The sequence below is a fragment of the Bacillus methanolicus PB1 genome (assembly GCF_000262755.1).
GTDB lineage: Bacteria > Bacillota > Bacilli > Bacillales > Cytobacillaceae > Bacillus_Z > Bacillus_Z methanolicus.
The window spans coordinates 519,043-576,713 of the sequence record NZ_AFEU01000001.1 but is presented as its reverse complement, the minus strand read 5'-3'; the positions used below and the strand labels follow the sequence as shown (position 1 = coordinate 576,713).

The following is a 57,671-nucleotide window of genomic DNA, read 5'->3' as shown; positions in this document are numbered from 1 at the left end:
ATCACCGAAAGAATTGAAAAAATTCAACCGCAAAATGCAAATGATTTTCCAAGATCCGTATGCTTCTTTGAATCCAAGGATGACGGTTGCGGATATCATTGCAGAAGGCATTGATATTCATGGTTTAGCGAAAAACAAACAAGAGCGGATGCAAAGAGTATATGAATTGCTTGAAACCGTTGGATTAAACAAAGAACATGCTAACCGTTACCCGCATGAATTTTCCGGAGGCCAAAGGCAGCGTATTGGAATTGCCCGTGCTCTCGCTGTAGAACCGGAATTTATTATTGCGGACGAGCCTATTTCTGCGCTGGACGTTTCGATTCAGGCACAGGTTGTGAACTTGTTGAAAAAGCTTCAGCGTGAAAAAGGACTAACGTACTTATTTATTGCTCACGACCTGTCCATGGTGAAATATATCAGTGATCGCATCGGTGTTATGTACTTTGGAAAATTGGTGGAACTTGCACCGGCAAATGAACTTTATAAAAATCCGATGCACCCGTACACGAAGTCACTGTTATCTGCGATCCCTCTTCCAGATCCGGAAACCGAAAGGACGCGGAGAAGAATACCATATGATCCTAGAGTTCATAATTATTCAGATGATGAACAACTTAAAATGCGTGAAATAAGTCCGGGCCATTTTGTTTACTGCTCTGAAAAAGAATTTGCGCAATATAAGGCACAGATCAAAAAATAAGTAAGCAGGTATCGAAAAACGATCTCAAGTTTGAGATCGTTTTCTGTTTGCATAAGTTTCTCGGTGGATTTAGCTAAATCCTAATTAATACAGCAGTAAAACCGATCCAAATAGGAAAAATGATGAAAAGAATTGGACTTTCTGTGCAAAGAAATATTTTCTTTTATCCGTTAATGTATTTACGTTTGTATTAATAATACAACAATTTGATAAAAAATACTATTATAAATTTTCAATCTTTTACATGCATTTCGACCGTTTTTTACATATTTACAACTTGATTAGCCGACGGGGCCAAACCCCAAATATTAATAAATCCATTGTATATATTGTCATTGCCGAAGAGTCAGATCCATTTGAGTCAGCCCGTGTATGCGCTTTCTAAGTTGATCATGGATTAATTATCGTTTTTTTCCTCCAATCGATTTCCATCCAGTTTGCATTTTTGCAGATTGATCTGCAAGTTCGGATTTACGATTGCCGCCAAAAAATTTTTTGCCGATTCCATTTGTGAACACACCCATTATTGCCGTTATTCCGATGACAAGTAAAGCTACTAATGTAAAATCAGTCAGGTATTTAACCATGCTCGACCTCCCATTTCATTTTGGCCGTTTAGTCTGTGTTGGATATTAAGAAAAATTCCCATTATTTTTATTTTAAACGATGAACGCTTCCATTAAAAGAGGGGACGCCTCAAATACTTCCAGCAGACATAGTATTGGCAAATTATAACCTTATTTTCATTTTCAAGAACCAATTGAGAAAAAAGTTTAAAAATAATATATTCGGGTATTAAATGATTAAGAAAGGATTAAGCCTGTTTTATTTTAATTGTACAGAAATGTCTTATTATTGGCTGAATATTATTAAAAAGTAAATAAATGCAGCAAAAAATGAAACTTTTTACTTCCTTTTTCGTCTTATTAGTATAGATTACATACAGTGATAAAACACTTATAAGACTTTTGTCATTTTTATAAAAAAAAGATACAAAACGAACAGCCGGTAGTGTATAATAAATGATATAAATTACTTAATTAAAGTAATTTTTATTTTTAATCAGTTTTAATTAACTCACTGTATTTTGCTTTTATCAACATTGGTTAGTAAATATATATCTTTTTTAAAGGGAGTGTGATTTGTTGATGGTCACATTATACACTTCACCAAGTTGTACATCATGCAGAAAAGCCAAACAATGGCTTGAAGAACACGATATACCTTATAGAGAAAGAAATATTTTTGCTGAACCTTTATCAATCGAAGAAATTAAAGAAATCCTTCGAATGACTGAAGATGGTACAGACGAAATAATTTCAACAAGGTCAAAGACGTTCCAAAAACTTGATGTTAATTTGGAAACAATGCCATTACAGGAATTGTTCGTGCTGATAAAGAATAACCCAGGTTTGTTAAGACGTCCGATAATTATGGATGAAAAACGCTTGCAAGTGGGTTATAATGAGGATGAAATCCGCAGATTTTTACCGAGAAAGGTACGCACTTACCAGCTTCGTGAAGCACAGCGCCTTGTAAATTAATTGATAAGAGGCTGACTCATCAGGGTCTGACTCCCTCCGGCAAACACAATATATATGTTGTGGGATGGGACTGACCCTTTGCTTGAGTCAGCCTCTTTTTATTTATACGGATAAGAGCAAATTTTATTGATTACATCATATATTTTTGATAATATACAAAGAATATATTATCAACCTCAATAGGTGAATGATGGATTTTTTTAATACGGCTGCATTTTGTTTCCCTTATGGCACTTTTTATCATAAAATAGGAGTACAAGGTGCAATTTATCTATTGCCTTTTACCTCTAAAGTGATTATCTTTAGGGATATAAAGAAATGAACGATATGTCTGTATGGGGGTATTTAGTCCCTTCAATCTATTTATCGGAAGGGAGAGTTTTCCAATGGAAATTGAACGTATAAATGAGAATACCGTAAAGTTTTATATTTCTTATGTAGATATAGAGGAAAGGGGCTTCGACCGCGAAGAGATTTGGTATAACCGGGAGCGGAGCGAAGAACTTTTTTGGGAAATGATGGATGAAATTCATCAGGAAGAAGATTTTGCAGTGGAAGGTCCGCTTTGGATTCAAGTTCAAGCACTTGAAAAAGGGCTTGAAATTCTTGTCACGAAAGCTCAGCTTTCGAAAGACGGACAAAAATTTGAATTGCCGATTCCGGACGATAAATTTAGAGATCTCCCTGTAGATGAACGGATTGAAGACCTTCTTGACCAGCATTTTCATCCAAAGCTTGAAGAAAGCCACGATGAAATGGACGATGACAATCTTGATTTTTTGCTGGCGTTTGCAGATTTTGAGGACTTAATTTCTCTCTCTCGCAATGCCAAACTTGATTCTTTGGAAACGAAACTGTATTCATTTGAAGGGATATATTACTTATATATTGAATTTCCTGAAGAAGAGTATGAAGAAGATGAGATAGATAATGTTTTAAGTTTTCTTCTGGAATTTGGAACAGAGGCATATACGACTATCCACCGTATTGAAGAGTACGGAAAACAGATTATCGCTCATGATGTATTCCGTACAATCAGACAATATTTTTCTTAAATTTACCGATTTCGGCAATGAAATCGGTATTTTTTCATGAATATTTTGATTTTATTTTGGCTGGAAAAAATGGCGGTGAGTTATGTTGAAAAATACAGTAAGAATCATATTGTATTTCATTATTTTAAGTGGTGTTTACTATTTCTTCCAGGAAAAAATATCAGGCGGGTTATTAGGCTACTTAAGCATATTGATCAGTCTCTCTGTCATTTTTATAGGATTTGTTATTTTCCTGGAAAACCGACATCCAACTCAAACACTTACATGGCTGGTTGTACTTGGCAGTTTTCCTTTAGTCGGATTTATCTTTTATTTACTATTTGGCAGAAACTATCGCAAAGAAAGAATGTTCCGCAAAAAATATTTTCTTGATAAAAAAGCCTTTCTTCTAATTGAAGGGGAAACAGACCCGAAAAGTGAAGAAAAAATTAAACAAATGGGAGCTCACCAAAAGAGACTCTTCCGGTTGGCGCAAAAACTTGGAAACAGTCCAATTTCCTTTGCAACTGCAACAAAAGTTTTAACGAACGGGCATGAAACTTTCGACCATATTCTAAAAGCGCTTGAACAGGCGACACATCATATTCATCTTGAATATTATATTGTCCGTCATGATGACATTGGTCAGAAAATTAAGAATATCCTGATTCGTAAAGCAAAAGAAGGAGTTAAGGTCCGATTTTTATATGATGCTGTAGGGTCATGGAAACTTTCAAAAAAATACATAAAAGAACTACGAAACGACGGTGTTGAAATGGTTGCCTTCGGACCTGTAAAGCTTCCATTCTTAAATAGTAAATTTAATTTCCGAAACCACCGCAAGATCATCGTCATTGACGGAACGATAGGGTTTGTAGGTGGATTGAATATAGGAGATGAGTATTTAGGGCGTGATGAGAATTTTGGATTTTGGCGCGATACACATTTAATGGTCGAGGGGGAAGCGGTCAGGACTTTGCAGCTAATCTTTTTGCAGGATTGGTATTATATGACCAATAAAAGTTTTTTGACTGCTGAATATTTGTCGCCTCAACTCAAGGAAAAAAATCATGGCGGTGTTCAGCTGATTGCCGGAGGACCAGATAATGAATGGAGCGTTTTGAAAAATATCTTCTTTTCGATGATTACATCAGCAAAAGAATCTGTATGGATTGCTTCACCATATTTTATCCCGGACGAAGATATATTCTCCGCTATCAAAATTACGGCATTAAGCGGCCTTGATGTCAGATTGCTTGTTCCGAAAAAACCGGATAAACGAATTGTTTTTCATGCATCCAGATCTTATTTTCCTGAGCTGCTTGAAGCTGGAGTAAAAATTTATCAATATGAAAAGGGATTCATGCACAGCAAAATTATCATTGTTGATCATGAGCTTGCTTCAATTGGAACGTCTAATATGGACATGCGCAGCTTTCATTTGAATTTTGAAGTCAATGCATTTCTGTACAGGACTCGAAGCACTCAAGCACTGGTAAGGGAGTACATGAATGATTTGGAACACTCAACACAGATTGACCCGGAAACATTTAATAAACGCCATATTGGTTATCGCCTTTTAGAATCGACATCAAGGCTCTTGTCGCCGTTGCTTTAAAGAACGGGGTCAGACCCCTCTAAAGGAGGGAGTCAGCCCTTTGTTTTTTAAAGGATTTTTTAAAAAAATAGCGAAATACTTCATTGAAAGGAGGTTTTTTTATTGCTGACAGCCAGGAGAAAAAACGGAGAGTTATTTTCATTGGCAGAATGCACGAACCGAGAATGGATCCGCAAAAATTTTAAAAAGGAAGAGTTTTACTGCCCGGTATGTGAACAAAAAGTAATTTTAAAAATCGGTTCAAAAAAGATCGCCCACTTTGCCCATCAAAAGGACCAGTCTTGCACAAGGGATTATTATGAACGGGAATCAGATTACCATTTAGCAGGCAAGCTGAAGTTATATGATTGGCTAAAAAAGGAAGGGGTAAAACCAAATCTTGAGCCGTATCTTCCGGAAATCAGGCAAAGGCCTGACATCTTATTTATTTATGACAACAAAAAATACATTATTGAATTTCAATGCTCGGCCATACCGGAGGAAATCATGAGAAAAAGAACGGAGAGTTATATTGTTAATGGTTTCATTCCTTTATGGATAGTAGGAGCAAATCAACTAAACCGCAAAGGAAAAAATTCTGCTTCTTTTTCAAGCTTTCAATATCTCTTCTTAAGAAAAATGGACCGAACCATGTTCATTCCGTTTTTTTGTCCCAATACTTGCCAATTCATATTTCTTCACTCAATTGTTCCACTTTCCATACGGAACACGATCGTATCATTGTCTTTAATCCCTCTCACAACAGCCTCTATAAATGAGATTATTTATCCAGTATTGAAAAAAATTTTTTCATGTTCTGATTGGAGAAAAGGAATTGAAAATTTTAAACGGCAGCTTGTCATGGGACCGAAAGCCTTCTCTGATCCGTTTCTAATAGAAATCTACAAGAATTATTTAAACGTCTTACATCTTCCTCCGCATATCGGCCTTCCTGTCTTTCATAGTCCTTATATTGAAACTTCCCCAATTATTTGGCAAGGTTATATTTGGATTGATATTTTAAGCAAATGCCAACCGGGTGATATGATTACCTTTGATCAAGTTTACTCATCTTTTGTCTCAAGGGTAAAAAGAAAGCACGTTAAAGTTCGGGATTTTCCATTAATTGAAAAAGGACATCCTTCTTTTGCGGTTTGGGAATATTTATCTTTGCTTTCATTAACAGGGGCATTAACAAAAGCTGGCCAAAGATCATATCGTGTTTCAACAATCATCATACCGGAAAATTCATTTCAAAAATCAAAGCTCGAAGAAGACTTTTATCAACAATATGGCAAGATCATTGAACGAAACATTTAATTTTTGTATGTTTAGCAACATAGAACATACAATAGGGAGTGAATATTCACACATTTAAGAAGGACTTTTTAAGTGAAGGCCGAATTTATTTCATTATTTGAAATGTTGAATGGAGGATACTTATGTCAAACAATTCAGCAGTAAAAAGATTGCCTGAAAGAAATGAAATCCCAGTTGAATACACATGGAGGCTTGAGGATATATTTGCAACTGATGATGAATGGGAAAAAGAATTTAGAGAGGTTAAGGAGCTAATCCCTGGTATTAACCGCTTTAAAGGGAAGCTTGGCGATAGCGCAGATGAGTTGTACAATGCTCTAACTTTTCAGGATCAATTGTTGGAACGCCTCGGAAAATTGTATACATATGCGCATATGCGTTATGACCAAGATACAACCAATTCTTTTTACCAAGGAATGGATGACAGAATCAAAAACCTTTATTCACAGGCAGCAAGTGCCCTCGCGTTTATTGTCCCTGAAATATTGGCAATTGACGAACAAAAAGTTGCTTCTTTTTTAGAAGACAAGCACGAATTAAAGTTGTATGAACATGCACTAGAAGAAATCAATTTGCAAAGACCGCATGTCTTGTCTGCCGAGCAGGAAGCAATGTTGGCAGAAGCTGCAGAGGTGATGAATGCATCAAGCAATACCTTCGGAATGCTAAACAATGCAGATCTTGAATTTCCGAGCATAAAAGATGAAAACGGGGAAGAAGTAGAAGTCACTCATGGCCGTTATATCCGGTTCCTTGAAAGCAGCGACCGCAGGGTTCGAAAGGATGCATTTATGGCGGTTTACAGCACTTACTGTAAGTATCGGAACACATTTGCAAGCACATTAAGCGGTACGGTGAAAAAAGATAATTTTAACGCTCGAGTTCGCAAATACAACTCAGCCCGTCATGCTGCACTGGCAGCAAATAACATTCCCGAAAGTGTATACGATAATCTTGTTAATACAGTTAATGATAACCTTCATTTATTGCACAGTTATGTCAAGCTTCGCAAGAAAGTCCTTGGTTTAGATAAACTTCATATGTATGATTTATACACTCCGCTAGTTAAAGATGTGAAAATGGAAATTTCTTATGAAGAGGCAAAGGAGATAATTGTAAAGGGCCTGGCCCCGTTAGGAGAAGATTACGTAAATGTGCTGAAAGAAGGCTTTGAAAACCGATGGATTGACGTTCATGAAAATAAAGGCAAGCGAAGCGGAGCATATTCTTCTGGGTCATATGGAACAAATCCATACATTTTAATGAACTGGCAGGACAATATAAATAATTTATTTACTCTTGCCCATGAACTCGGCCACTCGGTCCATAGTTACTATACACGTAAAAACCAGCCATATCCATATGGCAACTATTCAATTTTTGTTGCAGAGGTCGCCTCAACATGCAATGAAGCACTGTTAAATGATTATCTTTTAAAAACAATTGATGATGAGCAAAAATGCATCTACTTGCTGAATCATTATTTGGAAGGTTTCAGAGGAACGGTGTTTCGCCAAACGATGTTCGCAGAATTTGAACATCTTATTCATCAAAAAGCGCAAAATAATGAACCGTTGACAGCCGAAACGTTAACGAAAGATTATTATGAACTGAATAAGAAATATTTTGGTCAGGAAGATATTGAAATTGATGAAGAAATTGGCCTCGAGTGGGCCAGAATTCCTCATTTTTATTACAATTATTATGTGTACCAATATGCAACCGGCTTCAGCGCTGCAACAGCATTAAGCAAACAAATTCTTGAAGATGGGCATCCGGCTGTTAACCGTTACATTGAATTTTTGAAAGCGGGCAGTTCCGATTATCCGATCGAAGTGCTGAAAAAAGCTGGTGTAGATATGACGAGTCCAAAACCGATCGAAGAAGCATGCAAGGTTTTTGAAGAAAAACTAAATGAAATGGAAAGTCTGCTATCATAGTGTTTTGGTTCCTTCTCAATTCCAGTATGAGAAACCAGCCGCAGATCAGTATTTGCGGCCGGTTAATTTTTAAACCCTTTAAACCTATTGCGGTTGTTTAAATAATAGACAAATAAAAATAAGGAGAAAAACAGAATCGGACCTGTAATAAAGACTGAGATCAGCTTCATTAAACCTAATAGATGAAGAATAAAAGAGAAAAGGATAAACAGGATGATTAAAATCAAGTTAAGATTTTGCAATACAGTTTCCCCTCCAATCAATAACAATTTATGCACATGTCCAATGAATCATGCAGTGATTTTGACAATATTGTGAAATAACACACAATCTTATTGTCATGATCTTTTTTTTCATGTTATATTACAGATGTGAAGTTGATCATAAGCAAACAAATACCCCTTTGTTTGACCGTGAAAAATTTCTCCCATCCCCTTTGGTTCGTATTTAATATATGAAAAAGACCATGCAACGAGTTGCTGCATGGTCTTTTTCATTTTACTCTTCTTTGTACCTCCAAAACATACCGTGTTTTGCAGGGATTTGTTCAACTTTTTGCTTTAATAAAAGCTTCTTCATTTCTTTTTCTACTTCATCGGTTGATAAGTTATACACGACTGCCACTTCCTTGGATGCGACAAGCTTAAAATGCTTTAAAAATGCTTCCAAAGAAGGGGGAGCAGCCCGTTCCGGCTTTTCCTGGAGCATTTCTTCGAGAATTTGTACATAAATCTCATAAGGATAACAGCCCGTTATTTTAATTCCCTCGTCTTCGATGCGCTCATTAAAAAATACAAGAGCCGGAATTTCATTAATATCCATTTCTGTTGTGATTTTTAAATCACACTGAAAAGCTTTAGCAGCACTGTTCGAATGAATATCTATTAAAAATTCTTCAACATCAAGACCGACGCTTTTAGCACATTCCTTTAGTACATTAATATCGGAAACATTTTGCTTTTCCAAAAATATAATTTCCTGAATTTTTCGCAAAAAACGGATGCCGGCCCTTCTTCCTTGAAGCTCAGCAGCTTTAATCGCCATAGCTGCAAGATATGGGGATGAAATCGGGTTTTCAAGCCAAAGGCTTCCATCACATGACATTCCAGAGCGACTCGCAGTTTTTTCCCAAAGTTCCGCTACAGATTCGTAATTTTTCTTACTTCCTAAATTCAAGGAAGTTAAACGGACGCTTAAAACATGTTTTATCGAAAAATAGCGGCCATACTCAATTTGAAGCTTTTTTATTACCGGTTCTAGAGCCCAGCATTTCGGACAAAGCGGGTCGACGAACATATAGAGTTCTATCGGCTTATTCTCTATTCCGTGGCAATAATGATGAGAGGAAGCCCGGCTATTGAATGTTTGCTTCTGTTCTCTCACGTGTTTTCACCTTGAACTTCATTCTTGTCAGGTGTGTTAATCATGTGCTGGGCAGTTAATACAAGTCTTGAAAAAAAATCTTTTCTGATTTCCCCCTCCAAACCGACTTCATCCATTGCTTCATTCATACATGCAAGCCATGCTTTTGCACGGGCAGGAGTAATTTCAAATGGCTGATGGCGGGCCCTGAGCATTGGATGTCCATGTTCATTAGTGTATAAAGGAGGTCCGCCTAAGTATTGAGTCAAAAACTGCTCTTGCTTTCTGGCAGTTTCTGTCAAGTCATCTGGAAAAATCGGAGCGAGATCCGGATGCTCTCCAACTCGGCGATAAAACGCAACAACAAGCCTTTGAAGCGTTTCTTTGCCGATGGCATCGAACGGTGTAAGCATTCTCTCGACCATAATAACGACTCCTTTAACTTATGTTTTATTTATCAAGCTTAAATCGCCAGGGCCTCGAATTATAAGATGGCTCCTTGCGGAAATAAGGATATTTTGTTCTCATTATTTTCTTTATTTTATCAGCCGGAAATTCTTATCTCAAACAAATAGCCTTGCACAATAATTATGTCCAATTTTACAACGAATCCCGCTTGTTACGAGTAACAAAGCGGGATTATCAACTTAACACTATTAGGCAAAGAATAAATTGGTAACTTTTTTTACATAATTTTGCGTTTCTTTAAATGGCGGGATTCCTCCATACTTATCAACGTTTCCTGGTCCGGCGTTATAAGCTGCCAATGTAAGCTCAATATTTCCGTTATATTTGTTAAACAGCCGCTTTAAATACTTGCTTCCTGCAAGAATGTTTTCTTCAGGATCAAAAATGTTTTGAACGCCTAATTCCCGAGCCGTTTCAGGCATAAGCTGCATAAGCCCTGAAGCGCCAGCACGGCTGACAGCATTAGGATTAAAATTCGATTCCTGTTTAATAACTGCTTTAATGAGCTTGGCCGGAAGCTCATAGAGTTTCGCTGCCTTTTCAATCAGGCTGTCATAATCGGTGCTGGAGCTTGACAGTTTTGTTAACTTGATTGGCGGCAGCGTTGTACCATTGAATATAGGAAAGGATGAATCTGCTTTTTGTGCCGATGCCGGCAAATCTTTTTGTGAATCTGAAGGTGTTGAAAGTTCTTCTTCCAGCAAATCAGTTAACAGCTCATGAAATAGTGAATTATTTTTCAAGATTTGCGAAGGCTGGCTGAAATTCTGAAGAGCCTGTAATTCAAGCATAACTTTTAACATTTCCGCTTTCATCAATCTATTTCTCCTTACGAAATGATAAGTTGTTTTTTGCTGCAAAAAAACGTTTTATTTTGTTTTCAGTATTTCGTAACGGAATTTTATGTTCGCTGAGCAAATCCAAAAAGATTTTTTGCCCTTCTTCTCTATTGGTTACCTCATATTCTATCTCAAAATCCTCCGTATTTAAATAGTAGCTATGGTCAAAAACAAGCAAACCTCCTTTATATATTTGTTCTGCTCTAAAGGTTGTTAAAGAACCAAGGTATTCCAATTCTAAAATGTTTATATTTAAATCCTGAAATATTGTCTTAATCGTTCCTTCAGGAAATATCAAGTGATGAAGCATTTTTTCTGCCTCAACCGAATTGATTTTCTGATTTGTTTCAAGCAGACCCTCTTTGGCAGGCTGCTTTAATGTCAATTCAAAAAAGCCGTCTTTTTCCCTTATTCGCAAAGCTGAACCAAATTCCTTTAATGAAAATATGCCCGTGTCAAAATAATAATTGATTTGTTTTGAAAAATCATTGCTTTTAATTTGAAATACTTTCTGAATACGATGAAATTCGTCTTTTGTAAGCAGATTCTTAAATTCAATTTCAATTTGTTGTGACAATCCTGTTCTCTCCTCACGATTTCATTCACTATTATAATATCAAAAATGCAGGAAAAAAATTGCTTTAATGTTTCAATTTTGGGAGAAATGAAATCTATGTGATAAAATAGGAGAGAGCATGGAGGCTGATGATATCATGAAACAAAAAATACATATTCAAAGTGCACAAATAAAGGAAAATCAATTACTTCTGCAGGCTGAATTTCCAATTTCTAATTTAAGAGCTGTCGGCCGGATTCTAGTTGATTCTGAGAACTTTTCTTTTATTTATTTAACAGAAAATAAGGATGATTATACATATATTGTGCTTTCTGAACCAATCTGGGACCAATTAAGGGAGGCGCTCCAATCAGAGATTCCTGTCTATTTAGCCAGCCATGGTGAAACACTTGAGTTGATAAATTTTCATAATGAGCTAAAATACTTGATCGAAAACATTAGGGGGAATAGTAACTACGGAGAGGGAATGGTTGAGAAAGTGGAAAACACTTTTAAATCTGTTTGAAAAACATCCGTTCATAATATTTTATTTTTACGATAACCGGATGAGGTGAGTTTATTAGTGAAGCATTGGGATATGTTTTTAGCACCATACAAACAAGCGGTTGAAGAACTTAAGGTAAAACTGAAAGGTATGAGAAGCCAATTTGAACTAAATTCCACCCACTCGCCAATTGAGTTTGTTACGGGAAGAGTGAAACCAATTGCGAGTATTTTAGACAAAGCAAACCAAAAAGGCATCCCGCTTGATAGATTAGATGAGATGCAGGATATCGCCGGCTTGCGAATGATGTGCCAATTTGTCGATGATATAATGCGTGTTGTCGAGCTTTTAAGGAACAGAAACGATTTTGAAATTGTTGAAGAGAAAGATTATATCTCACATAAAAAGGCAAGCGGATACAGATCTTATCACGTCGTGATTCGTTATCCAGTTCAAACAATTGAAGGGGAAAAGAGAATCTTGGCGGAAATTCAGATTCGTACACTTGCCATGAATTTCTGGGCAACCATTGAACATTCTCTGAATTATAAATATAAAGGACAATTTCCTGAAGATATAAGGATTCGATTGCAAAGAGCAGCCGAAGCGGCTTTTCTCCTTGATGAGGAAATGTCGCAAATTAGGGGAGAAATCCAGGAAGCCCAGGCATTTTTTACTCGGAAGAAAGAAATGCAGCAGGATGGAGACATGTAACGGTTTCCGCTTTGATTATTAATAAAAAGAGGAGTTTTTGTTCAATGAAATTTGCGTTTACGACAAAAGGGGATTCAAAATCGAACACTCTCATGTATAAAATGAGAGATCATTTATTGGATCTTGATCTAATTTACGATGAAGATCAGCCGGATATTGTTATTTCTGTTGGAGGTGACGGTACATTATTATATGCTTTTCACCGGTACAGCAGCCGTCTTGACAAAACTGCGTTTGTCGGTGTTCATACGGGGCACCTTGGCTTCTATGCCGACTGGGTGCCTGATGAAATCGAAAAGCTTGTGATTACCATTGCGAAAACTCCTTATCAAGTGATTGAGTATCCTCTATTGGAAGTCATCATACGCTACCGGCACGGTGGAAAAGAAACACGATATTTGGCTTTAAATGAATCAACTGTGAAAGCTGTGGAAGGCACGCTCGTTATGGACGTTGAAATACGCGGCGATCATTTTGAACGGTTTCGCGGTGACGGGCTGTGCATTTCCACGCCTTCTGGAAGTACAGCATATAATAAGGCGCTTGGAGGGGCCATTCTTCATCCTTCTATCTCTGCTATTCAGGTGACGGAAATGGCGTCGATTAACAATCGGATTTTCAGGACAGTCGGTTCTCCTCTCATATTGCCTTCTCACCATACATGTATGCTGAAGCCGGTCAATGAACCGGACTTCCAAATTACTATTGACCATTTGACGCTTCTTCACAAAGATGTCAAATCAATCCAATTCAGAGTGGCAGATGAGAAAATCCGGTTCGCGCGATTCAGACCTTTTCCTTTTTGGAAAAGGGTACGAGATTCATTTATTTCAGAGAAAGACTAATCTCAGAAAACAGGGCTGATTTGTCAACAACCCACCACCTACGCTTGCGTTTAGAGGTGGGGGCTTGTAACTACCCGGAAGTGCAAACGCCGCAATGCTCCTTCCTTAGCGTGGTGTTACTTTAGGCAGGTTGACAGCTACCCAACTGCACAAGTCATGCTTGTGCAATCACTTCAGCGATGTACTCAATTCCTTTTCGCTGAAGATTCATAGCACCTATACGGTCATCATTTGATGTGTATCACACTTTTTACAACAGAATATATGCTTTTTCTTGTTACGGTTCGCCTTCTTGGTATGTCTGCACTTCGGGCATGTCTGAGAGCTGAAGCATGGGTCAACTGCAATTACCTTGGACCCGACGATACAAGCTTTGTACTCTATCATTTGTCTCAGTTGATAGAATGCCCAAGAAACGGTTTCATAGCGGTCTTTGACTCTTACACGTTCGGTTGCATGACGAACACCTGTCAGGTTTTCTACAACAAACAGGGTATTTGCTCCATATCGTTCAACAAGTGCCTTACTAACGGAGTGGTTCACGTCCGTCATCCAACGGTTTTCTTTTTGTCCGATTCGCTTTAATTTTCGGCGAGCGGAAGCCGCACCCAATCGTTGCAATTGCTTGCGCATGTACTTGTACTTGGAACGCTTGTCCTTGATGGATCTTCCGTTGAAGAACAAGGATTTTCCATCAGAGTCATAACTGACCGCGACAAAGTTAATACCCATATCGACGCCAACTACTTGACTGAAAGTATGTTCGGATACTTCTGGAATTTCCTTCGTCATTGGGATATGAAAAAAGAACTTTCCGTACTTGTTGACAAGTTTCGCTGTACCAAAAGACCAAGAACCATCAAAATATTGTTCCATCCCTTTCGCTTCAAATGGCACTTTCACCCTGCCATGAAGCGTGTTGATCGAAAACAGTCCTTTAGTAAGAGAATAGTCGCGATTCCAAACAAGGTCATATTCGGGTTTCTTAAATCGTATTTTTGCCCAATCATGACCATTCGTTTTCGCTGATTTGTAACGAGCGATCACGGTTTTCATTACGGACTGCGCCATTTGAGATCGTAAAGAAAAGTCAGAACGTAACGTTTTATAGGCTATCTTATGTAACTTAGCCTGAACAATCTCTTTTGTTTCAAAAATAATTTGAGATAGGAAATTACAACCGTTACGGTAAGCTTTCAAAGTTTCCTGCAACAAGCCGATTTGCTCAGGAATAGGATTGATCTTAATTTTTGCTGTAATTGTCAATTGCATCATGATCACCTCACTTTCATTAAGATAATCATATCATAGTATCTAATGGATTAAACTAACTTAAAGAAAGAAGGGAAAAGCAGCGAATGTCGGATGCTTGAGGCGGCAGAAACAGCCCCCATCCAAAGCACATTCCTCCCCGCTCTATTGAGGACGGGGTCTCCTGCGCTGATTAGATGAAAACTAATTGTTTTACTCTTACATGGAAAATCGACAGCAATAAAGAAGGTATCTTAGTCAAAGAGTTTTTAAAGGAGCAAAATATTTCGAAAACGGCTTTATCAGATATAAAATTTCATGGTGGAAAAATATTTGTTAATGAAAAAGAAGTTACTGTGCGTTATAAACTTTCCGAAGGAGATGTTTTAAAAGTAATTTTTCCGGAAGAGAAGCCAAGTGAAGGGGTAGCAGGTGAGGAAATTCCTCTAGATATCCTTTACGAAGACGAGTACCTTCTTGTCATCAATAAGCCTTCCGGCATGAACACTATACCTTCACGTGAACACCCTTCAGGGAGCCTTGCTAATGCGCTAGTCGGATACTATAACAAAATAGGTCTTATTTCGACTTCTCATATTGTAACCCGCCTTGACCGGGATACATCGGGGATTGTTTTGGCTGCAAAACACCGCCATGTCCATCACCTGTTAAGCAAACAACAAAGGAGCGGGCTCGTAAAAAGAACTTATGAAGCGTTTGCTGAAGGTTTTTTTAAGCAAGACAAAGGAAAAATTGAAGAACCGATTGCGAGAAAATCAAACAGCATTATTGAAAGGGAAGTCAATCCAAACGGGCAATATGCTTGTACATACTACACAGTGATCAAAAAATATTCATCTTTTTCCCATGTTCAATTGAAGCTGGAAACAGGGCGGACCCACCAAATCCGAGTTCATCTTTCTTATTTGGGGCATCCGCTTCTTGGCGATGATCTATACGGAGGAGACACTTCAAAAATAAAAAGGCAGGCATTGCATTGCAGCCGGCTTGCTTTTTTTCACCCGTTTCAAAAAAAAGGCATGGAATTTCGTTCCGAGCTTCCCGAGGACATGAGAAAATTAATCGTACAAGATTGATAAGAGGCTGACTCATAAGGGTCAGACACCTTACAATATGACTAAAGGGGTCTGACCTCTAATTGAAATTCCTGAACTTTTCCGCTAAATAAGGCATCGATGATGGAACTGACACGATTTCCATCTCCGGATACTTAAGCGCGGTAAGCTTTCCGCCAAACACAGCACCCGTGTCGATATTATACGTATTGTTTATAATCCTTACTTCCTTCACAGGGGTGTGTCCATAGACAATGTACGCATCCCCGTTATACGATTTTGCCCAATCCCTTCGGACGGGTGTACCATCCGGGTTCGTCTGTCCGGTAATATCTCCATATAAAACAAATGTCTTCACCTTTGCATTGTTTTTTCCGATTAAATCCTCCGTGATTCCGGCATGGGCGATCACTAATTTCCCATTATCAAGGTGGTGATAAAGAGGGGCATTTTCATATAAGTCGATAAATTTTTTTCTAATACTTTTTTGTTCATCCTCAGGTAAAGATTTGTACTCTGCAACGGTTGTTTCAAGCCCATGTGTAATCTGCACCTTATTTCCTAAAAAATAGCGGTAAAGTTTATTACAGTGATTTCCAGGAACATAAAAGGACAGTTTTCTTTTTACAGTTAATTTCCATACGGTTTCGATGACTTTTAAACTTTCCGGGCCGCGATCTGTTAAATCCCCTACAAATGCAAGTTTTCTTTCATTTTTATGCAATGGAACCCCTTCAGACCAATCATATCCTAGTTTCTTTGTTAAAAGAAAGAATTCGTTAAAACATCCATGGATGTCACCAATAATATCAAGTTTCATATTCGAGCATCCTTTCTTGCTTGTTCGATTGTTCAAAGGCACTTAATAGTATTTAAACAAATTTTTCTCTTGTGTGAAAAGAATTATTAGAAAAAATTCACGCTTGACAAAGTAGGAAGAATTCTTAAGAAGGCAGAATGAATTCTTTTTATTTTACCAATAATGTATTAAAATTAGTACTAGGTATTAATAACATGTAATAAGTAGGAGGATATATTCAATGACTCTTTCTTTAAACGGAAAAAATATTGTAGTAATGGGAGTAGCAAATAAGCGCAGTATAGCTTGGGGTATTGCTCGTTCACTTCATAATGCCGGGGCCCGCTTGATTTTTACATATGCAGGAGAACGATTAGAAAAAAGTGTCCGCGAACTCGTAGAAACATTGGAAGGTGCTGAGTCACTTGTTTTACCGTGTGATATTACAAGTGATGAAGATGTAGCAAAATGTTTTGCTGAAATCAAAGAAAAAGTGGGAACAATTCATGGCCTTGCACACTGTATAGCTTTTGCGAATAAAGAAGAGCTTCAAGGCGAATATTTGAATACAACAAGAGAAGGTTTCTTGCTTGCTCATAATATCAGCTCTTATTCCTTGACTGCTGTTGCAAAAGAAGCAAGAGGATTAATGACAGATGGAGGAAGCATTGTCACTCTGACCTATTTAGGCGGTGAACGGGTTATTCAAAATTACAATGTAATGGGTGTTGCAAAAGCATCTTTAGATGCAAGCGTTAAATATTTAGCCGCAGACTTAGGTAAAGACGGGATTCGTGTGAACTCAATTTCGGCAGGCCCAATCCGAACTTTGTCTGCAAAAGGAATAAGCGACTTTAATTCTATTTTAAAAGAAATTGAAGAAAAAGCTCCGCTCAGAAGAACAACTACACAGGAAGAAATTGGAGATACTGCCCTCTTCTTATTTAGTGAACTTTCCCGAGGCATTACTGGGGAAAACATTCATGTTGATTCAGGCTACCACATTCTTGGCTAAGATCGAAACGAGGCCCGCTTCAAACCGAAGCGGGCTAATTTTTTTAAGAAAAAATGAGTATCTGTTTTTTAAATTGGCTCATAAAACTTAAAGAGTGGCTTAGTGAAAAGGGGATCATAAAAAAAGGGAACCGAATAAACAACCTCCGCTCATTCATTGCATACATATAATAGAGTATCACCATTTCGTTTAGGCAGGGGGAAATGATGGAGAAAAAAAAGGATTCAAGCAGGCCCTTATTATATTCATTAAAGCTTAATTTTCATATGCAGGAAACATTTCACAAAACATTACGGGACGAAGTAGAATCCGCCGAAGAAAAAAGCGATGAGGATGCCTATATGGCACTGAACGAAGATTTTTTTTCAGCCAACTTTAACGTGGATGAAGTCGTGCAAAAGCTTAGGAAAATGCTTGGAGACAAACTTACCGATGAGGTAGAGAAAGATCTATTGACGTCATGGTTTGAAACAATTGGGACTATGAAGAAATCAAGCAGCTTATCAGAAAATGGAGAAGAATCCCTGTTAGAAGAGCAATCAATGGAGGGGGTGTAAGAGTGAGTTCAGATTTTACTTTTTGGAACGTAATTTTGATGGGTTTAGCTTCTTTTCGTCTTACAAGACTGATTGTTTTCGATCAAATCACTTATATTTTCAGAAAGCCTTTCTTTGATGAGATTACCGAAGTCAACAAAAATGGAGAGAATGAAGTTTATTTAGCTCCAAAACAGCATGGCTTTAAAAAGTGGATGGGTGAATTATTAAGCTGCTATTGGTGTACTGGGATCTGGGCAAGCATATTCGTTATTTATCTTTATTTTTTTGCATCTTTTACCGGAAAAGTAATCATTTTAATTTTGGCTGTTGCAGCGATTGGGTCAATTATTGAAGTCATCATAAGCAAAATTTTAGGCAATTGAAATAATATCATATATTAAATCATGAAAAAAATCTGCAGGAAAAACCCCGTTTTTTAAAATACATTCTAAAATTGCTAAAAACATTGCTGTTTAACAGAAAAGCTTATTAATTAGCTGTCTCAATAAATCTGAGACAGTCTTTTTTTGGAAATAACCGACCAGCTATAATTTACCTTCATAAAAAAAACATTCCTGCAAACAATAAGAAGCGCAGGTGATAAAACTAATTTATTTCTTACATAAGGAAGGGAATCGAATGAGGACGAGACGAAAATTGAAGTTTCTAATGTTTAAAATGATTGTGGCTTTATGTTTGCTTGCTGCAGGATGTCAGGGGGAGAAAATGGAGCAAGAAAGCAGGATGGCACTTATAAAGACAACAAATCCGCCGCCGCAAGTGATTGGAAGCAAACAAAAGGATAAAGATGTTGCAGAAAAGGTTAAGAAAGATGTTATGTCATATAAAGAAATTTATGATGTGGCCGTTGTTAAAGGAAAAGAAGATATTCTTGTCGTTTATAGAGTGAAGCATTTGCAGCGTTTCAGAATGAAAAAAATTGAAAAAGACATTAATAAGCTTCTTGAAAAAAAATATCCGGACGAAAATTTTACCGTTTCAAGCGATTATAAAATATTTCTTGAAGCTGTTCAATTAAAGGAAAAAATGAAGGATCCCGACTATTCGGAGAAGGATGCTGAAGATCGTCTAAAACGAATTATCAGCTTAAAGAAAGAATTAACATAGAAAGGGGATAATTGAATGGGGAACAAGAAAATGGAAAAAATGACACCTCAGCAACAGCAGTACCAGCAGCTTGAACAAAAATTTGAGCTTAAGCGTCCTATATTGAAAAACTGCATAAGAGCATTTTTTGTCGGCGGCATTATTTGTGCAATTGGCCAGGCTATTACTTATTTTTATATTTATTTTTTTAATTTTACAGAACAAACAGCTGGCAATCCAACTACTGCTACATTGATATTCCTTTCTATGCTGCTTACAGGATTCGGCGTCTATGACAGAATCGGGCAATTCGGCGGAGCAGGAAGTGCTGTACCGGTAACAGGGTTTGGGAATGCGGTTATCTCAGCGGCTATCGAACATCGGACAGAAGGGTTTGTTCTTGGAGTAGGCGGAAATATGTTTAAACTGGCGGGATCGGTGATTCTTTTCGGAGTGTTTGCCGCCTTTATAGTTGCTTTAATAAAAACATTATTAAATATGTGGGGGGTTTTATAATGCTCGCGGGAAAACAATCGTGGGTATTTTCAAACCGGCCCGCAATTGTGTCGACAGGTGTGTCCGGGGGACCTTTCGAAGCCAACGGCAAGCTTGCTGAAGATTTTGATATCCTCCATGAAGACTTGTGGATGGGGAAGGATTCTTATGAAAAGGCGCACAGCCTTTTGCTCGAAGAAGCAATCGAAGCTGCACTGAAAAAGAGAAACATGCAGAAGGATAAAATTCAATTTTTACTAGCCGGCGATCTTATCAATCAAATTACCCCAACAAGTTTTGCAGCGAGAACAATGCAAATCCCGTATTTAGGAATGTTTGGTGCTTGTTCCACTTCCATGGAAGGACTGGCTTTAGCTTCATTTATTGTCAATTACGGCGGAGCAGAATATGTGATTACAGGCGCTTCAAGCCATAACGCTGCAGTGGAAAAGCAATTTCGCTATCCGACAGAATATGGCGGCCAAAAACCACCGACCGCTCAATGGACGGTTACCGGAGCAGGTGTAGGACTCGTAACTCCTAATACTAAACAGCAGGAACCTGTACCGGTAACAACTTCCGCGACAATTGGCAAAGTGGTTGACATGGGGTTAACAGATCCTTTTAATATGGGCGGTGCAATGGCTCCGGCAGCTGCAGATACGATTGCTGCACATTTTAGAGACTTGCAGCTCGAACCTTCCCATTATGATTTGATCGTAACGGGGGACCTTGGCAAAATCGGGCAAGAAACTACGTACGAATTATTGATGAAAAGTGGATTGGAAATCAAGAGAGAACAGTTTCAAGATTGCGGTTTGATGATTTATAAAGAAGATCAGCCAGTCCAGTCTGGAGGGAGCGGAGCCGGCTGTTCGGCGACCGTTTTTTATGGACACTTATATAACCAAATGAAAAGCGGAAAATACAGACGGATTCTTTTAGTAGCAACGGGGGCGTTATTGTCACCATTGTCATATCAGCAAAATGAAACCATTCCATGTATCGCCCATGCAGTCTCAATTGAAATGCAAGTATAAAGGAGGGAGTTTTAAAATGCTTGCGATGTTTTTTTGGGCATTTGTAGTAGGAGGTCTTATTTGTGTTTTTGGGCAGTTGTTATTTGATGTGGCTAAATTAACCCCAGGCCATACATTGAGTTTGCTTGTTGTAATTGGAGCAATTTTGGATGGATTTGGATTATATGAGCCCTTGGTTGATTTTGCCGGAGCAGGCGCGACCGTACCGATAACAAGCTTTGGAAATTCTTTGGTTCACGGGGCTCTTCAGGAAGCGGAACAGCATGGCTTAGTCGGGGTGCTTACAGGAATGTTTGAAGTAACAAGTTCAGGGATCTCGGCTGCAATTGTTTTCGGATTTCTCGGAGCACTTTTGTTTAAGCCAAAAGGGTAAAGAAAGGAGAAAAACATTCAGTTACCCTCAATGGGGATACGCTGTGGATGAATGGCAAAAACGTTAAGAACGGAGAAAAAACAGTTACCTTAAAGTGATTAATATCTTCTTTGGGTAAATTCAATACGGTTTCATGGTACGTTCATATGGAATCAAGTGAATTAATTTTGAATTCTATTAATGCTAGCAATCACGTCATATTTAAGAAATCGATATAAGAATAATGCTAGTGAACATATCAAATGTTGCGGAAAATTCCTTTTGAGCCGCCTATACACATTATAGTTGCCTCACATATGTTATTAAAGACTAAAAAAAGTGAGGTGACAGACATGGGCTTTTGCGGCTACGGTGGATACGGTTGCGGCTATGGGGGCTACGGCTACGGCGGTTATGGCTCCACTTTCGTGTTAATCGTCGTATTGTTCATTTTGTTAATTATTGTAGGAACTAGCTTTTTCCATTAATATTCAGTTTTAACTGCAGCAACTAAAGAAAGTGCCGTCTCAATGAGAGGCGGCATTCTTATTTATTAATAAAGCACATTTTCTGCCTCTATTCATACTATATAAGTAGTTTAAAAAGAAAGTGTGGTGTTCCATAATGGATAATGGATTTTTTAAAAGTGTTGAAAAGAAGACCGGTGTAAATATGAAAGATATTTTGGATTTAGCAAATTCTTTGCAGAACGCAAACTTTAATGACGAAAAAACAATAAGAGGCGTTATCCAAAAAGTTTCCCAAATTGCAAAAAAGCCTGTTTCGAAAGATATGGAAGATAAAATCGTTCAATCTATAATCAACGATGGCAAAAGCCTTGATTTTAACTCAATATCAAAAATGCTTAACAACAAAAATTAACTATATCATGCGGGCCAGCTCCTCATCACTTTACCGCTTTAAAACAGTGCGGGCCAGTCCCGCCCTGCTTTAAAGCGGTAAAGCAGCGCGGGACTGGCCCACTATTCCTTTGTTTAACAGTTATTGAAAAAGGGTAAAGAAAAGTATCACATTGCATAGAAAGTAAAAACTGCATGTTAAAAAAAGGGGTATAGAATGATGGGATATATATTACCGGCAGGTCATGATCAATACTATCAATATGCAATACGTGAACTTGGCAACAGTGGCCATTCCATTCAATTTATGCCGATTGCAAGGATTAACAGAGAAGGAACAGGCATAATTCCATATCAAGCATTCTCAGCGTACAAGAAAGTTTTTACACAAAAGGAAATTGCTCCAAGCATAAAGAATAATATTATCAGAAAAACGATTGAAAAGACTTACGCCGAAGTAACAGGGAAAGGAAAATATTTTTGTGAAAGGATTTAACCATAAGAAAAGGGAGAGAGTGTATTTTTTATGGTAAGGAAATAAAAAAAACCCGGCCAAAAAGTCTTTCATTTGGCCGGGTTCTTCACGTGAAGTTTTTTGAAAAACGATCTTTATAAAGATTTTTTCATCGTCATGTGCGGAATTCCTGCATCCAAAAATTCATCGGAAATCACTTCATAGTTTAAACGGCTGTAAAAAGGGATGGCATGAGTCTGCGCATTTAATTTTAATGCCGAAAAGCCTTTTTCTTTTGCAAACGATTCGATTTTTTCCATAATCGCCTTTCCGGCCCCGCTTTTCCGGTATTCTTTTAAGACGCAAATCCTTTCTACTTTACCATAACCGTCGACTTCCCGAATACGTCCGGCACCAATCGGCTGTCCATTTTCATAAGCAACAAAGTGGGTTGATGATGATTCGAATTGATCGATTTCTTCTTCTTCCGGAACATTTTGTTCGTCAATAAAAACCGTTCTGCGAACAGAAAGTGCATCTTGAAGCTCTTTATCTGTTTCCACTACTTTTACGTTCATGTCTTAATTTTCCTTTCCTAAGCGAAATGTTTCATAAACGGTCCATGAACCATTTTCAAGCTGATACAAAAAGTGAAAACGGTCAATCGTTTCCTCATGATCGACGGATTGCATTCTTAATGAGCCATATACATCAGAATACTCGTCATTCGATAATTTTTGGCCGATTGTAATATGCGGAACAAATGAATACTCCGGTTTTTCATTTACAAACTCAGCGTTAATATCGTTGTATAAACTTTCAAGCTCTTTCGTTTTTTCTACTTTTAAATAGATGACGTTGTTAACCGGATAAAAGGAGCTGATCTTTAAAACCCGCAAACGAAAAGGATTGTTTTTCTCAGCAATATCACTTAGCTTTTGAGAAATTTCTTTCGCTTGCTCTTCCGTTGATTCAAAGGCGCTTTTTAATGTCAAATGTGGAGGAATAAGAGCATAGTGCGGATCATACCGTTTTCGATAAGAGTTTGCGAAATCTTGAAGTTTTTTTGACGGGAAAATAGCAATGCCAAATTTCATAACAAATACCTCCAATTTTAGGATCTATACAAACAAGATCATTATCCAAAAATAGCAACTAGCCACCTAACATGAGAAAATTAAAACATAAATAGCATTATAACAAATTTTCGAAATATATATTAATATTATACTCTTCCTTGTAAGAAAATACATACTATAACCGTTAATATGAAATGAAGATTTACGATGAATAAAGAGAACCCGCCTAATAATAAGCCGGGTTCTTTTAAATACTTTTAGCTTCCAGTCTCCGTGCAATGATTGAGAGCGTGTAGTTAACTACAAAGTACATAAATGCCACTAATAGAAATATCGGAATTATGTAGGCAGTTTTTTGGCCGTTAATGATTTGCGCATTGTGGGTGAGTTCCGGAAGTGCAATAACTACTGCAAGTGATGTGTCTTTTAACAGCGAAATAAACTGGCTGACAATCGGCGGTACCATTCTGCGTAGCGCCTGGGGTATAATTATAAACTTAAGTGTTTGGAAATAGTTGAGCCCTGATGAACGGGCTGCTTCAATTTGCCCTTTATCAATCGAGTTCAAACCGCTTCGAATAATCTCCGATAGCATGGCTGATTCGAAAATCGTTAAAGCTGTTATCGCGGATACAGTGATACTGAGTGTAATACCAATGTCCTGTAAGGAAAAATATGTAAAGAAAATAATCAATAGGAGCGGCAAATTCCTGATTGCTTCAACGATCAATGAGAGTAATTTAGAAATAATAGGTGTTCTTGCGTATCTTAACGTTCCTATCAAGCCTCCGATAAGAAAACTTAGGATGATTGAAAAAAAGGCTACTTTAAGTGTAACATAAAAGCCTTCAAGCAGAAATTTTAGATGATCGGGTGAGTATGCACCAACAAAATCCATTCTGTCGCCCCCTTTAATTGCTTTTTGCCAGGCGTTTTTCGAGATATCCAACCCCAAGGCTTAATGGTACAGTAAGAATTAAATAAAACAATGCAACAAATATATATACGTCAAAAACAACAAATGTTTTAGAAGAAACAAGGTCAGCATGGTACATAAGATCCAAGCCTGCCACCACTGCTAAAATAGAGGAGTTTTTAACAAGATTAATAAATTGGTTACCTATTGGTGGTATGACAATTTTGATGGCTTGAGGCAAAATAACTAATCTCATTGCCTGATTGTAAGTTAAACCTGACGATCTTGCCGCTTCCATTTGGCCTTTCGGTACGGCCTGGATGCCTGCACGAATGGCTTCGGCAATAAATGCAGCCGTATAGATTGAAAGTGCGATTGTTCCAGCTGTAAACCCGCTGAATGTAAAACCAAGCACAGGAGTCCCGACAAAGAAGAAAAAGGTGATAATTAATAGTGGAATATTTCGAATAAATTCAACGTATGCAGTTCCAATCCAGTTCAATGGCCTAATTGGGGAGATCCTCATGACTGCAATAACCATTCCGAGCAGGAAGCTTGCCGCGAGTGCAATAACACTTGCTAGAACCGTGTTTTTAAATCCCTCCAAAAACAAATCAATATTTTTTGTTAATATTGAAAAATCCAGCATTAAAAAACACCTCTTTCAGCTAATCATGGGGAGCGGCTCAAAAGCAAAGGGTCAGACCCCTCCAATACAACATATAGATAATCACTAAAAAACCTTTCTATATATTGTCATTGTTGGAGGGAGTCAGACCCTTATGTGTCAGCCCCCTGATTGAACAAATTGTCTTTATTTCGAAAAATCTTCATTAATCCATTTTTTGTAGATTTTGTCATATTCACCATTAGACTTTATTGTTTTAAGTGCTTTGTTCAGCTCATCCAGCAGTTCTTTTTCACCTTTTTTCACTGCGATTCCGTATGGTTCATCTGTAAAGGTACCGCCGACAAGATGGAAAGAAGGATCCTCATCAGCCATCCCGTAGAGAATGGCGTTATCAGTCGTTAGAACGTCACCTTGGTCTGATTTAAGAGCTGTAAATGCTTCTGCATAGTTTTCAAACTCTAATACTGTTGCCTCAGGCGCTTTTTCACGGATATTTTGGGAAGAAGTAGAGCCTTTAACTGACAATACTTTCGTTCCTTTTTTAATGTCTTCTAATCCCTTAATCGGACTGTCCTTTTTAACAAGGAGAGATTGGCCAGCTTCAAAGTATACATCTGTAAAATCAACTTCCTTTTTGCGCTCTTCTGTAATTGTCATTGTTGCAATAATCGCATCAATATCACCTTTTTGGAGCAATGGAATCCTTGTTTTTGAAGTAACCTCTTTAAATTCCACTTTTGATTCATCCCCGAGGATTTCCTTCGCCAGCGCCTTGGCAATATCAATATCAAATCCTTCTACTTCTCCGGTGCCAGGGTTCTTTAGCCCGAACAATCTTGTATCATGCTTAACTCCGAAAATAATTTTGTCGCGTTCTTTGATGGCTTCGAGCGCGTTTTTGGCACCCTCGCTGCTGCCGCCGTTTGCTTTTTCAACTTTTTCGGTGCCGCAGGCTGCAAGCATGACAACTGCCAATAATGAAATGAATGTCAGTTTTAAAAACTTCTTTGTTTTTGCCATGATCTTTTCCTCCTAACTTTAGTGATTTAATATACGGCTGAGGAAAATTTTTGCCCTGTCTTCTTTCGGGTTGGCGAAAAACTCAGCCGGTGCTGCCTCTTCGAGAATCTGTCCATGGTCCATAAAGACAATTCTGTCAGCCACTTCTTTTGCAAATCCCATTTCGTGAGTGACAACCACCATTGTCATTCCCTCTTTTGCCAGCGTCTTCATAACATCGAGCACTTCTCCAATCATTTCCGGATCGAGAGCAGACGTTGGTTCATCAAAAAGCATGATCTCAGGCTTCATCGCAAGACCTCTTGCAATGGCAACCCTTTGCTGCTGCCCTCCGGAAAGTTGGGAGGGATAGGAATTTGCTTTATCAGGTATTCCTACCTTCTTTAAATAGAACTCTGCTGTTTCTTTTGCTTCTTTTTCAGATTTTCCAAGCACCTTCATTGGCGCAAGAGTAATGTTTTCAAGCACCGTTTTATGAGGGTACAAATGAAAATGTTGAAAAACCATTCCAATATTTCGCCTTAATTTATTAATGTCTGTTTTTTTATTATTAACGGGAATTCCATTTATGGTTAAAGATCCGCTTGAAATTGTTTCAAGTCCGTTAATGCAGCGAAGCATCGTACTTTTTCCCGAACCGGAAGGACCGATTACGACGACAACTTCTCCCTTGCTAATTTTAAGATTAATATTTTTTAAAACATGAAAATCTCCGTAATATTTGTTTACATTATCAAAGACTATCATCTTTTTGCCTCTTTTATAGACTATTTACAAAAATTAAAATAATTACTAAAATCAATTTATTCAGAAATATCTTAATATATTAAAATTATAAACGAGTGTGCCGGAAATCGTCAAACCATACCATTAATGCTGTTTTTTGGTTTAGTGAACGTGATAGAGGGATCAGCTATTGTGATGTGGAGGTATGGTAGAGAGAATGATCGTTTTTCCCCTCCATTAAACAAATACTAATTTTATTAAAGAATCTTGACTTTTTTTTTATAATAAATATAATTAAATACGTGGCTGAAAAAGAATTAGATTATGAAAGGATTTGCAGTCGGCTATAGACAATCTTAATATGATCTGTTAGCTCAGCTGGGAGAGCACAACCTTGACAGGGTAACTATCTTGATATCAAGAGCGATTAGTTCAGTGGGAGAATACGTCCTTGACAGGGACGGGGTCGGGGGTTCGAATCCCTCATCGCTCATAGGTTTGAGTCACTTTCCAATATTTTGGAAAGTGACTCTTTTATTTTTTCTAGAAGGTAAATTTTTCGGTGAATTTTCGGCGCGGTGAATTTTTGGCGTATTCATTTTTAAAAAGCATTTTATTCGAATAAACGTTCAAATCTTTCCACCGCATCTTGTTCCATGGATGGAAGTAAATGTGAGTAAGTATCCATCGTAATTTTTATACTACTATGGCCTAGACGTTCACTTACTACTTTCATTTGAACTCCCGCTTTTAACATAAGTGTTGCATGTGTGTGTCTAAGTGCGTGAAAAGAAAGTTGTTTATTTACTGGACTTGCTTTTAAAGTATTTCTAAATATCCGAGAAAGATTATCTACAGAAACAAACTTTCCATTTTGTGTAGCGATGACTAAATCATTATCTTCGTATTCGTTCGATTCTTTCTCATAGTCTTGCAATTGTTTATATTTAATGAATTCTTTTTTCATTTGCTCCGAAAAAGATACAAATCTTCCGATTGAAGTCTTAGTTCCATCTTGCATGTAACGATCCGTACCGATTGCCGCTCTTACTAATCTTTTTCTTACATATATTGTCTTATTATCAAGATCTATATCTCTCCATTGGAGTGCCAGTAATTCCCCGCGTCTAAGACCAGTATGTGCCGCTAATTTAAAAGCAAAAGAATAACGAGTATATCCTTCAGAGAACTTTAAAAATTCTTTTAATTCCTTTTCGTCAAAAACTTCAACTTTTTTGTTCTGCTCTTTTGGTTTTTCGATACCATCACAAGGATTTTCACGTAGCATTTTCATTTTTACTAAATCATTGAAAAACCTATTAAGAATGTTGTAGGATTTCTTAACAGTTGCTGTGCTCAATTCTTTTTCATGCAAACTATCTAGAAACCGCTTTACATCAATTGGATTAACTTGATTAACAGTTTTATTTTTAAAGAAGGGCTTGATATGATTGGTTAAATGAATTTGATAAGTACTTCTAGTGTTGTCTCCAATGTTTCTTCTGCCATCTAACCATTCCTGTATGTAGTCTTGCATATTTTCTTCTATTTCATATTCTCCGCTCAACTGTCTTCTGATTTTCTCTTTCTCTGCTGCTTCCGCACGTTCGGCCTCTGGTCTTGATTTAAATCCGCTTTTTTTTCTCCTTATCCCTTGATATTGAAACTCATAATACCATAGATCAGTTTCTTTTATTTTTCTGTCAGTATGTTTCCTAACAACCATTTTTATCCTCCTCGAAATTGGATATCATCATGATAACTGCTCGGTGAAAAAAAGGGAAGGTATCTTTTAGGAAATTGGTCCTTATTTTTTTATTACCAATTTGCTACAATTGCATTGAGAGAAAATAGGGGGAAGGTATTGTGTTTTTTGATAAACAAACAAAAGAAGAAAGAGAGAATTATATTAAACTTTTACAAGTTGTTGGTTCGTTATCAAATCTATTTAGTGAGAGTAAAACTCCATATTTATATTACCGTGCAGCAGAAAATATCTTCTGTAAGGCACTAAATGCTAACAACCTTGCTCGAGGTGACATTTCGTTCGACGCTTTCAAAGGAAATGTAGGTATCGGTCTTAAAACCTTTGTACATGGTAATGGAAAAAAATACGAAAAGATAGCCGAATTCAACAAAGACATAGATAAATTTAAAGATTTAGATGCAGAAGGAACTATGCGAAAAATAGCGGAATTAAGAAACAACAGAATTGCCGCTGCGGAACGTGCGCATGGAACAGATGAAAAGATATATCACATTGTTACACGAAAAAACGGTAAATTCGAAATACATGAAGAAGAAATGCACTATATCGATTTTAATACATTAAAACTAGACAAGAAAAAAACGACTGATAAAAATATATTCTTTAAAGATAAACATGCTAATTATAAATTTTATATAGCAAAAAGTACATTATATAAAGTAACCGTAAAATAGTACCCACCTATTAACCAAGATGATACTATGAGATAATCTCTTCAAATCAATATTTGAGGAGGTTTTTTGATGTCTCGAGCGGAATTGCGAAAAGAATGGGAACTTCGTATCGATAAGTTTAGGGCAAGTGGACAGACCCAATCCAAATGGTGTGCTGACAATAATGTAAAGCTCCATCAATTAAAATATTGGCTTAAAAAAATTGAAAACACAAATCGGATCTCAGCACCATCACCTAAATGGGTATCAATCACAATGAATGAACAAGATGCCGAATCAAAAAACACTTCATTATCCTTACAGATTAATATAGGGCAAGCATCCATAGAGGTTAAACCTGGCTTCGACCCATCTTTCCTTGCGGATGTCGTCCGGACCTTAAGATCGCTGTGTTGAACGAAGCAATGATCGTGCATGTTTACCTCGCCCGAGGGAGCACAGATTTGCGCAAGTCCATTGATGGCCTGGCTGCGTTGGTGAAAGAGTCGTTTGATCTGGACCCCTTTTCGTCTAGCTATTTTGTCTTCTGTAACCGTAATCGGGATAAATTGAAAATTCTTCATTGGGAGCACAACGGATTTTGGCTCTATTATAGACGTTTAGAACGCGGAAAATTTCAATGGCCAACGGATGAAAGTGATGCACCGTTAAAAATAAGCCGCCGGCAGTTCCGTTGGTTGCTTGATGGACTTCCACTTGATCAACGCCAGGCTCATCCTGAAGTTATCGCAAGGACAGTCATATGAAATCATATTTTTTCATTTTTTTATTTAAAACTCCAATTTTTAAAAGGGACTGATCATAATTTGTCGAATAGATAAAGTATGAAAAAGACAACGAAAACACTCACCCAACCAACTGAAAATCTTCAAAAACGATGTGAATCCCTTGAAAAGCAAGTCGCTGAACTGACTGCGAAGTTAAAATGGTATGAGGAACAGTTTCGCCTCAGCCAAAAAAGACGATTCGGCTCTTCAAGTGAAAAAACACATTCCGATCAACTAGAGCTTTCGCTCTTTAATGAAGCAGAGGTAGAAGCAGCCTCCAATTTAGAGGAACCTGCTTCTGAAACCATTACCTACCGTCGTCGTAAAAAACGCGGCCAACGTGAAACGATGCTAGAAGACCTGCCTACGGAAACGGTTGAATACCGCCTTTCCGCAGAAGAGCAGGTCTGTTCGTGTTGCGGTGGATCTTTACATGAAATGAGCACGGAAGTGCGTCAAGAAATCAAAGTCATTCCAGCTGAAGTAAAAGTGGTTAAGCATGTCCGTTATGTCTACGCCTGCCGCCGTTGTGAACGTGAGGAGATCCATACCCCGATTGTGACAGCGTCTATACCGGCACCTGTCTATCCGGGCAGTTTAGCTTCTCCTTCAAGTATGGCGTATGTGATGAGCCAAAAATATGTGGAAGGGCTGCCTCTTTATCGCCAGGAAAAGCAGTTTGAGCGATTTGGGTTTACATTATCCCGGCAGACGATGGCGAACTGGATGATCTATGGCGCAGATCAGTGGTTACGTTTGATTTATGATCGGATGAAGGATCATTTACTCAAGCAGGAGATTCTCCATGCGGATGAAACCACTTTACAGGTACTTCATGAACCGGGTCGAAAGGCAACATCCACTTCTTATATGTGGCTTTATCGTACAGGAAGAGAAGGTCCGCCGATTACTCTTTATGAATACCAACAGACACGAGGAAAGGAACATCCTCGTAAGTTTCTGAATGGTTTCAAGGGCTACCTTCATGTGGATGGCTACTCCGGTTATCAAGGGCTGCCTCATGTGACCCTGGTAGGTTGTTGGGCACATGCAAGGCGTAAGTTTGATGAAGCCTTAAAGGCTCTTCCGGCTTCAAAGCAGTCGGCTCCGGTAGCTGCCAAGGAAGGACTCCATTTCTGTAACCAACTTTTTGCGATTGAGCGTGAATTAAAGGATTCAACTCCTGAAGAACGCTATAATAGTCGTTTGGAACGCAGCCAGCCAGTACTGGAGGCTTTTTCAGCATGGCTTAAAACTCAAAGGTCAAAAGTCCTTCCAAAAAGCGCCCTTGGCCAGGCAATCCAATATTGCCTGAACCAATGGGATAAATTAGTGGGCTTTTTAAAAGATGGTCGGTTAGAAATCGATAATAACCGTAGCGAACGTTCGATCAAGCCATTTGTCATTGGCCGCAAAAATTGGTTGTTTGCCAACACCACACGGGGCGCTCAAGCCAGTGCAACAATATACAGTATTATTGAGACAGCTAAAGAGAATAACTTAAATCCATTTGCCTATCTCACCTATCTTTTTGAGAAACTACCAAACATGGAAACCCAAGATAAAGATGCCTTGGATCAATTAATGCCTTGGTCATCAACGATCCCATTAGTTTGTCGTGTGTTTAAAAAGAATACTTAAATCATAACTAAATCCCCATCTACTGTAGGTGGGGATTATTTGACGCTTACATATAAACAGTTTATATGTAATAATCCAATAGAAGTATTTGATGTTGAAATTTTAGACGATCCTTTTAAATTCCTACTAAGTGATGAAAGTAAAAAATATTACATGGTACACGAGCAGGAAGAAAAATACGAACAAATTTTTCTTCCATTGTATTCTGCACAATCAGGGAAAGTCGAAGAAAAGAGCGGCTTAAACCAGTGGAATGCTGGTGGAAGAAAACGGGATAAGGATGAAGTATATATTCCAATTCCTTCTTGGATTCACAAGCAATTCGAGGGATTCTTCCCATACAATAGACATACAGATAAGAAAGAACCATTTACACTTGTATTACCAGACGGTAGGGAATTAGATGCTAAGATATGCCAATCAGGTGGAAAAGGATTTATGTCTAACCCAAACAAGGCATTAGGTCATTGGATTCTAAGAACTATATTAGAAATTCCAGTTGGTCAGTTGGTAACTTACGAGGATTTAGATAGAGTTGGTATCGATTCTGTATTGATTACAAAGTTAGATGATTACAAGTTCAAAATTAACTTTGCTTCAAAAGGCTCCTATGCAGATTTTGAGGAAGAGTTTAAAAAATAAACTCTTCCTTAACCCATTGGAGGTGTATTATGTCATCATTAAATAGGATGAATATTTTCAATTTACATCGATTTACCAGTAAAAGAAAATTCGATAGTTTAGGAAAAATAGAAAAACAGTATCTCAATGCCAGTTATAAATTTGCGTATAGAATGAGTTTTACTGAAGAGGGACATCATAGAAGAAATCGTTCTGGTGGAAATGAAAAGAGGAAGCAGGTTCAAATTTTTTGTGATGCTTTTAATGGGAAATTAGGAGAATTCGCAGTATATCAATATTTCTTATCAAAAGGAATTCAACTCAATTATCCTGATGTAAATATTATGGGGGAAGGAGAGTGGGACAGTTATGATTTTAATATCAACGGAATTAAAATAGGTGTAAAAACTACTAAACAAAAAGGACAACTGTTGTTGCTTGAAACAAAGGATTGGAATAATAAAGGACAATACATACCAAATTTAAAAAAAGGTCATGGAGATTATGACTATATTATTTTAGTAAGGATAGATTCTAATATTATTGAAGATTTAAAAAAACAAAAACTTTATTATAAAGATAATATTGGAAAAAAGAAATTAGCAGAGATCGTAAAAAAATCATCATATAATTTTGATATTGCAGGTTATGTAGACAAAAATATGCTAATAAATGCCATAACTAATAAATTTATTATTAAACAGGATGATTATTTACAGTCTGAATCCACTAAAATGGATGCAGAAAATTATTACATACAGGCTGGAGATATGTATCATATTAATTCTTTAATGAAGCATTTGCTTTCTGCCAAATAATTTTAGAGCAGGGGGGCAGCCAAATTCGACAAAACATGATAAAATAAGGTATGCTTAATCAGAAGGAACATATGTTCTTTTCTTGGAGGTGTACTTTATGACAAGTAATAAATATACAGTAGCAAGTCTCTTTGCAGGAATAGGTGGAATTGATTTAGGTTTTGAACAAGCAGGTGCAGAAATAGTTTGGGCGAATGAGTTCGATAAAAACGCCTGTACTACATACCGTGAGAACTTTAACCATACATTAATAGAAGAAGATATTCGTAAAGTGCATGAGTATGAAATGCCCGATGTTGACATTTTAACTGCAGGCTGGCCATGTGTCGCTTTCTCAATTGCTGGACGGCAGCACGGCATGAAATATCAATGTCTAGATTGCCAGCACGAACATACCGTAAGTTATGACGAATACATTAACGGGGCTGTTTGTCCTCAATGTGGAGGTCATACGGAGGCAAAAGATCCAAGAGGAACTTTATTCTATGATGTAATTCGCTTCATTCGTGCTAAACAACCAAAAGCATTCCTTCTTGAGAATGTTAAGAATTTAAAAGGACACGATAAAGGAAATACATTTAAAGTAATCGAAGAAATGCTCGAAGAAAGTGGATATCACTTTAAAAGTAAAGTACTAAATACAATGGAATACGGGAATATTCCACAAAATCGGGAACGTATTTTTATTGTTGGATTTAAGGACGAAGAAGCATTAGAACAATTCCGTTTCCCTGATGAAATTCCTTTAACTAAGACAATAGATGATATTCTAGATAGAAACGAAAAACAAGATAGTATATATTACTATACTGATGATAGCCAGTATTACAAGATGCTTAAGGAAACTATGAAAAGAAGAGATACGGTTTATCAAATTAGACGAGTTTATGTTCGAGAAAATCAGAGTAATGTATGTCCAACCTTAACTGCCAACATGGGAACGGGAGGCCACAATGTACCATTAATAATAGATGATTGGGGTTTCAGAAAACTAACTCCGCGTGAGGCTCTTCGTTTTCAAGGTTTCCCAGATGATTATAAAATTCCTGAAGGAATGGCTAACAGTCATATATATAAGCAAGCAGGAAATGCTGTAAGTGTTCCTGTTATTAAACGGATTGCAACAAATATGATTGCAGCATTAAATTCTGTTTACAACAAAAATAATATAAAAGAAAAAAAGGAAATTGCAGTTTGAGACCCAATAGGGTCTTTTTTCTTTTAAATAGCCTAAAAATTGACCTTCTTTTATGGTTTAAATCAGAGATAATAAAGTCCTAGTGTATTTATCTGGGAACAAAAAAAGAGGGGCATATTATCCGTTTAAGTTAGTAAATAAAATGGAGATATGGTGAAGTTAGATAATTTTATTTGTTAATAAAAAATTGATTTTGTTTTAGTAAGTGAACTGTAAAAGGAGGGCTTTTATCTTCGAAAATAACGTTTTTGAGATCTTCATTAACATTTACTTTCCCTTTTTCCTCTAAAGTGTTTTTTTCTCCTGAAGATATAGATTGAAAAGGAGATAATGGCCAATATTAATATTATCCCCATGTATAAAAGAATATTTTCATTCATTTTGAACCCTCTTTTCATTCTATATGCACCATAATTTTGTTAAAAATATTATACTATATTGGCAGATGTTGTTAATAGTAATCTGGTAAATTATTAACAAAAGACGATATTCTGAGACATTTCCAGTACGACTGCACTTAAAACATTTCTTAGTGGTAACCAAAATATTTCTGATGATGGGAATTAAAATAATTTAAGTGGTTCTTTCTTACTAGAAAGAGTGCTTCTATTTGAACTAGGCCCTATGTTTCATGAGAGTCATTTGATAAAATTTAAATATAATTTTCAAAATGAATATTTTCTAATCCTTATTAACGAATAAAACTAAAGGAGGAGGCTTTAAAGATGCCAGACAACAGGGATACACATAAAGCAGTTCAACCAACTTTGGAAGAACTTTTTGAAGAGGTTGAAAATATCGATCTTCGAAAACAGCGAAATCCTTCTGATACTTCAATTGGTATAGAAGAAGAGCAATTGGATCAAGGTGGATTAGTTGAGTTAGAGGAAGAAGAATTTGGTGAAATTGTGCCTATGTCAGAAGAAGAACTAGACGAACTTGTTTTTTACAGTATTAAAACTGGTAACCCAGCAACTGTAGAGTCAATTTCTAATATAGACAATCCTATAGAAATACTTCAGTTAAATAGATTTAGAGATGAATTGGAAGACGGCCAAATTATTTTCATTGTTTTTGGAGGAGATAAAGGAAGACCAGAGGTTACATGGGAAACGGGTCTAATTGGTATAGGCCATGTGGCTAGGGGTCCATATGATATTGGATATGAAGGTAGAAATTTCAAACTTCAGATTAATGTTGATATATTGCTTGAGAATAATATTAAGAAAGAAGATTTGGTCCCTTACATAACTACATACAACCTGCCGGGCATATCTCCAATGACCAAAGGAGAGCCTAATCAGGCGCTAAGTGCTATATATGGACAACAAGCAGTAGGACTTGTAAGGGCAATATTGGATACATATCCTGATTTGGAAGAAGAACTTACCGCCATATTTGGAGAAAGATTTATGGCAAATGTTAAAGGAGAAATACCTTACTTGATTGAGCAAAGGCTGTCATTCGAAGACAGGCAACGCCAAGAGGAAGAAGAGGAAGAACAAATCTTAACTCCAACAATATATAGCAGTATTTATGATCCTGATGTTGATCGAATAAAAGGGTCATTAGAAATGGAAATAAGCCCTATTGAGCATTTTAGGAACTTTATAAATATCGGGAAAAATATTATTCTTACGGGTCCTCCGGGAACTGGAAAAACTACGATAGCAGAGAGAGCAGCAGAAGAAGGAGTTAGAACTAATTATATAGATGGGTATATTCTGAGTACTGCGACAGATGATTGGAGCACTTTTGATACAATCGGAGGATATATGCCAGATCCAAATGATTCTGGGAAACTTAAGTTTCATGAGGGTCTTGTGTTGAAAAGTATTGAGCAAAATAAGTGGCTCATAATCGATGAATTGAACAGAGCGGATATTGATAAGGCTTTTGGACAATTATTTACTGTATTGTCTGGCAAAGATGTTGAACTGCCATTCAAATCTAATAACCAGACTATTAAGATTAAACATCATAATAAAGAGAATTCGTATTATGACTCTTCTACTAGCACTTACTATATTGGGCAAAATTGGAGAGTTATAGGCACAATGAATACATTCGATAAGAATAGTCTTTTTGCTTTGTCTTATGCATTTATGCGCAGGTTTGCATTTATTGAGATTCCGATTCCTAATTTATCATATTATTCAAGACTCATTAACTCAAATGCTGACTTGTCACAAGGCAATAAAGATTTTGTATATAAATTGGTTGAAGTAACACCAAAACCTTTGGGTCCGGCAATTATTATTGAACTTATGGAATATTTAAAAATTACAAATAACTCAGGCAGGATTGAGGCAATTTGTGGAACTGTAATTCCTCAATACGAAGGATTAGATCATAAAGAAATCCATGATTTTTATCAACAAATTGGCTTATTCCTTTCTATGCAAGAAAGAGAAATGCTCAAAAGGTTTATTTACGATTTCTTTGACTTGCCTAGCAATTTCTTTAGAAATGCTGACAGAAGACTAATGCTAAATGATCCTGACGAATCCGTTGAAGAGGATGACTCAGAACTAGATTCTGAACTAGATGACGAAGAATCTGAAGAAAGTGATACTGATGATACAACTACTGAATTATAAAAAAATAAAAGTAGGTAATAGATATGCTTGCTAATAAAGGAGATTGCTGGTCGTCACAAAAACATAAACAAATACTAAAGGAAACAAATAAACATTTATGGAGATTTATACAAAAAAATTCTTCCGTTGCAACAGCAGAAGACATATTTATTAATTTGACAAATGTTTCTAAAAGCAATTTACAAATGTTAGGTTTTGTTTATTTTATGCTCTCAGAAGATGTAAAAGAATTTATTGAAGTAACTGCTCCTTCAATTTTACAACGTTTATCTAAGACATCCTTAAAGGAACATAAGGTTCTAAGAGGAAATGTTAAAGGGAAAATAAATTGGAATAAAACATTAACTGAGCGATATGCTTCTGGAGGAGATCAATCAATATTTGTTTGCAGTCAAAGGTCTTCTGTCTTTGATCTTCCAGAAAATAGGCTTTTGCTTTATTTATTGCGCAGAATATTGTATATAAGCAACTATTTGTCAAATATTGACTTTGATAGGGAAACAATTAGTCTTACTGAACTTGGACAAAAAACGAAATGGGTTGATATTGTAAAGCAATTAGGTTTTAAAGCGAATAAATTACTAAAAAACCCTTATATTAGAAAAATTGGGGATATGCATGATTTAACTCAGAAAACAATTGTTGCAGCAGAGAAGACCCGTGGGCAAGTGTATACACAATTAGCGAAGGTTGCAAGAACATATTACCTAATGATGAATAGCCCTGTTGTTTATCTAAACTCTGTACTACAAGGGAAAACCTTAGAGCCTTTAAACAGGGATACCTTGTATGAAATTGCTGTTCTATTTAAATTAATGGAGGTTATAAGAAAAAATGGATGGATTGAAAAACGAATAGGTCTTATTGGCGGGAGTTCCTCAGTTATAAGCAGATTTACTTTAGAAAAAAAAGAAATAAAGATATATTATCAAGGCATCCCAAAAGAGTTTGCGTTAAATAGCAAATACGGACCGTTAATGAACACCTATGGACTAAGTGATAAACTTAGAAGACCAGATATTGTTTTAGAAGTGAAAAAGGGAAACAAGAAGAATTATTATATTATTGAAGTGAAACGATCTGATAAGAGAACATATTTAGTTGACGGTGCATATAAATTATTTGGCTATTTAAAAGACTTCGAGAATGTTCAAAATACTAATGTTAATTTGTATGGAGTACTTGTAGGCTGGTCTAATATTAAAGACCTAGATACCTTAAATGAGAATGAAGTATATATTTCATCTTGGGTAAACCTAGAGAAGATTTTTAACTTTATTATTAAGAATAAATGAGAAGGTAATCCTTGAATCTGAAGAATGGATAAATAAAACATCAGGAAGAGGTTCAATAACACTTAAGGTAATAGACACGTATACATGTGAAGAAACAATAGTTCTAGATTACCCGATGTTTCTCGGAATTATATCGTATGAGGATGCATTTAAAAAGTTATTTCCGTGGACGGATATAATTTTAGATGAAGAAATTTATGAGCCTTATGACGAAGATGATATTTTACTCACGTTTTCAATTGAAATAAGTTTAATGAGAAAGAGTTTTCGTTTGTTTATCAAGCAGTAGGAATCAAAAGTCTTCTTCTTTATTTTAATTAATTTTAAGAGAATATCCGTATGGTTATTCTCCTTTGCTTTTTTGGAAAGACTAATGTATAAACACGATATCCATAGAAGATTTCCTTATATGCTTCTTATTTTTCTTAGTGTATTTATTCTTTATATTACAAATCCCTGTAACATTTGTGATTTATCAGTATGCCTTTATGTTTGGGCTGATTTTCTGTTTCATTGGTTCCTCTTGTATGAGTGAGATCTTTATCTCCATCCATGAAACAATTAAGGAAAAAGGGGTTATTGCTATTCTCTTTAAATACCTATTTATACTTCCAACATTCACAATAAATATTTGCTTAGTATGGTTGTTTACGTATTTATTAAAGATAATGGATTTTATTAATACTACAGATTTTTTTTATTATTCAATTGCAGGAGGATTTTTATGGATAATTAGTTTTTATGTAGCAACGATATTTCCGAACCTTCCTTCGAAGGTTTTGAAGAAGGAGCAGTAGTCCCGCTCCTTCTTTTTTCTTAAAAAAAAGGAAGAAATATGGGAAAACGTGAATATATTTGTCGATGGATATGATAAAATTTCTATAACAGAAAAAATTTGAAAGAAGTGAATAAAATGTCTATTAAGAATTTGAAAATTCTTAATAATAAAGGTTCTATTGATATACCTGACTGGATAAATTTTGCATTTGAATTAGGCGCATATATAAATGACAACGGTATTAGGTATAAAAAAGCAATAGGTATTATTCTATCTCTCCCAAGTGAACATTTTTTTTCTTTGTTAATTGCGATGGGAATAGCAGATAAGACTTTTTCTATTAATAAACAAATGCGGTCTATTAGAAAAACAGTTTTAAGTTTAACAAAAGGAAGCCGCATCATTTATAAAGATGAACAATCTTCGAGGAAAGCCTCTGTTATTTCAGTAGAACCAAGCCCTGTATTTGAAAATGAAATGATTCTAAAAATTAAAGATGGGAAAATCGAAAGAGGTATTCCTGAAAGACAGTGGATTGATAGAGTAATTCTTTTAGATGAAGAATTTAATGAAATAAAAAGGACTAGAAAAGTGAGTAACAAACAGAAGGTGGGATTGGATAGCAGTCCTTTATTAAGAGTATTGTATTCATCTAGTCAATTAAATAAAGTAGAATTTTACCCCGGGGATTATTTTTATATAGTTGGAAATATTACACAAGTTAATGAATCAATGAGAGAAGAAATATTTATTTATAACGGTGTTCGAGGTTCTATTGCAGATTTTCTTTATATGGATAATAGTAATAGTTATACAAATGGAAAATTATTTTCATCACAAATGAAAAAAAATGAAGGTGAAATTAGAGAAGGAGTTCCAGTAATTTTCTCAGATCTAAATAGTTATCTTAAGCAGGCAAAGAATTTTCCTAAAAACCCGAAAATTATTGTATCAAGTAGAACTGACAATGAAAACCGAATCCATGAAGTAAAAGAAGAACTAAAAAGAAAATTTTTACAAAACGAATATAGAATAGTTACCAAGGAAATTGTTGATTATCTAAATTCTACTGATACTCAAATACCAAATGGAGTTGAGTTCCTTGCTTGGAGGTAGCAATTAATGAGGTTTAATAATTTGTTAGAATTATATAATTTAGACAGCAGTACTGTTTTATTCAAACATGTTGAAAGCAAAGAATTAAAACCTCTTGCTAAGTACATAGAAGAATATAGATTGGAAATTCAAAACAGATATGATAATGATGAACATTTACTTGAGGTTCTAAATTTATTAAGAAAAGTATTCTTCAAGTTAGCAAGCAGTTTATTGCCCTATAATAAGGCGATCAGCAAAGATATTGAACAACAAATTCTTTCTAAATTTCTTCAAATTAAGAGCAGTTACCCTGAACTATTTTCAAATGTCGTAATTAAAATTGCGAAAACATTTAAACAAATAATAGAAAGTACTAATAATAATTTAAGTGAATACTTATGTGAGTATCTTAACAGTATTGCAGAAATCGGGCTTAAAATAGCAATTGTTACAAAAAGAGCCATTTCAATTGAGGAAAGACTAGAGATAATTAATGAATTGAAATCCTTTTTGAAAATAAATTATTATACGGAAAATAGTTTTAGGAAAGATATAGAAACTTTTGATGAGGTTATTTACGTAGGTAATCCGCAATATTTTGGTGAATATGTAAAAAATACATTTAAAGGTAAAACTATAACCTTTATCTGCTATGATATTTTTACAAATTCTATGACCCCTAAAAAGGTATTTGAGGATATAGATCCAGATGGAGTTTATAGCACAATATTTGAAAAAATCTCTTTTGGAGACCCAATTGAAAAGAAAAGTAATATTAATATTGAACAAGGAGAATCACTTTATATAGCAGTAAATAGATTCCTGGAAGATCAAAAAATTACCGATGAAAACTCTCAAGATGCAGTAGAAGCGTGCATTGTATATTTGGAGAATGATCGTTTTTTATTTGCACCAAGAGATTCAAAGATTCGTATCTTTACACCCCATGAAAAAAGTAATTTTATTAAACAAATTAATTTTAAAGACGTAGAAGAAGACGACTATATTGTAATTAGAAATGAAAGAGATACTAAATTGATTGCTGAAGTAGCCGACCATGATGTCTTAAAATCAAACGCTAAAAATTATAGAACTTTACAAAATGAATGGAAGGAAAAACTACGCTTTGCTGTGCAAAAAAAGGGTTTAAAACGTGTGAGCGATATATTGATGAATAAGTATCAAATAAAGACTGCCTCTATGGCATCGGTGAGATCATGGTGTAATGAAGACTCTATTTGCCCGACTGAACTTCCTAAACTTCTAAGGGCATTAAAATACGATGAAAATAAAATAAAAGAAACTTATAGTATCATGAAGGAAATCCAAATTGCACACCGAAAAGCAGGAAGAATTATTTCTGAAAAACTAATGAATGAATTATCAATTGATATTTTGAAAGAATTGCAAGAAAAAGGCTTTTACACTTTTGAGTCAAAAGAATTTAATGGTGCTTCATTTAATATTGAACGAATAATTTCAATCGATCACTCTAAACATCTAATTGCACCGTATAATTTAATGAAACCAATGAACATAGATTGAATAGGAGAGGAAATAATTATTATGGCAATCTCTTTAGATAAATCACTAAAAAACCGCCAAAAAGTATTAGATAGTGTAAGAGAAGAAATAATTGGTCCTGGACAAATTAGAGATCATTATACAAAGTTTAATCCTATTGGTTCTACTGTATTTGAATCTAAAGAAGAACTATATAAACCGTACTATTGGGAAGTTGGAGGAATAAAGGAAGAGATTCTTCAAAGAGAATCGCCAACTCAACGATATGTTAGTGGACTTTTGTTTCCCTTAGGCACAAACGAAAATGATGAAGTATTTCTTGAAACGCCAATTGATAAAGATTGCGATGAAGAATCAGTTAATGATAAAATTGATGATCTTTTTGAACATAAGGAAGGTATAGAAACTACAGAAGATGATGGTGAAGTAGAGTTATTTCCTCAAAGAAATGATTTTATGCCATCAACTATGGGATTAACTTTTTGTATAGGTAAAGATATTCCAAACTTAAAAATTAGGTTAGAGGGTGGAAGTTATACTCCGCATAATGTGCGGGTAAAAGGTGAGAGTAATAATGTTCAATGGTGGTTAAGGGAGACCGTAGAGGGAATTTGGGATTTACCTTTATATGACCTTGTGAGCCAGAGACAGATAGAAAAAATGGTTGATATGTATAATAAAAAAGGCGAAAAGATTAGTCATTACCAATTTAAATTTCAAGCGCGACTTCGTGAGATTAAGGAGAAATATATAATCACAATAAGTGTCACTAACCGCTCAGCAGTTCCAAAATTTAATAGAATACAATTGATATTATTTCAAGCCGTTATGAGTATTAGTACTCCGGATAATTACTCGTTTTCTGTTTATCCAAAACAATATCAAATGAAAAAGATTTTAAGTGAAGAAGAGGCGTCAACTGAACTCCTTTATCGAAATGAAGGCGTCTATGCTTTTGGACATGGATGTGCAGCACATTGGGAACAAAACAGTTCAAAGGTTCGGGAAATCTCAACTACTTTTATGCCAGAGTATGAAACGCTTAGTATGACCCCCAATGTTATTTTGAAACAAGGGAATGAAGAAATCGAACTTAAAATTAAAATGAGTGATTTAGCAGGTCTTTCTTCTAATGAACATCCAGAGAGAATTTTAAGACCATTAATAGAAGGTTATGAGGAATGGATAAATACTAAACAAAGAGAAATTGAGAAAGTACCAGAATTACTAAAACCAGCAGCAAGAAAACATATAAATCTATGTAAAGAAAGTTTAGAAAGAATGAAAAAAGGCCTCGAGTTACTTGAAGATGATCAAATACTTGAGGCTTTTCGTTTAGCAAATCTTGCTATTCTATTACAACAAGTAAATGGAAAAGATAAACGTTTTGGACGAGTGGAAGACAACCAAATCATGTTTAATAAATCTATTAAAGAAAGTGTTACAGATGAAACGAAACTTAGAGATGCAAGTAATACTTGGAGGGCATTCCAGATTGCATTTATATTAATGTCAATTGAATCATTGGTTGATGAAAAATGTGATTCGAGGGAAATAGTTGATCTAATCTGGTTCCCAACCGGTGGTGGAAAAACAGAGGCTTACTTAGGTGTTACTGCTTTTCAAATGATTCTAAGACGTCTTAGAAATCCTTTGGATGCAGGGGTCGATGTGATAATGAGATATACATTGCGACTTTTAACTGCTGACCAGTTCCAAAGGTCATCGAGGCTAATATGTGCATTAGAATATTTAAGAAGAAAAAATCAAGCGAAATTAGGAGAGGTACCATTTTCAATTGGAATATGGGTAGGATCAAATACAACTCCAAATAATAATAAATCAGCCAAAATGTATCTTAATAAATTACAAAAAAATGTAAAAGGTGCTCAGCAATTTATAGTTAATAACTGTCCGTGGTGTGGAGCAAATTTAGGTTATTACGAACAAAGAGGAAGCAAAAAGAAACACTACTTTGGTTATAAAATTGAAAACGATAGGTTAGTAGTCCATTGTCCTGATAAAAATTGTCACTTCCATGAAGAATTACCAATTTATATAGTTGACGAAACAATATATGAGAAACGACCGACTTTTTTAATTGGGACTGTAGATAAATTTGTGCAATTAGTTTGGCAACCTAAAGCAAGGTCGTTATTTGGAATTGATTGGGATGGAAATAGAATGGTTAGTCCTCCGTCCCTTATAGTGCAAGATGAGTTACATTTAATTTCTGGACCTTTAGGTACTTTAACAGGTTTATTTGAAGTGTTAATAGAAGAATTGTGTTTGAAAAATGTAGATGGTAAAGTGATAAAACCAAAAATTATTGCAGCCACTGCAACAATTAAACAATTTGAGGAACAAGCACTTGCTCTCTTCGGTAGACAAAATGCTCGATTATTTCCAAGTCCCGGATTAGAAAATGAAGATTCTTTCTTTGCAACACCTGCATTAGATAAAGTAACAGGAAAACCGATGCCCGGTCGAAAATATGTTGGAGTTTATACGCAAACTGTACGTATAATGATGTCTCAAGTTATGACCTTTTCATCTATACTTCAGTCTGCTGTTGAGATGGATGAACAAGAAAGAGACCCATATTGGACGTTGCTCACATTTTATAATACACTTCGTGAATTAGGTGGTGGCCTAACATTAACACAGACAGATATACCGCAATATTCTAGATCTATGTCTATGAGAAAAGGGACCCTAAAGGATATTAGATTTATAAATAATGTTCTTGAATTAACATCTAGAAAACAAAGCCATGAAATTTCTAAAACATTAGATGATTTAAAAGTAAATTATAATCCGAATAAAGAAAAAGACAGGGATGCAATAGATTTATGCTTAGCATCAAACATTATTGAGGTTGGTGTAGATATTGATCGATTATCAGTAATGGCCATAGTAGGACAACCTAAAATGACTGCTCAATATATTCAAGTAAGCGGCCGAGTAGGACGTAACTGGTGGGAAAGACCCGGACTGATTTTTACTCTATACTCTAATACGAAATCAAGAGATAAATCCCATTTTGAGCACTTTAGAGAGTATCATCAAAAGTTATATGCTCAAGTTGAGCCAACAAGTGTTACACCTTTTTCAGATTCATGTTTGGATAGAGGGTTAAATGCAGTTGTTATTGGATTTTTACGTCAAGCATTAAATGAAGATATTGCTAGGACTCCTGATTGGAAAGAAATAAAAAAGAATTTGAATAACCGAATTGTACCTTTTTATAACCGTTTAATAGAAAGAGCAAAACTTGTTGACCCAGAACAAGTCGGCGAACTTAAAAGCAGGTTTCTTGATATTTTAAAAAGGCTTGAAAATGGTAACTATACTGCATGGAGGGTAGATCCTAAGGTAAATGGATATATGTATTCAGCAGGCACAATAGTTCCACAAGCATTAAAAAATAAGGCTGAGTCAATGATCAACTCAATGAGAAACGTAGATTCAGAATGTAGGGGGCTAATTGTTTCGGTATATAATTCAAACATAAATAATGATGAGGAAGAAAATAGTTGGGAGGCATTGTTTTCATGAAAGATTTACCTTTAAGGAGAGGACAACTTGTTACAACTTTCGGACCCGGTGCTCTTGTGATTAGTCCTGAAGGGGAATCAGCAATGATTGGCGCTCTTGATAAATGGTTTTACGACAAAAATGAACATCGTATAGAAACACTAGATGAATATGAAATTCAGGAACCTAGATTAAGATCTTTATTAAAGGTAAATAAACTACTAATGCCTCCTGATTTTAGATCAAGTCATCAATATAAAGGGACAGGAAATGCATTAACTCAAACAAACACTGATTTATATATACCTTTGTTGCGTTTCCCAACATGGCACTATTGTCCTTCATGTAAAACTTTGCATCAAACATCTTTGTCTTCTCGAACTAGTTGGTTAGATTGCAAAGAATGTAAGAAACAAACGAAAATGATACAAGTCCCTTTTGTAATAGTGTGTAAACATGGACACATTTCAGATTTCCCTTGGAGGGAGTGGGTTCACAGGAATGAGCATACGAAATGTGATGGTCTAATGAAACTGGTTTCCACAGGGGGAGCAACACTAGATTCACTTAAGGTCAAGTGCAGTTGTAATAAAGAAAGATCGTTGAGAGGAATTATGTCACGTAAAACAAATTCTGATAATGATGAGGATGGGGTAAGTGAATTAAGTAAGATGTTGAATGAAAATGCAGATACCTTATATAAATGTCCCGGTCATAAACCTTGGTATGGATCTGAAAAAGAGAGAGAAGATTGTTCTGCTTACCCTATAGCGGTACTAAAGAACTCTATAAATGTATATTATCCAAATACGATAAGCGCAATCCATTTGCCAGGAGAAAATCCGGAAGTAGAAAAACTTATAGATATGTTCGAAAGAAATGGCATTACCTCGTCATGGCTTAATGTTACTGATAAACTTGAAGATAAGATTAAGATAGTAAAAAAACTATGTCCGCCTGAAATACAAGAATATAATCAATCAGACATTGAACTTGCAATTCTATATATCGAAGGTGCATTAAACGATGATCAAATCTCTGAACAAATAAATACTAGAAATGCAGAAACTGAGTTAAGAAAAAAAGAGTTTGAAACGCTTTTACAAGAAATAGACACCAAAAACTTAAAAGTGAAAAAAGAATGGAATTGTGAACAGATAATTGAGGATGACATATCAACTTATTTCAGTCTTATTAATAGGGTCACAAAATTAAAAGAAACTATTGTTTTAACAGGATTTAATAGACTTATTACAAATGAAGATGAAATGAGTCAGAATCAAATATTAAAAGGGAAAAAATTGTTATTTAAAGAACATGATTTGCCAAATAATAATTGGCTGCCTGCTTATAAAGTTTATGGTGAGGGAATATTTTTTACCTTAAATTTAGAGAAATTAATGTTATGGGAACAAAGACCAGATGTTTCAAAATACTTTAATAAATTGCTTTCACGAGTTGAGAAAAGAGGATCAAATGTAAATAATTCCATAATAAAACCTAGTAATGTTCTGCTTCATTCCTTATCTCATATAATAATTGACGAACTTGCTTTAACATGTGGTTACAATTCTGCTTCACTCCGTGAACGTCTATATTTAAATGATAACCAATGCGGAATATTGATTTACACATCATCAGGTGATATTGATGGTACTTTTGGAGGGCTTGTTAGAATGGGAAAACAAGAAAATTTCTTCCCAGTAGTCAATAAGGCCATAGATAAAGCAAGATGGTGCAGTTCTGATCCGGTTTGTTCGGAAATTGGTAAATCTTCTGGCCAAGGTGTAAATAACTTGAATGGTGCAGCCTGCCATAGTTGTTCCTATCTTCCTGAAACTTCATGTGAGTTAGGAAATCTCTTTCTAGATAGAACTTTGCTGATTGATCCGGAAATAGGTTTTTTTAATATTGGTTAAATTATTTAATATTGATTGTCCGGTGCTTATTTAATTGGCATCGGACATAATTATTTTTATTACTTACCTCATTTTGAGGTAAGTAGTTTTATTATTGTAACTTTAGGAGTAGAAACAATCTTTTCTAGATGCTACTTTTTTGCATTATTTATTGCATCAATAATTTTTTTTACAGTTAATTCAAGGTCTTGTTTAACTTCATGTTCCCATATTCTAAGTATATTCCATCCATTCTCCTTATAAAAAGAATTGACTTCATTGTCTCTTTTTTTATTTCTATTTAGTTTTTTCTCCCAATACTCAATGTTACTTTTAGGCATGTTTCCATGAAGGGGGCAGCAGTGCCAAAAACATGAGTCAATAAAAATTGCTATTTTATATTTTTTAATCGCTATGTCTGGTTTCCCGAATAAAGTCTTGACATTGCGTCTATACCTAATTCCCCTTTTCCAAAGTTCCTTAGCAACGAGTTCCTCCAATTTTGATTTGGACTTAATAGCCTGCATGTTTTTTCTTCTTTGTGACGATGTAAGGTTATCTGTCATGAATTTTTCTCCTTTATAAATTCATATCCAGCATTATAATTCCCTTTATAGGTGAGTCATAAAACAATCATATTATTTGTTTTACCTTTATAGTATAATTTGGCAGAAGAAAAGCCCCATATAATAAAAACTAGGGGCTTTTTTGTTTATTTGCTTTTTAAGATTTAACTTGTTGTATCTCTTCACGAAAGTTTTCGTACTGTCGCCTGCTTAATAAAATTTTTAACTCATCTAATGTATATAGGGCTTTAATACATTGAAAAAATAGAGTTTTATATTCTGATATTGAATGTATTTTAACTTTAAATTCTTTACCGCTCCTGCTATTAATTTCAATTTTGTATACGTTTGGCAAGATAGTAAATGAGTCTTTAAAGGATACCCTTTCTCCTTGTCTGACGATTTTTATAAATCCGGATTCGGACAATTTTTTTACATTATTAAATGCTGCACCAACAGATATATCACAACTTTTATGAAGTTGATCGTAAGTCATAAAAAAATGGTTATTTCGATCGCTGAAACGTTTTGAATGTAATAGTAGGCTAAATAAAACTAACTTTTCATTTTGTTTCGTTTTGGAATTAATAATAGTACGCAGTTCAGATTCGTAGATAGTAATTGTTTCTCTTGCAGTAATTATTTTTGAATTATGGCTGTATGTCCATCTAGTAATCCTAGCAATATCCTTATGGCATTGTTTAATTGGTGTTTTATAAAATATCTGCCATGAAAGCCAGTGAATTAACTCTTCTTCACATTGCTTTTCTGTATAACCTAGAGATAAAAAGTAGCGTGCTAGTTTACAAAGGGAGTGATATCTAGTTCCCCACTCTGTTAAACCTTGTTTGTGTAATTGTTCTAGTTCATCTATAGTAAGTATTTCATCTCCATTATTAATACCAGAAGTTAATACAATTCTTTTAAAGGTTTTAGGTTCATATTCTCTATTTAATAAATTATAAAATTCTTTACTTGGAAATTTCTTTATATTTAGAATATAGTCTGGAAAAGGAATTGGATTAAACTTATCAAATATATCTACATACCAGCAAACGTTGTCATTATTCTTGTTTTTTAGATTTTTCCCTAAAGGTAATTTAACACCTTTGTTTTCTGTTGGCCGTAACTCTATTTTACCGTAAAGATTCATGTTTAGTAATTGTGATACTGATTTAATAATATGATTGAAAAAAACTTCTAACTTATCATTTTGAATAACTTTATCAAAGAATATTTCTACATGATAACCCTTACTGCCACTTAAACTTGTAAAAACGTAATCAGAAGAAATTCCGAAATTTTCAAGTGCTTCGTAAATGGCGAAAACCGTTCTCTTAGCATCATTTGCATCTGGAATGTCTACATCGAAACAAATAAATTTTGAATGTGTGGAAGCAAAAACACCATAAGTATGTTTTTGCTTAATGTGTTGTAGGAGCATATTGTCTGAAAGACTGTATACATTGTTATCTTCTTTGTTTATGAATGTTGTATACGTTCCATCATCATTTTGTTTAATGTAACGGCGTCGAACAGTAACATACAAATCCTTTAATTTTTCTAAAATCGCTTCTTGATTCTTCAAAATCATCCTCTCCTTTCAAGAAAAGGAATCTTCAAAAGAACGGTCTATTAAGAGGAGAGTATGAATGTCTTCTAGATTCCACAAATCCACTTTAAGCAAAGATTTATTCATCGTCAAATTTATATAATAGGCAAGAATGATATTTTACAATATATGTAATAAAATGAATGAATAACATATTATAGGAATGAATCCTTTATTTTTGGAAGGGTTTTATAAGAGAAATATAATGATTACATAGGTATTTCTCGTTTGTTCAATAAAATAATCAAGTATGAACTTTTACGGTTGTAAAAAGAAATGATATTTTACAATATATGTAATAATGTGAATAAATAACATACTATCGGAATGAAAGATATTATTTTAGATGGATTTTATAAGAAAAATTATCGATATATAGGTATTTCTCGCTTTTGTATGTGATAACAGATAACGCAGAGAAAGATGATATAATTGGTGCCATAAATATTAAAAATTAAAAGCATTAGGAGGGACATATGACTAAGGATGTAGATTGGAAGGAGTTTATAAATGAGTATATAAAAAGAATGGAAAAAGCCAAAAAGAAAAAGAATTTTAAGGTTATTAAGCAACAGTGAATTAACTTTATTTTTTTAATTTGGTCCTTTACAAAGTTTCTTCTCTATAGTATATTGTTTTCAAATCAATATATATTTTTTAAATTTATATACTCTTTTATACTTTTATAACATTATCTTCAGGGATAAATCTAAATTATTATTTCTATATATATCTCTTTCTTATTAATAAAATAGATAAAGAAAAAATACACTTAATACATTTGGGAATTTTCAGGGATTAGTATGTACTTTTTATAAAGTGTTTACTTCTCCTAGTATTATGTGTGTTTTTATATTATCTATTTTTATTTCTAAGGAGGAGATTTTTTTATGCAAAAAAAGCATTAACTAAAGTCGGATATGTAGTTCATCTTGTAATGAGAGAGATGACAGTATTGATTTAGATTTAAAACTTTTAAAAACAAGGAATAATTTATTAACTTAGGCAGGATTTTCTCTATCAGTAATTAAATTAACATCAATTTATTTTCTTTAAACAGCACTTATCTTAAGTGTCAATCGATCTAATGAATATTTTGAAGAAGATATGTAGAACTTCAATGAAGAGGAGGAGATATTTTATGAAAAGAATGAACAAGGAAGAAATTTTATCAAATTATAATCTTTCAAAGGAAATGGTTTTTGATCACACTGTTTTGAGCCATCTTGCTACCAAATTTGATATCTCAGAAAACATTGAAAACATTGTTGATAGTGAGTTTTCTGTACAACTATTACTTGAAGATAATTTTGAGAATTATAGTTGGAAGATATTTAAGATTGACATTATGGGTGAAGATTTTTATCACATTTTGTATATGTATCCCGGTGGATACGGGGATTATTGTAATTGTAAAAAGATAAAACATTTAGAATTTGTTTTTTTGGATTTTATAGAACCATTGTTTAAGAGAACAACAAAAATAAAAGAACTTCAATTACGAACTGATACAGTTAAAAAATTAGTTGCAGTAGAAGAACAGTACAAAAAATAATTACTAATGCTAAAAATGCTAGGTAGGTGGTTCTCCACTTACCTAGCAATAAGATGGCAAGAGGGTATCAGGTTATGTAATTATTTGAGAATATTGAAAGTGCTAAACTTATTTAGGGAAAATTTTTTTAATGCGCGTTAAAATAATTGAAAAATGAGGAGTAGCAAGAATATGGATCAAATTTTTATAAAGCGATGGCATAGGTTTGTAATGATTTCTGTAAATTTGTTCATGTACTTATTTATTCTATTGGCATTTTATCCAATGATCCTTAAGTATTTTCAATTGTCTTTGAAGCAATATATTGTATCAGCCGTAATATTACTGATTTTAGGTGGGCTTCTGTGTGATAGGTTTTTAATTAAGTTGATTCTTTTAAAGAACGATCACATCGAAATAATTTCGAAAATTCATAAAATAAAGATAGTAATATCGATTGGGGTCTTTTGGTCAGTGATTGTGGGATTTGCTTATATCATAACAAATAATGTCTTAATCAGTCTTTATATTGCAACGGCCCTTGCTCTTGGATGTTATTACTGGTTCTATTTCATAAACTATTATCTGGAATTAATGGACAGCAGAAAAGGCAAGATATTTTTTAAAATTCGCCAATGAATTCTTATCGAATCTGCTAAATATAAAATCATTGGGGAGTGATTAATATGCCTATTGATACAGATAATTTTATTACTGGATATATTGTTTCAATGTTAATTTGGCTTTTATGGACACTCTTCGGATACTGTAAGAAGTTTAGCGCAACACAGTGTAGATATACAGTCTATTGCTGAATTGGCAGGTCAAGATATAGATAAAGAAAGAATAATTTTTATAAAAAGCAAGGAGAACAAATGTGCGTGTATAAATGTATCCTGTAATATTTACTAAGAAAAACGGGGAGGAACACACTATGAAAGCCAATGAGGAAAAAGTAGTGACAGTAAAGGATTTATCTTCACAAGCAGTAGCAAGTATTATTTCTGAACTTGTACTTCAAAAGTATTTTGAAATCAAGAAACAAAAGAAAAAGGGGAAATCGGCGTGAGTGAACAAAAGAAAGATAAGAATAAAATTAGTGCAGAATTGAGACTGTTCTTTGAAAATGAATGGAACGAGTGGGAAGATTCTTCGTACATTAACTTTGTTGGAGATTATTATGTTGTATTTGCAAAAGCAAAGCCACCAGTCTGGACCCTCCTCAATCCGTCTTTTCAGAATATCTATTTCTTCTATTTAGTTGATAAAAATGCAGTAATGGAAAAAATAGAACGGGGAACAATTGGAGGAAGGAATCAGCACATAGGAAAGAAAGTGTATAACTTTAGATGTTTTCATAATCAAGTTGATATGTACAGATTTGGAGTTGCAGTGTTAAGTGAATACTTCGTTGACGAAGAAGAACTCACAGAAGTATTAGACGCATTAGAAGAAGTAGCACTTATGTAAGCAGAGGATTTTTTCCTCTGTTTTTCTTTTTTTATCTACGAAATAAAGGAGATTAATTGTTAGAATATAAGAGTATACATGCGATTAGTTAGTTGTCAGCAAAACAGTTAAAATATTGCACAAAAGACAGCAAGGCTCCACCAAAGACAGTCCTTGGCCCAATACCGAACAGCCATACAAGGACTAAATAGGAGATGAATATACTAGACAACTAAAAGAAGCAAAGGAACAAGCAACGAAAGGGTTAGACTTCTACCACAATGTAATTAAGCCACACAGCGAGGCAATGTTTGACGATACATTGAAGAAACCGAAGGGAAAGATAAAGAGTATTAGATTAGAAGAGGAGCAATAACCTGCTCCTCTTTTTCTATTCTTCCTCAAAAAAGGATATAATCACTGATAAATAAATTTAATAGAATACAATAATTTTAATTAGTCATTATGAACAGTAATCATTAATAATAAAAATGAATCGTTGATATGGGATATATAAATAGGTTGATAATATCCCTGCAAACGATTCATTTTTGTTAATAATTGATATGAATAATTATGTTTTATAATTATCAAGATTTCTTCAAGTTTAAAAATGAATTTTCGATAAAAATTAGAAAAATAAATCTCCGAAAAAAATCACCTACTATATAACAAAAATAAATAGTAGGTATGAAATAAAATGGATAAATTAAAGAAAAAATGATTATAAACGACATTTAATCTATAAGGCTGAATACGGCTTTATTTAGAGTTAAATCGCTAAATTTAGCCACTAGATTAAACTATAGGTAATAATTATCGAATTTATTTTGAAAATCTCTGTTTATTATCAAGAGTGGAAAACATTAAACAACTTCAAAAATAAAGTAGAATTTTAATTCAAAAAAAGGAAATGCCCTTCTTATATTCAATTTAAAGTGTATAAGAAGGGAGAGATGTTTATGTCAAAATTTATTTTTGAACATGACTTGTTCGTACATGGTATTTGTTTTAGATATACAATTATTCAGTTTGAGGAGGATGGTAAACAAAGATATGCTGCTGGGGTGGGAGTTGTTTTTGTAGATGAAGGATTCCAAATGCTACAAGGTGATATCCTAGATGATATTAATGATGCAAAGTTGTACCTACAACAATTATACTTTTCTAAATTTGAGATTGAAAAAGAGACATTATTTTTGTGTGAATTAACCCGTATGTAAAAAAATATTATTTTTATAAAGGAATATGAATAATAAAGTAAAGATGCTCAAGTCTCCATTTAAAAAATATTGGCATTGCCGCACAAAGAGGAAAAGTATTTAGAAAAGTCCGTTTATTATAATATACGGGCTTTTCTTTTTCCTGTATTAAGTAAAAAAATGTTATAAAAGACGAATAAAATATATAAAGCATTTCATTACTGCTATAATATAATTGGAAAAATAAAGTAAGAAAGGGAGAAACGTAGTGGGACAGATACAGAGTTTATTTAATCTATTAATGTGGATATTTATTGTATTAATAGTGTTAACTTTGTTTTTTTTACAGAAGGGAAGAAAACGTTCAAAGAAGAAAAAAAAGTTTAATCGAAATAATGGGTACAAGCCTAATTCATTTCATAATAACAAATTTTCCGAAGCGAGCATCATTCGGGCTTCAAAAGTATTTGGTCAAGTTTCGAAGTGTTCAATTGCATTTGATACGAATGTATTACTAGATTATCCAAATATAATATCATCAGTGGTTCAAAATGCAAATGTTATGATTAGTGATAAAGTAAGAAAGGAATTAGATAAAATTAAAGATCGTCAAGAGGAAATTAGTAAGGATGCTGCATTTGTTTTAAAAACAATCTCTTCTTTACATAAAGAAAATAAAGTTCAAATTATTAGGTATGATTTGAATGAAATTGAAGGATATGGACTAGACAAGGATTCAAATGATGATGTTATAGTTGGTTCTTATTTAAGTAAAGCCAAAAAAGGAGAAAAGGTAGTCTTTATTACAAATGATAGTAATGCAAGAACTACAGCACGTGTCCATGGGCTCTTCACATTAGAATTGGATTGGGAAAAAGAAATTGGAACTCCTAGAAAAATTAAATCTATTAGAAATTCAAATGTTAAACGTCCAGGGTATGCTTATAAATTATTTTCATTGGTATGTTTTTCGATAGCGGTAGGGGTATTATGGAGTATGGCATATTTGCAATCTATATCTAATGTTGATTTAGTCATTGGTGAAACAAGTAGTTCAACCAAAGCAAGTTCAATTGCAGGTAGTGCAAAGTATGTAAATGGCAATTATCCTTATGAAGTAAAAAGTGAATATGGTGAGACTTTCAAAGGGAAAAGAATAGGTGATTTGGGTGCCGGGGCAATTGTAGATATTTCTTATAACGAATCATTTGGAGCACGTTTACTAGGTAACTATACAATTACCATGGCATCATGGTTTGATAAAGACCCTAGTGAAAAGAATAATCAATATAAATATATAATTGTTGATAGTTCTAGCAAAGTGTATGAGGCAAGGACCGTTAACTCAGAGATGGTAACGGATGGGACAATTTATATTGAAAGTTTAGATAGTAATATTAAATTTATTAACACAAATGGATATGAAAACATTTACTATACCTTTGAAGAAGATGAGTTGAAGAAATTGGACGGTGCTGAACTTCACATAGTCCATAAAGTAACGAATAAAGTAATTCAAAAATTCCCCTTAAAAGTTCTTAAGAAATAGAGTGGAGTGATTCTAATGACTTTTTCGAATTGGACCTTATTAATAATAAATTTCATAATACCTGCCTTTATTACTTTCGTTATCATTTATGGTCTATGGAAGTTAGTTTCATATATAATTTTTCGTTTTAACTTATTGGTCAATAGAATTGATCGTACTGAAGAATATAAATACTATGAAACAGAAATAGAGTTCAGTAAAGAACAGATTTCAGAGTTTCTGAAGAAACTTGAAAATGATCCTCGTTGGAAAAACACTACTAATAATTAAAAATAATAGTTATACCCTAGAGAATAATATTCTTTAGGGTTTTTTAATTGAAAAAATTAGTCACCTAACTTTCTAGGATATCCATTTACAAAAGTATGTATAACTAGAAATCCGAGATAGCAAATATTAAAACAAACATAGTAAGTAATTTAATGTTAAAACCAGCAGTATTCGATCTGCTGGTTTTGTTGTTTATTTTCTCTTTTCTTTCTTTTCTTGAAGAAGACGCTTTAGGCGAATATATTCAATTTTGGTATCTTCATGTTTCTTAATGGCATCCTCAAATTTTTTCTTAGCATCTGATAATTCATTGCGCAACTGATTCAATGTGTATTCTTCTACTAATCTCTCTTCTTCCAGAATACCCGGTGTGAGATTAAACTCAAGTGCTAGAGCCGTTGCAAAATCATCACAATATTTTTCTACTTCTTGACCATGCAAATCACCTAAAGTTACATATCGTAAATGATGGCCTAATTCATGAAGCAATGTATTAATGACGGCATACTTTGTTATTTGTTCATCGGCCCAAAAAGTACTTTCACCAAAACCATGATAATATATACCATTCTCATACGAAAAACCAAACAAGCATATTTCACCTTTAAGGAAACCAGTAGGTCTATACGAACCTCTAACACATTCGTTCAAATAGGGAGGTCTTTCCATAATAAATATCCTTTCAATACCTATAATAGAAAGGGGGTATTTCTTATAAACCTCTCTTAGGATAAATTTAATTTCATTTTTCGATATGGGGCAGTCTAAGTTTTCTGGGAGTTTTTTTAGGATGTGGATTTGGCGATGTGAACCAAAAATAAAAGATAATGGGAAAACTAATAAATATTGAATTTTTTTACCACGCCTTACTTGATTAACTGCATATTTTGCCAATATGAACCTAGCCGTTAAATGATACAAGATAAATAATATAGCGAAATAAAACAATGCATATAACAAATTTTTAAGCACAATATTACCTCCAGCAAACAAGTACAGCCATTACGAGCAATAAGTAATGGCTGTTAACTAGAAATATCTTTATTTCCTATAGTGCTTTATGTCGAGGTGGATTTAATCCATATACTTTATGATTCTTTAATACTTTGTATAATTTCTCTTTAGTTTCAATGTTCACTTGTGAGGAATGTAGAACCGAATAATATATATTCTTGCAGCGTCCCCAATATTTCGGATGATTTGGGATGTACCATACTTTTCGTAAGTATGCTGTTACTTCCTCAGCCTCCTGTTGAGAAGGAGTGTTGTATTCCAAATGTTTTCCCCACCGGTTAATTCCTATTGCCCAGTAAATTTGAAAAGCAATAACAAACCAAATTGAAACAGGAAAAGTTAATAAAACAATTCCGATTATTATCAATTTTCTAACAGTCATAATTCCCCTCCAATAACAAATACTGTATATTTGTATTATAGTAGAATTATCAATTCAATAAAGATTTAATTTTTTAATATACTCCATTTTTCTTTTGGATATTTATTTTATTGAATAAATATTTATATCTTTTACGAATCAGGCCCAAAAATATTTTGAGGAATTAACAGTAATAGACTTATTCACTTTCATCATTGGAAATAATAGTTTAAAAAGGAGGCGGAAAATTAAGAATAAATCTGATATCCATAAGGGTTTTGGTATTAATTCTATATTAGGATGTAGGATTAATATACATTACTATTCCTACTACGATAGCGAAAATAGTCGAATTTATTTATATTTATAGTTTATTATTTGTTTTTATTGGATCATATTTCTTTATGAGAAATATTTTAGCCAGGTTATCACCTTACATTATCAAGAAATGAAATAGAGCGAGGGGGTAGTATTAGTGTATATTTCAGAATTATATATAAAGAATTTTCGCAGTATTAAAGATATACATTTAAAATTCAATAATGGTAAAAATATACTGATAGGGAAAAATAACGCTGGGAAAAGCAATATAATTAAAGCACTAGATTTATTAATGGGTGAAAAACTACCAACGAAAAATTCAATTGAGACTAAGGATTTTTATGCTTCAGAGGAAACTGTAAGAGGAATAAAACAAACTATACATGAGACTGAATTATTTATTGCTGTTAAGTTGACAGGATCAGTAATTGAAAAAGAAAACATAAAAAAAGTAAAGTATATAAAACAAGAACGTTTTGGAATTGATTATTGGGCTAAATATGAAGATGGTAAGGTTATTATTAACGATAAAATAAAAACTGACCTAATTGATTTTGAGACACGTAATCTTGATACATTTGAAAGTGAAAATTTAGGATACTGGATAAATGATAAAGATGAAGTTATTTTTTATATATATGCACAAAGGGAAAATGTTGAAAGTGAAGAAATAAGACTAATCCATGGTATGTTAGTTAAGGACAAAATTGATGAAAAGTATTTTAGATGCTTTTCTATTTCCAAGAATTTAAGAGAAGCATTTGTTACTAGTTCTATTTTACCTGCATT

General features: G+C 34.7%; 56 protein-coding genes, 1 tRNA gene and 1 pseudogene (2 of these 58 only partly in view). 40 read left to right on the top strand and 18 right to left on the bottom strand.

Annotated elements, in window-relative coordinates; translation table 11 throughout:
* Positions 1-703, top strand: the 3' portion of a protein-coding gene (locus tag PB1_RS02690) for an ABC transporter ATP-binding protein (RefSeq protein WP_003350603.1). It extends 233 nt beyond the left edge of the window; only the last 703 of its 936 coding nucleotides appear in the window; its start codon lies off the left edge, out of view; the stop codon is at positions 701-703.
* A 401-nt stretch (positions 704-1,104) separates the two neighbouring features.
* Here the strand turns inward: PB1_RS02690 and PB1_RS02685 are convergent, their stop codons facing one another.
* Positions 1,105-1,290 carry a hypothetical protein gene (locus tag PB1_RS02685; RefSeq protein WP_003350601.1) on the bottom strand — a complete coding sequence of 62 codons (186 nt, stop codon included), beginning with the start codon at positions 1,288-1,290 and terminating at the stop codon, positions 1,105-1,107.
* A 561-nt stretch (positions 1,291-1,851) separates the two neighbouring features.
* Between PB1_RS02685 and spxA the strand changes: the two genes are divergently transcribed.
* The 5 genes from spxA (at position 1,852) to pepF (ending at position 8,138) form a co-directional block, all read left to right on the top strand.
* Positions 1,852-2,247, top strand: coding sequence for a transcriptional regulator SpxA (spxA, locus tag PB1_RS02680; RefSeq protein ID WP_003350600.1), 396 nt, complete (start codon positions 1,852-1,854; stop codon positions 2,245-2,247).
* Positions 2,248-2,633: 386 nt separating this feature from the next.
* The gene (mecA, locus tag PB1_RS02675) at positions 2,634-3,302 is read left to right on the top strand and encodes an adaptor protein MecA (RefSeq protein ID WP_003350599.1); all 669 of its coding nucleotides are present in this window, start codon (positions 2,634-2,636) and stop codon (positions 3,300-3,302) included.
* Positions 3,303-3,387: 85 nt separating this feature from the next.
* The gene (gene cls / locus PB1_RS02670) at positions 3,388-4,899 is read left to right on the top strand and encodes a cardiolipin synthase (protein WP_034644842.1); all 1,512 of its coding nucleotides are present in this window, start codon (positions 3,388-3,390) and stop codon (positions 4,897-4,899) included.
* A 102-nt stretch (positions 4,900-5,001) separates the two neighbouring features.
* The gene (locus PB1_RS02665; RefSeq protein WP_003350597.1) at positions 5,002-6,198 is read left to right on the top strand and encodes a competence protein CoiA; all 1,197 of its coding nucleotides are present in this window, start codon (positions 5,002-5,004) and stop codon (positions 6,196-6,198) included.
* A 122-nt stretch (positions 6,199-6,320) separates the two neighbouring features.
* Complete coding sequence (gene pepF / locus PB1_RS02660) at positions 6,321-8,138, top strand: oligoendopeptidase F (RefSeq protein WP_003350596.1); 1,818 nt, start codon at positions 6,321-6,323, stop codon at positions 8,136-8,138.
* A gap of 498 nt (positions 8,139-8,636) precedes the next feature.
* Here pepF and PB1_RS02650 read toward each other — a convergent pair whose 3' ends face one another.
* The 4 genes from PB1_RS02650 to PB1_RS02635 form a co-directional block, all read right to left on the bottom strand.
* A complete protein-coding gene (locus PB1_RS02650; RefSeq protein ID WP_003350592.1) occupies positions 8,637-9,521 on the bottom strand; it encodes a ClpXP adapter SpxH family protein in 885 nt (294 codons plus the stop codon).
* Positions 9,518-9,925 (bottom strand): globin domain-containing protein, encoded by a 408-nt coding sequence (locus PB1_RS02645; RefSeq protein ID WP_003350591.1) that lies wholly within the window; start codon positions 9,923-9,925, stop codon positions 9,518-9,520. Before PB1_RS02645 ends, PB1_RS02650 begins: the two co-directional genes overlap by 4 nt.
* Positions 9,926-10,156: 231 nt before the next feature.
* Positions 10,157-10,783: a lytic transglycosylase domain-containing protein gene (locus PB1_RS02640; RefSeq protein ID WP_003350590.1), complete on the bottom strand. Its 627-nt coding sequence runs from the start codon at positions 10,781-10,783 to the stop codon at positions 10,157-10,159.
* Positions 10,784-10,787: 4 nt separating this feature from the next.
* Entirely contained in the window at positions 10,788-11,384 is a 597-nt protein-coding gene (locus tag PB1_RS02635) for a CYTH domain-containing protein (RefSeq protein WP_003350589.1), read from the bottom strand.
* A 136-nt stretch (positions 11,385-11,520) separates the two neighbouring features.
* Here PB1_RS02635 and PB1_RS02630 point away from each other — a divergent pair, with 136 nt between their 5' ends.
* Genes PB1_RS02630 through PB1_RS02620 form a run of 3 tightly spaced genes read left to right on the top strand, consistent with a single transcriptional unit; the run spans position 11,521 to position 13,427 of the window.
* A complete protein-coding gene (locus PB1_RS02630) occupies positions 11,521-11,889 on the top strand; it encodes a UPF0738 family protein (RefSeq protein WP_034644840.1) in 369 nt (122 codons plus the stop codon).
* A 57-nt stretch (positions 11,890-11,946) separates the two neighbouring features.
* Complete coding sequence (gene yjbM / locus PB1_RS02625; RefSeq protein ID WP_003350587.1) at positions 11,947-12,582, top strand: GTP diphosphokinase; 636 nt, start codon at positions 11,947-11,949, stop codon at positions 12,580-12,582.
* Between the two features lie 44 nt (positions 12,583-12,626).
* The gene (locus PB1_RS02620) at positions 12,627-13,427 is read left to right on the top strand and encodes an NAD kinase (protein ID WP_003350586.1); all 801 of its coding nucleotides are present in this window, start codon (positions 12,627-12,629) and stop codon (positions 13,425-13,427) included.
* Between the two features lie 154 nt (positions 13,428-13,581).
* On the opposite strand, the pseudogene PB1_RS02615 reads toward PB1_RS02620, so the two are convergent.
* A pseudogene (locus PB1_RS02615) lies at positions 13,582-14,699 on the bottom strand (RNA-guided endonuclease InsQ/TnpB family protein).
* Positions 14,700-14,875: 176 nt separating this feature from the next.
* On the opposite strand from PB1_RS02615, the gene PB1_RS02610 reads away from it, so the two are divergent.
* Positions 14,876-15,775: an RluA family pseudouridine synthase gene (locus PB1_RS02610; protein ID WP_003350583.1), complete on the top strand. Its 900-nt coding sequence runs from the start codon at positions 14,876-14,878 to the stop codon at positions 15,773-15,775.
* Positions 15,776-15,833: 58 nt separating this feature from the next.
* Here the strand turns inward: PB1_RS02610 and prpE are convergent, their stop codons facing one another.
* Complete coding sequence (gene prpE / locus PB1_RS02605) at positions 15,834-16,574, bottom strand: bis(5'-nucleosyl)-tetraphosphatase PrpE (RefSeq protein WP_003350582.1); 741 nt, start codon at positions 16,572-16,574, stop codon at positions 15,834-15,836.
* A 220-nt stretch (positions 16,575-16,794) separates the two neighbouring features.
* Between prpE and fabI the strand changes: the two genes are divergently transcribed.
* The 10 genes from fabI to PB1_RS02560 all read left to right on the top strand — a co-directional run bounded on the left by fabI (position 16,795) and on the right by PB1_RS02560 (position 22,457).
* Complete coding sequence (gene fabI / locus PB1_RS02600) at positions 16,795-17,568, top strand: enoyl-ACP reductase FabI (RefSeq protein WP_003350581.1); 774 nt, start codon at positions 16,795-16,797, stop codon at positions 17,566-17,568.
* 206 nt (positions 17,569-17,774) lie between these two features.
* Positions 17,775-18,125 carry a hypothetical protein gene (locus tag PB1_RS02595; RefSeq protein ID WP_003350580.1) on the top strand — a complete coding sequence of 117 codons (351 nt, stop codon included), beginning with the start codon at positions 17,775-17,777 and terminating at the stop codon, positions 18,123-18,125.
* Between the two features lie 2 nt (positions 18,126-18,127).
* On the top strand, positions 18,128-18,490 hold the full coding sequence (locus tag PB1_RS02590; RefSeq protein ID WP_003350579.1) for a DUF1360 domain-containing protein: 363 nt from the start codon (positions 18,128-18,130) through the stop codon (positions 18,488-18,490).
* A gap of 256 nt (positions 18,491-18,746) precedes the next feature.
* On the top strand, positions 18,747-19,235 hold the full coding sequence (locus PB1_RS02585; RefSeq protein WP_003350578.1) for a YhcN/YlaJ family sporulation lipoprotein: 489 nt from the start codon (positions 18,747-18,749) through the stop codon (positions 19,233-19,235).
* Between the two features lie 15 nt (positions 19,236-19,250).
* The gene (gene spoVAC, locus PB1_RS02580) at positions 19,251-19,730 is read left to right on the top strand and encodes a stage V sporulation protein AC (RefSeq protein WP_003350577.1); all 480 of its coding nucleotides are present in this window, start codon (positions 19,251-19,253) and stop codon (positions 19,728-19,730) included.
* Complete coding sequence (gene spoVAD, locus PB1_RS02575) at positions 19,730-20,749, top strand: stage V sporulation protein AD (protein WP_003350576.1); 1,020 nt, start codon at positions 19,730-19,732, stop codon at positions 20,747-20,749. Before spoVAC ends, spoVAD begins: the two co-directional genes overlap by 1 nt.
* Before the next feature lie 16 nt (positions 20,750-20,765).
* The gene (gene spoVAE, locus PB1_RS02570) at positions 20,766-21,122 is read left to right on the top strand and encodes a stage V sporulation protein AE (protein WP_003350575.1); all 357 of its coding nucleotides are present in this window, start codon (positions 20,766-20,768) and stop codon (positions 21,120-21,122) included.
* 332 nt (positions 21,123-21,454) lie between these two features.
* Entirely contained in the window at positions 21,455-21,589 is a 135-nt protein-coding gene (locus PB1_RS16755; RefSeq protein ID WP_003350574.1) for a YjcZ family sporulation protein, read from the top strand.
* Positions 21,590-21,725: 136 nt separating this feature from the next.
* Positions 21,726-21,983: a sporulation-specific transcription regulator SpoVIF gene (gene spoVIF, locus PB1_RS02565; protein WP_003350573.1), complete on the top strand. Its 258-nt coding sequence runs from the start codon at positions 21,726-21,728 to the stop codon at positions 21,981-21,983.
* A 198-nt stretch (positions 21,984-22,181) separates the two neighbouring features.
* Entirely contained in the window at positions 22,182-22,457 is a 276-nt protein-coding gene (locus PB1_RS02560) for a hypothetical protein (RefSeq protein WP_003350572.1), read from the top strand.
* Between the two features lie 113 nt (positions 22,458-22,570).
* Here the strand turns inward: PB1_RS02560 and PB1_RS02555 are convergent, their stop codons facing one another.
* From PB1_RS02555 to PB1_RS02530, 6 genes are all read right to left on the bottom strand, one after another.
* Positions 22,571-22,993 (bottom strand): GNAT family N-acetyltransferase, encoded by a 423-nt coding sequence (locus tag PB1_RS02555; RefSeq protein ID WP_003350570.1) that lies wholly within the window; start codon positions 22,991-22,993, stop codon positions 22,571-22,573.
* A gap of 3 nt (positions 22,994-22,996) precedes the next feature.
* Positions 22,997-23,512: a YjcG family protein gene (locus PB1_RS02550; RefSeq protein WP_003350569.1), complete on the bottom strand. Its 516-nt coding sequence runs from the start codon at positions 23,510-23,512 to the stop codon at positions 22,997-22,999.
* A gap of 229 nt (positions 23,513-23,741) precedes the next feature.
* The gene (locus PB1_RS02545) at positions 23,742-24,392 is read right to left on the bottom strand and encodes an amino acid ABC transporter permease (protein ID WP_003350568.1); all 651 of its coding nucleotides are present in this window, start codon (positions 24,390-24,392) and stop codon (positions 23,742-23,744) included.
* Between the two features lie 13 nt (positions 24,393-24,405).
* Positions 24,406-25,059 carry an amino acid ABC transporter permease gene (locus tag PB1_RS02540; RefSeq protein ID WP_003350567.1) on the bottom strand — a complete coding sequence of 218 codons (654 nt, stop codon included), beginning with the start codon at positions 25,057-25,059 and terminating at the stop codon, positions 24,406-24,408.
* Between the two features lie 165 nt (positions 25,060-25,224).
* Positions 25,225-26,061 (bottom strand): transporter substrate-binding domain-containing protein, encoded by an 837-nt coding sequence (locus PB1_RS02535; RefSeq protein ID WP_003350566.1) that lies wholly within the window; start codon positions 26,059-26,061, stop codon positions 25,225-25,227.
* Between the two features lie 18 nt (positions 26,062-26,079).
* A complete protein-coding gene (locus PB1_RS02530; protein WP_003350565.1) occupies positions 26,080-26,808 on the bottom strand; it encodes an amino acid ABC transporter ATP-binding protein in 729 nt (242 codons plus the stop codon).
* Positions 26,809-27,208: 400 nt separating this feature from the next.
* Here PB1_RS02530 and PB1_RS02525 point away from each other — a divergent pair.
* A tRNA-Val gene (locus PB1_RS02525) sits at positions 27,209-27,280 on the top strand.
* 120 nt (positions 27,281-27,400) lie between these two features.
* Here the strand turns inward: PB1_RS02525 and PB1_RS02520 are convergent.
* Entirely contained in the window at positions 27,401-28,513 is a 1,113-nt protein-coding gene (locus PB1_RS02520; protein ID WP_003350564.1) for a tyrosine-type recombinase/integrase, read from the bottom strand.
* A 140-nt stretch (positions 28,514-28,653) separates the two neighbouring features.
* Here PB1_RS02520 and PB1_RS02515 point away from each other — a divergent pair, with 140 nt between their 5' ends.
* From PB1_RS02515 to drmB, 13 genes are all read left to right on the top strand, one after another.
* Positions 28,654-29,229 (top strand): hypothetical protein, encoded by a 576-nt coding sequence (locus PB1_RS02515; RefSeq protein WP_003350563.1) that lies wholly within the window; start codon positions 28,654-28,656, stop codon positions 29,227-29,229.
* A gap of 69 nt (positions 29,230-29,298) precedes the next feature.
* On the top strand, positions 29,299-29,625 hold the full coding sequence (gene tnpA, locus PB1_RS02510) for an IS66 family insertion sequence element accessory protein TnpA (RefSeq protein ID WP_003350562.1): 327 nt from the start codon (positions 29,299-29,301) through the stop codon (positions 29,623-29,625).
* Between the two features lie 8 nt (positions 29,626-29,633).
* Complete coding sequence (gene tnpB / locus PB1_RS02505) at positions 29,634-29,975, top strand: IS66 family insertion sequence element accessory protein TnpB (protein WP_274413072.1); 342 nt, start codon at positions 29,634-29,636, stop codon at positions 29,973-29,975.
* 78 nt (positions 29,976-30,053) lie between these two features.
* Positions 30,054-31,637: an IS66 family transposase gene (gene tnpC / locus PB1_RS02500; RefSeq protein ID WP_003350560.1), complete on the top strand. Its 1,584-nt coding sequence runs from the start codon at positions 30,054-30,056 to the stop codon at positions 31,635-31,637.
* A gap of 39 nt (positions 31,638-31,676) precedes the next feature.
* Positions 31,677-32,279: a phospholipase D-like domain-containing protein gene (locus PB1_RS02495; protein ID WP_003350559.1), complete on the top strand. Its 603-nt coding sequence runs from the start codon at positions 31,677-31,679 to the stop codon at positions 32,277-32,279.
* A gap of 29 nt (positions 32,280-32,308) precedes the next feature.
* Positions 32,309-33,076: a hypothetical protein gene (locus PB1_RS02490; RefSeq protein WP_003350558.1), complete on the top strand. Its 768-nt coding sequence runs from the start codon at positions 32,309-32,311 to the stop codon at positions 33,074-33,076.
* 97 nt (positions 33,077-33,173) lie between these two features.
* Positions 33,174-34,274 carry a DNA cytosine methyltransferase gene (locus PB1_RS02485; RefSeq protein ID WP_003350557.1) on the top strand — a complete coding sequence of 367 codons (1,101 nt, stop codon included), beginning with the start codon at positions 33,174-33,176 and terminating at the stop codon, positions 34,272-34,274.
* Between the two features lie 725 nt (positions 34,275-34,999).
* The gene (locus tag PB1_RS16520) at positions 35,000-36,874 is read left to right on the top strand and encodes an AAA family ATPase (protein WP_003350555.1); all 1,875 of its coding nucleotides are present in this window, start codon (positions 35,000-35,002) and stop codon (positions 36,872-36,874) included.
* 23 nt (positions 36,875-36,897) lie between these two features.
* Positions 36,898-38,169 carry a hypothetical protein gene (locus PB1_RS02475; RefSeq protein WP_003350554.1) on the top strand — a complete coding sequence of 424 codons (1,272 nt, stop codon included), beginning with the start codon at positions 36,898-36,900 and terminating at the stop codon, positions 38,167-38,169.
* Positions 38,170-39,082: 913 nt separating this feature from the next.
* Entirely contained in the window at positions 39,083-40,063 is a 981-nt protein-coding gene (locus PB1_RS02460) for a hypothetical protein (RefSeq protein WP_003350551.1), read from the top strand.
* 6 nt (positions 40,064-40,069) lie between these two features.
* A complete protein-coding gene (locus PB1_RS02455) occupies positions 40,070-41,590 on the top strand; it encodes a hypothetical protein (protein WP_003350550.1) in 1,521 nt (506 codons plus the stop codon).
* 21 nt (positions 41,591-41,611) lie between these two features.
* On the top strand, positions 41,612-45,127 hold the full coding sequence (locus PB1_RS02450) for a helicase-related protein (protein WP_003350549.1): 3,516 nt from the start codon (positions 41,612-41,614) through the stop codon (positions 45,125-45,127).
* Positions 45,124-47,025, top strand: a complete 1,902-nt coding sequence (gene drmB, locus PB1_RS02445) for a DUF1998 domain-containing protein (protein ID WP_003350548.1) — start codon at positions 45,124-45,126, stop codon at positions 47,023-47,025. The genes PB1_RS02450 and drmB overlap by 4 nt, the downstream gene beginning before the upstream one ends.
* 131 nt (positions 47,026-47,156) lie before the next feature.
* On the opposite strand, the gene PB1_RS02440 is transcribed toward drmB, so the two are convergent.
* Positions 47,157-47,570 (bottom strand): very short patch repair endonuclease, encoded by a 414-nt coding sequence (locus PB1_RS02440; protein ID WP_003350547.1) that lies wholly within the window; start codon positions 47,568-47,570, stop codon positions 47,157-47,159.
* A 157-nt stretch (positions 47,571-47,727) separates the two neighbouring features.
* Positions 47,728-49,158, bottom strand: a complete 1,431-nt coding sequence (locus tag PB1_RS02435) for a TOTE conflict system archaeo-eukaryotic primase domain-containing protein (RefSeq protein WP_003350546.1) — start codon at positions 49,156-49,158, stop codon at positions 47,728-47,730.
* A 1,165-nt stretch (positions 49,159-50,323) separates the two neighbouring features.
* Between PB1_RS02435 and PB1_RS02430 the strand changes: the two genes are divergently transcribed.
* The 5 genes from PB1_RS02430 (at position 50,324) to PB1_RS02410 (ending at position 54,916) form a co-directional block, all read left to right on the top strand.
* Positions 50,324-50,737 (top strand): hypothetical protein, encoded by a 414-nt coding sequence (locus tag PB1_RS02430; RefSeq protein WP_003350544.1) that lies wholly within the window; start codon positions 50,324-50,326, stop codon positions 50,735-50,737.
* Positions 50,738-51,650: 913 nt separating this feature from the next.
* Complete coding sequence (locus PB1_RS18270; RefSeq protein WP_003350541.1) at positions 51,651-51,785, top strand: hypothetical protein; 135 nt, start codon at positions 51,651-51,653, stop codon at positions 51,783-51,785.
* Positions 51,782-52,186 carry a hypothetical protein gene (locus tag PB1_RS02420; RefSeq protein ID WP_003350540.1) on the top strand — a complete coding sequence of 135 codons (405 nt, stop codon included), beginning with the start codon at positions 51,782-51,784 and terminating at the stop codon, positions 52,184-52,186. The genes PB1_RS18270 and PB1_RS02420 overlap by 4 nt, the downstream gene beginning before the upstream one ends.
* A 941-nt stretch (positions 52,187-53,127) precedes the next feature.
* Positions 53,128-53,388 carry a hypothetical protein gene (locus PB1_RS02415; protein ID WP_003350539.1) on the top strand — a complete coding sequence of 87 codons (261 nt, stop codon included), beginning with the start codon at positions 53,128-53,130 and terminating at the stop codon, positions 53,386-53,388.
* Positions 53,389-53,635: 247 nt separating this feature from the next.
* Complete coding sequence (locus PB1_RS02410) at positions 53,636-54,916, top strand: PIN domain-containing protein (protein ID WP_003350538.1); 1,281 nt, start codon at positions 53,636-53,638, stop codon at positions 54,914-54,916.
* 462 nt (positions 54,917-55,378) lie between these two features.
* On the opposite strand, the gene PB1_RS02400 is transcribed toward PB1_RS02410, so the two are convergent.
* On the bottom strand, positions 55,379-56,158 hold the full coding sequence (locus PB1_RS02400; protein WP_003350536.1) for a hypothetical protein: 780 nt from the start codon (positions 56,156-56,158) through the stop codon (positions 55,379-55,381).
* 76 nt (positions 56,159-56,234) lie between these two features.
* Positions 56,235-56,582 (bottom strand): hypothetical protein, encoded by a 348-nt coding sequence (locus PB1_RS02395; RefSeq protein WP_003350535.1) that lies wholly within the window; start codon positions 56,580-56,582, stop codon positions 56,235-56,237.
* Positions 56,583-57,036: 454 nt separating this feature from the next.
* Between PB1_RS02395 and PB1_RS02390 the strand changes: the two genes are divergently transcribed.
* Positions 57,037-57,671, top strand: partial view of an ATP-dependent nuclease gene (locus tag PB1_RS02390; protein ID WP_003350534.1) — the start only. 1,498 nt of this gene lie beyond the right edge of the window; 635 of the gene's 2,133 nt are visible here — the first part of the coding sequence; it begins with the start codon at positions 57,037-57,039; its stop codon lies off the right edge, out of view.

Excerpts from the sequence above, each read along its gene's own strand:
- PB1_RS02685 (WP_003350601.1), bottom strand. The coding sequence starts at position 1,290 with ATGGTTAAATACCTGACTGATTTTACATTAGTAGCTTTACTTGTCATC.
- spxA (WP_003350600.1), top strand. The coding sequence starts at position 1,852 with ATGGTCACATTATACACTTCACCAAGTTGTACATCATGCAGAAAAGCC.
- mecA (WP_003350599.1), top strand. The coding sequence starts at position 2,634 with ATGGAAATTGAACGTATAAATGAGAATACCGTAAAGTTTTATATTTCT.
- pepF (WP_003350596.1), top strand. The coding sequence starts at position 6,321 with ATGTCAAACAATTCAGCAGTAAAAAGATTGCCTGAAAGAAATGAAATC.
- PB1_RS02645 (WP_003350591.1), bottom strand. The coding sequence starts at position 9,925 with ATGGTCGAGAGAATGCTTACACCGTTCGATGCCATCGGCAAAGAAACG.
- PB1_RS02640 (WP_003350590.1), bottom strand. The coding sequence starts at position 10,783 with ATGAAAGCGGAAATGTTAAAAGTTATGCTTGAATTACAGGCTCTTCAG.
- PB1_RS02630 (WP_034644840.1), top strand. The coding sequence starts at position 11,521 with ATGAAACAAAAAATACATATTCAAAGTGCACAAATAAAGGAAAATCAA.
- PB1_RS02620 (WP_003350586.1), top strand. The coding sequence starts at position 12,627 with ATGAAATTTGCGTTTACGACAAAAGGGGATTCAAAATCGAACACTCTC.
- PB1_RS02610 (WP_003350583.1), top strand. The coding sequence starts at position 14,876 with ATGAAAACTAATTGTTTTACTCTTACATGGAAAATCGACAGCAATAAA.
- prpE (WP_003350582.1), bottom strand. The coding sequence starts at position 16,574 with ATGAAACTTGATATTATTGGTGACATCCATGGATGTTTTAACGAATTC.
- fabI (WP_003350581.1), top strand. The coding sequence starts at position 16,795 with ATGACTCTTTCTTTAAACGGAAAAAATATTGTAGTAATGGGAGTAGCA.
- PB1_RS02595 (WP_003350580.1), top strand. The coding sequence starts at position 17,775 with ATGGAGAAAAAAAAGGATTCAAGCAGGCCCTTATTATATTCATTAAAG.
- PB1_RS02585 (WP_003350578.1), top strand. The coding sequence starts at position 18,747 with ATGAGGACGAGACGAAAATTGAAGTTTCTAATGTTTAAAATGATTGTG.
- spoVAC (WP_003350577.1), top strand. The coding sequence starts at position 19,251 with ATGGGGAACAAGAAAATGGAAAAAATGACACCTCAGCAACAGCAGTAC.
- spoVAD (WP_003350576.1), top strand. The coding sequence starts at position 19,730 with ATGCTCGCGGGAAAACAATCGTGGGTATTTTCAAACCGGCCCGCAATT.
- spoVAE (WP_003350575.1), top strand. The coding sequence starts at position 20,766 with ATGCTTGCGATGTTTTTTTGGGCATTTGTAGTAGGAGGTCTTATTTGT.
- PB1_RS16755 (WP_003350574.1), top strand. The coding sequence starts at position 21,455 with ATGGGCTTTTGCGGCTACGGTGGATACGGTTGCGGCTATGGGGGCTAC.
- spoVIF (WP_003350573.1), top strand. The coding sequence starts at position 21,726 with ATGGATAATGGATTTTTTAAAAGTGTTGAAAAGAAGACCGGTGTAAAT.
- PB1_RS02560 (WP_003350572.1), top strand. The coding sequence starts at position 22,182 with ATGGGATATATATTACCGGCAGGTCATGATCAATACTATCAATATGCA.
- PB1_RS02555 (WP_003350570.1), bottom strand. The coding sequence starts at position 22,993 with ATGAACGTAAAAGTAGTGGAAACAGATAAAGAGCTTCAAGATGCACTT.
- PB1_RS02550 (WP_003350569.1), bottom strand. The coding sequence starts at position 23,512 with ATGAAATTTGGCATTGCTATTTTCCCGTCAAAAAAACTTCAAGATTTC.
- PB1_RS02545 (WP_003350568.1), bottom strand. The coding sequence starts at position 24,392 with ATGGATTTTGTTGGTGCATACTCACCCGATCATCTAAAATTTCTGCTT.
- PB1_RS02540 (WP_003350567.1), bottom strand. The coding sequence starts at position 25,059 with ATGCTGGATTTTTCAATATTAACAAAAAATATTGATTTGTTTTTGGAG.
- PB1_RS02535 (WP_003350566.1), bottom strand. The coding sequence starts at position 26,061 with ATGGCAAAAACAAAGAAGTTTTTAAAACTGACATTCATTTCATTATTG.
- PB1_RS02530 (WP_003350565.1), bottom strand. The coding sequence starts at position 26,808 with ATGATAGTCTTTGATAATGTAAACAAATATTACGGAGATTTTCATGTT.
- PB1_RS02520 (WP_003350564.1), bottom strand. The coding sequence starts at position 28,513 with ATGGTTGTTAGGAAACATACTGACAGAAAAATAAAAGAAACTGATCTA.
- tnpA (WP_003350562.1), top strand. The coding sequence starts at position 29,299 with ATGTCTCGAGCGGAATTGCGAAAAGAATGGGAACTTCGTATCGATAAG.
- tnpB (WP_274413072.1), top strand. The coding sequence starts at position 29,634 with ATGATCGTGCATGTTTACCTCGCCCGAGGGAGCACAGATTTGCGCAAG.
- tnpC (WP_003350560.1), top strand. The coding sequence starts at position 30,054 with ATGAAAAAGACAACGAAAACACTCACCCAACCAACTGAAAATCTTCAA.
- PB1_RS02490 (WP_003350558.1), top strand. The coding sequence starts at position 32,309 with ATGTCATCATTAAATAGGATGAATATTTTCAATTTACATCGATTTACC.
- PB1_RS02485 (WP_003350557.1), top strand. The coding sequence starts at position 33,174 with ATGACAAGTAATAAATATACAGTAGCAAGTCTCTTTGCAGGAATAGGT.
- PB1_RS16520 (WP_003350555.1), top strand. The coding sequence starts at position 35,000 with ATGCCAGACAACAGGGATACACATAAAGCAGTTCAACCAACTTTGGAA.
- PB1_RS02475 (WP_003350554.1), top strand. The coding sequence starts at position 36,898 with ATGCTTGCTAATAAAGGAGATTGCTGGTCGTCACAAAAACATAAACAA.
- PB1_RS02460 (WP_003350551.1), top strand. The coding sequence starts at position 39,083 with ATGTCTATTAAGAATTTGAAAATTCTTAATAATAAAGGTTCTATTGAT.
- PB1_RS02455 (WP_003350550.1), top strand. The coding sequence starts at position 40,070 with ATGAGGTTTAATAATTTGTTAGAATTATATAATTTAGACAGCAGTACT.
- PB1_RS02450 (WP_003350549.1), top strand. The coding sequence starts at position 41,612 with ATGGCAATCTCTTTAGATAAATCACTAAAAAACCGCCAAAAAGTATTA.
- drmB (WP_003350548.1), top strand. The coding sequence starts at position 45,124 with ATGAAAGATTTACCTTTAAGGAGAGGACAACTTGTTACAACTTTCGGA.
- PB1_RS02440 (WP_003350547.1), bottom strand. The coding sequence starts at position 47,570 with ATGACAGATAACCTTACATCGTCACAAAGAAGAAAAAACATGCAGGCT.
- PB1_RS02430 (WP_003350544.1), top strand. The coding sequence starts at position 50,324 with ATGAAAAGAATGAACAAGGAAGAAATTTTATCAAATTATAATCTTTCA.
- PB1_RS18270 (WP_003350541.1), top strand. The coding sequence starts at position 51,651 with ATGAAAGCCAATGAGGAAAAAGTAGTGACAGTAAAGGATTTATCTTCA.
- PB1_RS02415 (WP_003350539.1), top strand. The coding sequence starts at position 53,128 with ATGTCAAAATTTATTTTTGAACATGACTTGTTCGTACATGGTATTTGT.
- PB1_RS02395 (WP_003350535.1), bottom strand. The coding sequence starts at position 56,582 with ATGACTGTTAGAAAATTGATAATAATCGGAATTGTTTTATTAACTTTT.